The sequence below is a fragment of the Rhodonellum sp. genome, assembly GCF_030656585.1.
Lineage (GTDB): Bacteria > Bacteroidota > Bacteroidia > Cytophagales > Cyclobacteriaceae > Rhodonellum > Rhodonellum psychrophilum.
Window position 1 is genome coordinate 1 of sequence record NZ_JAUSPP010000058.1, and the last position, 57,671, is coordinate 57,671.

General features: G+C 44.8%; 50 protein-coding genes, 1 tRNA gene and 1 pseudogene (1 of these 52 running past the window's edge). 17 read left to right on the top strand and 35 right to left on the bottom strand.

From position 1 onward, the window contains the following. The 3 genes from Q7J63_RS13655 to Q7J63_RS13665 form a co-directional block, all read left to right on the top strand. A partial coding sequence (locus Q7J63_RS13655; protein ID WP_304886918.1) for a M20/M25/M40 family metallo-hydrolase occupies nucleotides 1-957 on the top strand: 957 nt, incomplete at its 5' end. 198 nt (nucleotides 958-1,155) lie between these two features. Further along, nucleotides 1,156-1,809, top strand: a complete 654-nt coding sequence (locus Q7J63_RS13660) for a Pr6Pr family membrane protein (protein ID WP_304886920.1) — start codon at nucleotides 1,156-1,158, stop codon at nucleotides 1,807-1,809. Nucleotides 1,810-2,100: 291 nt separating this feature from the next. Further along, nucleotides 2,101-3,984, top strand: coding sequence for an alpha-amylase family protein (locus tag Q7J63_RS13665; protein ID WP_304886922.1), 1,884 nt, complete (start codon nucleotides 2,101-2,103; stop codon nucleotides 3,982-3,984). Between the two features lie 202 nt (nucleotides 3,985-4,186). Here the strand turns inward: Q7J63_RS13665 and dnaN are convergent, their stop codons facing one another. The 6 genes from dnaN to Q7J63_RS13695 all read right to left on the bottom strand — a co-directional run bounded on the left by dnaN (nucleotide 4,187) and on the right by Q7J63_RS13695 (nucleotide 10,663). Further along, a complete protein-coding gene (gene dnaN, locus Q7J63_RS13670; RefSeq protein WP_019599343.1) occupies nucleotides 4,187-5,311 on the bottom strand; it encodes a DNA polymerase III subunit beta in 1,125 nt (374 codons plus the stop codon). 151 nt (nucleotides 5,312-5,462) lie between these two features. Further along, complete coding sequence (gldG, locus tag Q7J63_RS13675) at nucleotides 5,463-7,154, bottom strand: gliding motility-associated ABC transporter substrate-binding protein GldG (RefSeq protein ID WP_370691915.1); 1,692 nt, start codon at nucleotides 7,152-7,154, stop codon at nucleotides 5,463-5,465. Then, a complete protein-coding gene (gene gldF, locus Q7J63_RS13680; protein ID WP_019599345.1) occupies nucleotides 7,151-7,873 on the bottom strand; it encodes a gliding motility-associated ABC transporter permease subunit GldF in 723 nt (240 codons plus the stop codon). The genes gldG and gldF overlap by 4 nt, the downstream gene beginning before the upstream one ends. A 1-nt stretch (nucleotide 7,874) precedes the next feature. Further along, nucleotides 7,875-8,786 carry a gliding motility-associated ABC transporter ATP-binding subunit GldA gene (gene gldA / locus Q7J63_RS13685; RefSeq protein ID WP_304886928.1) on the bottom strand — a complete coding sequence of 304 codons (912 nt, stop codon included), beginning with the start codon at nucleotides 8,784-8,786 and terminating at the stop codon, nucleotides 7,875-7,877. Between the two features lie 125 nt (nucleotides 8,787-8,911). After that, complete coding sequence (locus tag Q7J63_RS13690) at nucleotides 8,912-9,742, bottom strand: purine-nucleoside phosphorylase (RefSeq protein ID WP_019599348.1); 831 nt, start codon at nucleotides 9,740-9,742, stop codon at nucleotides 8,912-8,914. An 84-nt stretch (nucleotides 9,743-9,826) separates the two neighbouring features. After that, the gene (locus Q7J63_RS13695; RefSeq protein ID WP_019599349.1) at nucleotides 9,827-10,663 is read right to left on the bottom strand and encodes a purine-nucleoside phosphorylase; all 837 of its coding nucleotides are present in this window, start codon (nucleotides 10,661-10,663) and stop codon (nucleotides 9,827-9,829) included. Between the two features lie 96 nt (nucleotides 10,664-10,759). Between Q7J63_RS13695 and Q7J63_RS13700 the strand changes: the two genes are divergently transcribed. Further along, the gene (locus tag Q7J63_RS13700; protein ID WP_026333795.1) at nucleotides 10,760-11,284 is read left to right on the top strand and encodes an NADPH-dependent FMN reductase; all 525 of its coding nucleotides are present in this window, start codon (nucleotides 10,760-10,762) and stop codon (nucleotides 11,282-11,284) included. Here the strand turns inward: Q7J63_RS13700 and ftsZ are convergent, their stop codons facing one another. The 13 genes from ftsZ to mraZ form a co-directional block, all read right to left on the bottom strand. After that, the gene (ftsZ, locus tag Q7J63_RS13705; protein ID WP_304886931.1) at nucleotides 11,285-12,943 is read right to left on the bottom strand and encodes a cell division protein FtsZ; all 1,659 of its coding nucleotides are present in this window, start codon (nucleotides 12,941-12,943) and stop codon (nucleotides 11,285-11,287) included. It abuts the gene before it with no gap. Between the two features lie 114 nt (nucleotides 12,944-13,057). Continuing rightward, complete coding sequence (gene ftsA, locus Q7J63_RS13710; protein WP_019599352.1) at nucleotides 13,058-14,377, bottom strand: cell division protein FtsA; 1,320 nt, start codon at nucleotides 14,375-14,377, stop codon at nucleotides 13,058-13,060. 11 nt (nucleotides 14,378-14,388) lie between these two features. Then, entirely contained in the window at nucleotides 14,389-15,144 is a 756-nt protein-coding gene (locus Q7J63_RS13715; RefSeq protein WP_304886933.1) for a cell division protein FtsQ/DivIB, read from the bottom strand. Further along, on the bottom strand, nucleotides 15,134-16,531 hold the full coding sequence (gene murC, locus Q7J63_RS13720; RefSeq protein ID WP_304886935.1) for a UDP-N-acetylmuramate--L-alanine ligase: 1,398 nt from the start codon (nucleotides 16,529-16,531) through the stop codon (nucleotides 15,134-15,136). Before murC ends, Q7J63_RS13715 begins: the two co-directional genes overlap by 11 nt. Next, nucleotides 16,528-17,637, bottom strand: a complete 1,110-nt coding sequence (gene murG / locus Q7J63_RS13725) for an undecaprenyldiphospho-muramoylpentapeptide beta-N-acetylglucosaminyltransferase (protein ID WP_304887009.1) — start codon at nucleotides 17,635-17,637, stop codon at nucleotides 16,528-16,530. Before murG ends, murC begins: the two co-directional genes overlap by 4 nt. Nucleotides 17,638-17,649: 12 nt before the next feature. Continuing rightward, nucleotides 17,650-18,819 carry an FtsW/RodA/SpoVE family cell cycle protein gene (locus tag Q7J63_RS13730; RefSeq protein ID WP_304886937.1) on the bottom strand — a complete coding sequence of 390 codons (1,170 nt, stop codon included), beginning with the start codon at nucleotides 18,817-18,819 and terminating at the stop codon, nucleotides 17,650-17,652. Next, nucleotides 18,816-20,171: a UDP-N-acetylmuramoyl-L-alanine--D-glutamate ligase gene (gene murD, locus Q7J63_RS13735; protein WP_304886939.1), complete on the bottom strand. Its 1,356-nt coding sequence runs from the start codon at nucleotides 20,169-20,171 to the stop codon at nucleotides 18,816-18,818. Before murD ends, Q7J63_RS13730 begins: the two co-directional genes overlap by 4 nt. Further along, a complete protein-coding gene (gene mraY / locus Q7J63_RS13740) occupies nucleotides 20,172-21,383 on the bottom strand; it encodes a phospho-N-acetylmuramoyl-pentapeptide-transferase (RefSeq protein ID WP_019599358.1) in 1,212 nt (403 codons plus the stop codon). A gap of 1 nt (nucleotide 21,384) precedes the next feature. Continuing rightward, nucleotides 21,385-22,848 (bottom strand): UDP-N-acetylmuramoyl-L-alanyl-D-glutamate--2,6-diaminopimelate ligase, encoded by a 1,464-nt coding sequence (locus tag Q7J63_RS13745; protein ID WP_304886941.1) that lies wholly within the window; start codon nucleotides 22,846-22,848, stop codon nucleotides 21,385-21,387. After that, entirely contained in the window at nucleotides 22,849-24,960 is a 2,112-nt protein-coding gene (locus tag Q7J63_RS13750) for a penicillin-binding protein (protein WP_304886943.1), read from the bottom strand. Beyond that, nucleotides 24,957-25,337: an FtsL-like putative cell division protein gene (locus Q7J63_RS13755; protein ID WP_019599361.1), complete on the bottom strand. Its 381-nt coding sequence runs from the start codon at nucleotides 25,335-25,337 to the stop codon at nucleotides 24,957-24,959. The genes Q7J63_RS13750 and Q7J63_RS13755 overlap by 4 nt, the downstream gene beginning before the upstream one ends. A 2-nt stretch (nucleotides 25,338-25,339) precedes the next feature. Further along, the gene (rsmH, locus tag Q7J63_RS13760) at nucleotides 25,340-26,245 is read right to left on the bottom strand and encodes a 16S rRNA (cytosine(1402)-N(4))-methyltransferase RsmH (RefSeq protein ID WP_019599362.1); all 906 of its coding nucleotides are present in this window, start codon (nucleotides 26,243-26,245) and stop codon (nucleotides 25,340-25,342) included. Between the two features lie 3 nt (nucleotides 26,246-26,248). Beyond that, nucleotides 26,249-26,689 (bottom strand): division/cell wall cluster transcriptional repressor MraZ, encoded by a 441-nt coding sequence (gene mraZ, locus Q7J63_RS13765; protein ID WP_019599363.1) that lies wholly within the window; start codon nucleotides 26,687-26,689, stop codon nucleotides 26,249-26,251. Nucleotides 26,690-27,239: 550 nt separating this feature from the next. Between mraZ and Q7J63_RS13770 the strand changes: the two genes are divergently transcribed. After that, the gene (locus Q7J63_RS13770) at nucleotides 27,240-28,469 is read left to right on the top strand and encodes a peroxiredoxin (protein ID WP_304886948.1); all 1,230 of its coding nucleotides are present in this window, start codon (nucleotides 27,240-27,242) and stop codon (nucleotides 28,467-28,469) included. A 15-nt stretch (nucleotides 28,470-28,484) separates the two neighbouring features. Here the strand turns inward: Q7J63_RS13770 and Q7J63_RS13775 are convergent, their stop codons facing one another. After that, nucleotides 28,485-29,459 carry a polyprenyl synthetase family protein gene (locus Q7J63_RS13775; RefSeq protein ID WP_019599365.1) on the bottom strand — a complete coding sequence of 325 codons (975 nt, stop codon included), beginning with the start codon at nucleotides 29,457-29,459 and terminating at the stop codon, nucleotides 28,485-28,487. Between the two features lie 161 nt (nucleotides 29,460-29,620). Between Q7J63_RS13775 and Q7J63_RS13780 the strand changes: the two genes are divergently transcribed. The 3 genes from Q7J63_RS13780 to Q7J63_RS13790 all read left to right on the top strand — a co-directional run bounded on the left by Q7J63_RS13780 (nucleotide 29,621) and on the right by Q7J63_RS13790 (nucleotide 32,914). Continuing rightward, nucleotides 29,621-30,103, top strand: coding sequence for a DUF4199 domain-containing protein (locus Q7J63_RS13780; protein ID WP_019599366.1), 483 nt, complete (start codon nucleotides 29,621-29,623; stop codon nucleotides 30,101-30,103). 77 nt (nucleotides 30,104-30,180) lie between these two features. Continuing rightward, nucleotides 30,181-31,878, top strand: coding sequence for a 1-acyl-sn-glycerol-3-phosphate acyltransferase (locus tag Q7J63_RS13785; RefSeq protein ID WP_304886952.1), 1,698 nt, complete (start codon nucleotides 30,181-30,183; stop codon nucleotides 31,876-31,878). Next, nucleotides 31,856-32,914 (top strand): NAD(P)H-dependent glycerol-3-phosphate dehydrogenase, encoded by a 1,059-nt coding sequence (locus Q7J63_RS13790; RefSeq protein WP_019599368.1) that lies wholly within the window; start codon nucleotides 31,856-31,858, stop codon nucleotides 32,912-32,914. The genes Q7J63_RS13785 and Q7J63_RS13790 overlap by 23 nt, the downstream gene beginning before the upstream one ends. Here Q7J63_RS13790 and Q7J63_RS13795 read toward each other — a convergent pair. After that, nucleotides 32,909-33,058 carry a hypothetical protein gene (locus tag Q7J63_RS13795; protein ID WP_154654343.1) on the bottom strand — a complete coding sequence of 50 codons (150 nt, stop codon included), beginning with the start codon at nucleotides 33,056-33,058 and terminating at the stop codon, nucleotides 32,909-32,911. The two genes, Q7J63_RS13790 and Q7J63_RS13795, sit on opposite strands and share 6 nt — an antisense overlap. Before the next feature lie 75 nt (nucleotides 33,059-33,133). On the opposite strand from Q7J63_RS13795, the gene Q7J63_RS13800 reads away from it, so the two are divergent. Both Q7J63_RS13800 and Q7J63_RS20890 read left to right on the top strand, forming a co-directional pair. Then, a complete protein-coding gene (locus Q7J63_RS13800; RefSeq protein WP_033405422.1) occupies nucleotides 33,134-34,411 on the top strand; it encodes an APC family permease in 1,278 nt (425 codons plus the stop codon). A 250-nt stretch (nucleotides 34,412-34,661) separates the two neighbouring features. Beyond that, nucleotides 34,662-36,812 (top strand): annotated as a pseudogene (locus Q7J63_RS20890) (PQQ-binding-like beta-propeller repeat protein). 135 nt (nucleotides 36,813-36,947) lie between these two features. On the opposite strand, the gene Q7J63_RS13815 reads toward Q7J63_RS20890, so the two are convergent. Genes Q7J63_RS13815 through Q7J63_RS13825 form a run of 3 tightly spaced genes read right to left on the bottom strand, consistent with a single transcriptional unit; the run spans nucleotide 36,948 to nucleotide 39,897 of the window. Continuing rightward, nucleotides 36,948-37,931: a YpdA family putative bacillithiol disulfide reductase gene (locus tag Q7J63_RS13815; protein WP_304886959.1), complete on the bottom strand. Its 984-nt coding sequence runs from the start codon at nucleotides 37,929-37,931 to the stop codon at nucleotides 36,948-36,950. Nucleotides 37,932-37,977: 46 nt separating this feature from the next. Further along, entirely contained in the window at nucleotides 37,978-38,742 is a 765-nt protein-coding gene (locus Q7J63_RS13820) for an NRDE family protein (RefSeq protein WP_304886961.1), read from the bottom strand. A 48-nt stretch (nucleotides 38,743-38,790) separates the two neighbouring features. After that, a complete protein-coding gene (locus Q7J63_RS13825) occupies nucleotides 38,791-39,897 on the bottom strand; it encodes an alkene reductase (protein ID WP_304886963.1) in 1,107 nt (368 codons plus the stop codon). Between the two features lie 215 nt (nucleotides 39,898-40,112). On the opposite strand from Q7J63_RS13825, the gene Q7J63_RS13830 reads away from it, so the two are divergent. Further along, complete coding sequence (locus tag Q7J63_RS13830; RefSeq protein ID WP_019599380.1) at nucleotides 40,113-40,484, top strand: BlaI/MecI/CopY family transcriptional regulator; 372 nt, start codon at nucleotides 40,113-40,115, stop codon at nucleotides 40,482-40,484. Between the two features lie 2 nt (nucleotides 40,485-40,486). Then, the gene (locus Q7J63_RS13835) at nucleotides 40,487-42,517 is read left to right on the top strand and encodes a M56 family metallopeptidase (RefSeq protein ID WP_304886965.1); all 2,031 of its coding nucleotides are present in this window, start codon (nucleotides 40,487-40,489) and stop codon (nucleotides 42,515-42,517) included. A gap of 332 nt (nucleotides 42,518-42,849) precedes the next feature. Here the strand turns inward: Q7J63_RS13835 and thrC are convergent, their stop codons facing one another. The 6 genes from thrC to Q7J63_RS13865 form a co-directional block, all read right to left on the bottom strand. Continuing rightward, a complete protein-coding gene (thrC, locus tag Q7J63_RS13840) occupies nucleotides 42,850-44,151 on the bottom strand; it encodes a threonine synthase (RefSeq protein WP_019599383.1) in 1,302 nt (433 codons plus the stop codon). A 103-nt stretch (nucleotides 44,152-44,254) separates the two neighbouring features. Beyond that, the gene (locus tag Q7J63_RS13845; RefSeq protein WP_304886967.1) at nucleotides 44,255-45,187 is read right to left on the bottom strand and encodes a homoserine kinase; all 933 of its coding nucleotides are present in this window, start codon (nucleotides 45,185-45,187) and stop codon (nucleotides 44,255-44,257) included. Next, a complete protein-coding gene (gene thrA, locus Q7J63_RS13850) occupies nucleotides 45,187-47,640 on the bottom strand; it encodes a bifunctional aspartate kinase/homoserine dehydrogenase I (RefSeq protein WP_304886969.1) in 2,454 nt (817 codons plus the stop codon). Before thrA ends, Q7J63_RS13845 begins: the two co-directional genes overlap by 1 nt. A 510-nt stretch (nucleotides 47,641-48,150) precedes the next feature. Then, nucleotides 48,151-48,609, bottom strand: a complete 459-nt coding sequence (locus tag Q7J63_RS13855) for a nuclear transport factor 2 family protein (RefSeq protein WP_304886971.1) — start codon at nucleotides 48,607-48,609, stop codon at nucleotides 48,151-48,153. Continuing rightward, nucleotides 48,606-49,292, bottom strand: coding sequence for a head GIN domain-containing protein (locus Q7J63_RS13860; protein WP_019599389.1), 687 nt, complete (start codon nucleotides 49,290-49,292; stop codon nucleotides 48,606-48,608). Before Q7J63_RS13860 ends, Q7J63_RS13855 begins: the two co-directional genes overlap by 4 nt. Nucleotides 49,293-49,307: 15 nt before the next feature. After that, nucleotides 49,308-49,985, bottom strand: coding sequence for an SDR family NAD(P)-dependent oxidoreductase (locus tag Q7J63_RS13865; protein ID WP_304886974.1), 678 nt, complete (start codon nucleotides 49,983-49,985; stop codon nucleotides 49,308-49,310). 302 nt (nucleotides 49,986-50,287) lie between these two features. On the opposite strand from Q7J63_RS13865, the gene Q7J63_RS13870 reads away from it, so the two are divergent. Both Q7J63_RS13870 and Q7J63_RS13875 read left to right on the top strand, forming a co-directional pair. Beyond that, nucleotides 50,288-50,614, top strand: a complete 327-nt coding sequence (locus Q7J63_RS13870) for an MGMT family protein (RefSeq protein ID WP_304886976.1) — start codon at nucleotides 50,288-50,290, stop codon at nucleotides 50,612-50,614. A 118-nt stretch (nucleotides 50,615-50,732) separates the two neighbouring features. After that, nucleotides 50,733-51,098: a helix-turn-helix domain-containing protein gene (locus tag Q7J63_RS13875; RefSeq protein ID WP_026333799.1), complete on the top strand. Its 366-nt coding sequence runs from the start codon at nucleotides 50,733-50,735 to the stop codon at nucleotides 51,096-51,098. Here Q7J63_RS13875 and Q7J63_RS13880 read toward each other — a convergent pair whose 3' ends face one another. Continuing rightward, a complete protein-coding gene (locus Q7J63_RS13880) occupies nucleotides 51,099-52,541 on the bottom strand; it encodes a sodium:solute symporter (protein ID WP_026333800.1) in 1,443 nt (480 codons plus the stop codon). It abuts the gene before it with no gap. A gap of 53 nt (nucleotides 52,542-52,594) precedes the next feature. Between Q7J63_RS13880 and Q7J63_RS13885 the strand changes: the two genes are divergently transcribed. From Q7J63_RS13885 to Q7J63_RS13895, 3 genes are all read left to right on the top strand, one after another. Continuing rightward, nucleotides 52,595-52,888 carry an ATP-dependent Clp protease adaptor ClpS gene (locus tag Q7J63_RS13885; RefSeq protein WP_019599394.1) on the top strand — a complete coding sequence of 98 codons (294 nt, stop codon included), beginning with the start codon at nucleotides 52,595-52,597 and terminating at the stop codon, nucleotides 52,886-52,888. Nucleotides 52,889-52,900: 12 nt separating this feature from the next. After that, nucleotides 52,901-53,521 carry a recombination mediator RecR gene (gene recR / locus Q7J63_RS13890; protein ID WP_304886979.1) on the top strand — a complete coding sequence of 207 codons (621 nt, stop codon included), beginning with the start codon at nucleotides 52,901-52,903 and terminating at the stop codon, nucleotides 53,519-53,521. A 49-nt stretch (nucleotides 53,522-53,570) separates the two neighbouring features. Then, nucleotides 53,571-53,644: transfer RNA gene (locus Q7J63_RS13895), tRNA-Ala, on the top strand. Between the two features lie 318 nt (nucleotides 53,645-53,962). Here the strand turns inward: Q7J63_RS13895 and Q7J63_RS13900 are convergent. The 4 genes from Q7J63_RS13900 to clpB form a co-directional block, all read right to left on the bottom strand. Beyond that, nucleotides 53,963-54,766, bottom strand: coding sequence for a hypothetical protein (locus tag Q7J63_RS13900; RefSeq protein WP_304886981.1), 804 nt, complete (start codon nucleotides 54,764-54,766; stop codon nucleotides 53,963-53,965). 27 nt (nucleotides 54,767-54,793) lie between these two features. Beyond that, nucleotides 54,794-55,069, bottom strand: coding sequence for a hypothetical protein (locus Q7J63_RS13905; protein WP_304886982.1), 276 nt, complete (start codon nucleotides 55,067-55,069; stop codon nucleotides 54,794-54,796). Nucleotides 55,070-55,109: 40 nt separating this feature from the next. Then, nucleotides 55,110-55,436, bottom strand: coding sequence for a hypothetical protein (locus Q7J63_RS13910; protein WP_019599399.1), 327 nt, complete (start codon nucleotides 55,434-55,436; stop codon nucleotides 55,110-55,112). 509 nt (nucleotides 55,437-55,945) lie between these two features. Next, on the bottom strand, nucleotides 55,946-57,671 hold the 3' portion of the coding sequence (gene clpB / locus Q7J63_RS13915; protein ID WP_304886984.1) for an ATP-dependent chaperone ClpB. The gene runs 887 nt beyond the window's last position; 1,726 of the gene's 2,613 nt are visible here — the last part of the coding sequence; its start codon lies beyond the right edge, outside the window; it ends in the stop codon at nucleotides 55,946-55,948.

Below are 57,671 nucleotides of genomic sequence, written 5' to 3' on the forward strand. Positions count from 1 at the left end.
ACTGTTTTTGAGAAAGACATGCCCTTCTATCCCTTCACCATGATCAACGATTCCACTGCCACCGGACAAGGGGTGAACGACATGAAAGGCGGAAATGTGATGATTTTTGCCACTCTGAAAGCATTGCATGAACTCGGTTTATTGGAAGACAGGACAGTCACGGTATATTTCACCGGGGATGAGGAAAATGCCGGAGACCCGAGTTGGGTCAGTCGACAGGATTTTGTCGAAAGGGCCAAAGCGTCAGACATCGCACTGGGCTACGAAACCGCTCAGGGATTCAGCATTGCCACTATTGCCAGAAGGGGGGCGAGTGGATGGACCTTGAAAACTACGGGCAACCAGGTCCATTCTGCAGGTGTTTTCCGAGAAACGGTGGGCTATGGCGCCATTTATGAGGCGGCAAGAATCCTGAACCAGTTTCGGGAAGAATTGGCTGGGGAACAATACCTGACCTTCAATCCCGGTCAAATCATCGGAGGCTCCGATATCCGATACGATGAAAATACAGGAACCGGGGAAGCCTTGGGAAAAACCAATATCGTGGCAAGGGAAGCCTTTGTAACCGGAGATTTGAGATTTCTTGGGGAAGAGCAAAAGGAAAACGCAAGGAAAAAAATGAGCACTATCGTCTCCCAAAACCTGAATGGAACCACTGCAGAAATCAAATTCGAAGATGGAATTCCTTCCATGCCGCCCACATCTGGTAACAGGGCTTTGGTGGATATCCTGAACAAGGTCAGTTTGGACATGGGTTATGGTGCGGTAAAAGCGGGAGATCCGGGCTCCAGAGGTGCTGGAGACATTTCTTACCTTGCCGAATTTGTGGATTGCATCGACGGCCTGGGAGCCTCCGGTACTGGTGCTCATTCCCCTGCGGAGACCATCAACATGAAGCAATATCCGGATTTGATCAAGCGAAGCACTTTGTTTGTGTACAGACTATTCCACCAATAAGAGAACCTGATATCCAGAATTGAGCAAAGGGCATGAAACCAAATGGATTCATGCCCTTTGTCTTTTTTAAAAATGAATTTTGGATAGGCCAATCACAAAAGATGTCAAAGGTCTGGGGATTTTCTTTATCGATTGGTAACTTTAAATCTCTTTGATTCTTTTAAGACAAATCTTTATGGTTTCCTGTTTGTCCCAATTATGAAAAAAACCCTCTCCTTGATTTTCGCCGGTATTGTTTGGTTTGCCGTGATCATGCAGTTTTACCTGATGATGGAAAACAGGATTGCTTCAGTTCCCGAAACCATTATCCGTTTTTTCAGCTTCTTCACCATCCTGACCAACACATTGGTGGCGATATATTTTACCCTCCAAGCATTGGGTTCCGGCAAAAAGATTTGGATCAACAAAACCGGAGACCTCACTGCCATCACCATCTATATCCTTGTAGTAGGCTTGGTCTATCAACTTATCTTAAGGCAGATTTGGGAACCTACAGGGATGCAGAAAATTGTAGATGAATTGCTTCATTCCATCAATCCTATTTTAGTGCTTGTGTATTGGGTGATGTATGAAAATAAAAAGTCACTTTCTTGGCCATTGACCCCAAAATGGTTGATCTACCCCTTGGTTTACCTTGTTTTCATCCTGATCCGTGGCGGTATTTCTGGATTTTACCCCTATCCATTTGTCAATGTAATGGAGTTGGGGCTTCAGCAAGTTTCCATAAATGCTTTTTTTCTGATGCTGTTGTTTTTAGGACTTTCTGCAGTTTTTGTGGCTTTGGGAAAAATAATCGGGAAAACCACCCCTCAAATAAAAAGCTGGGCAAAGGATAGGCAGAACCCTATTTAGAACTTAAACTTGGACTCCGATATCTGCCCATTGTTTATTCTTCAACCCGAAATATGCATTGGTTTTCCCAATGGAGTTGCAACTGTGAGAAAATCAGACTACTTGGAGAATAAGACCTCGTATCAATACGGTGAAGGTAAAAATAGCGAGCAGCGGATTGATTTTTAAGCAATTTCAGGCTGATGTAGAATTGGTAAGGAATCATGCAGGACCAATAAAAAGATCAACCCAACTGACCTTTTTATTGCTGTATATGTGCATTAAAGCATCCTTCCTTATATCTTTATCGCTATGATGAATACCATTGTCCATTCAGCGATCGTCTCTATTCTGTTTTTTGGAATGACCAGCTGCTCTTCAACCCCATCACCCTCAGTCGCCAACCCCAACATGTCCCAGCCACATAAAATCGTCGTTTACCAAGTTTTCACTCGCCTATTTGGCAACACCAACACAACCAATAAACCCTGGGGAACCCTTGCCGAAAACGGAGTGGGGAAATTTAACGACTTCAATGACCTTGCCCTTCAGGAAATCAAAGCCCTCGGGACCACCCATGTTTGGTACACAGGCGTGCCTCATCATGCACTGATCAATGACTACACCGCATTTGGCATCTCCAATGACGATCCGGATGTGGTCAAAGGAAGGGCAGGATCTCCCTATGCCGTCAAGGATTATTACAACGTAAATCCGGACTTGGCGGTAGATCCGGCCAGAAGACTGGAAGAATTTCAGGAGTTGATCGTACGAACGCACAATAATGGACTCAAACTCATCATAGACATTGTCCCGAACCATATTGCCCGGAAATATGAGGGGAAAAACAATCCCAAGGGAGTGACAGATTTCGGGGAAAAGGATGACACCTCCATCGAATACAAAAGGGACAATAATTTCTATTATATCCCAGGAGAACGTTTCAGTGTGCCCCTACCAGAGGGGACCTACAAACCCCTCGGTGGGGAATCCCACCCCCTTTCCGATGGAAAATTTGATGAGTTCCCAGCCAAATGGACTGGAAATGGCTCTCGTTTGGCCCAGCCTGACTTCAATGACTGGTATGAAACCGTCAAAGTGAATTATGGAATCAGGCCCGATGGCACCAAAGATTTTCCCGAGCTTCCGGATGGATTCGGGGAGAAGGATTTCAAGGCACATTTTGACTTTTGGAAAGACAAAGACGTGCCAGACTCTTGGAAAAAATTCAGGGATATCGCCCTTTACTGGATAAAAATGGATGTCGATGGTTTTCGCTACGACATGGCCGAAATGGTCCCGGTGGAATTTTGGAGCTACATGAATTCCGCCATCAAAATGGAAAACCCAGAAGCATTTCTCCTTGCCGAAGTCTATAACCCCGCCGCCTACAGGGATTACATCCATTTGGGGAAGATGGATTACCTCTATGATAAAGTCGAGCTCTATGACACCCTGAAAAGCGTCATGCAAGGCAAAGGCTCTACGGACAACATCATCGGTATCCAAAATGGACTTGCGGATATCGAACACCACATGCTGCACTTTTTGGAAAACCATGATGAGCAAAGGATCGCCAGCCCGGAATTTGCCGGAGAGGCAATGTTGGCCAAACCGGCGATGGTTCTGTCAGCCACGATCAGCAGTGCCCCAACCATGATATATTTTGGTCAGGAGGTGGGTGAGTCCGGCGCGGAGAATGCAGGATTCGGCTCCCCTTCGCGAACATCCATCTTCGATTATGTGGGTGTTCCCCATCATCAGCGCTGGATGAATGACGGGAAATTCGATGGGGGAAAATCTTCCGAAAGTGAAAAATCTCTTAGGGATTTCTATCAAAGGTTGCTCAATTTCACCATCTACAGCCCAGCTTTGGCAGGCGAGTACAGAGAAATCCATAGCCATAACAGACAGCATACCGAATGGTACAATGACCGCGTGTATGCATTCGTGCGTTGGAATGGGGATCAAAAACTGATCATCATCAGCAATTTCGACAGAAACGACAGCTTCGGCTTTGAGTTGGAGTTGCCTTCCGAAACAGTGGCCACCTGGGGTTTGAAAGACGGGGAATTGGAACTCACCGAAAAACTTTATGGCACCTCCAAGCCCATCCTTCGGATCCAAGATGGAAAAGCTAAAGTCAAAGTGGATTTAAAACCCTTGGAATCCTGGATTTTGGAGGTAAAACAATAAACATTTGTGAGCAAAGGTTGGGTTTTCCAGCGTTGGGTAAGGAAATGCAATAGCGTTGGGTTTTGGATTTTATCCAGTCGAAAAATTTTCCTCAAAACCTTTGACCTAAAGAAACTTCGAAATCTTTATCAAAACAACCATCAAAAAAGGCCTGAGAATCAAATTCTCAGGCCTTTTTTGATATATGGAAATTAAAATGATTTTACACGTAGTTGTTTAGCATTACCGGCATTACCAACATGAGGATATCCTCGTTGTCTGACTTGTCAGACGGCACGATCAATCCAGCCCTGTTTGGCGCGCTGAACTTCAAGGTGACTTCTTTTGAAGAAATATTGTTAAGCATTTCCACTAAGAATTTGGCGTTGAATCCGATTTCGATGTCGTCACCGTTGTGCTCACAAGACAACCTTTCGTTGGCTTCATTGGAGAAGTCAAGATCTTCGGCAGAAACCTGAAGTTCGCTTCCGGTCAATTTCAAACGCACCTGATGGGTGGTTTTGTTGGCATAGATCGCAATCCTTTTCAAAGAGCTCAAAAATTCGATCCTGTCGATGGTCATGTGGTTTGGATTGTCCACAGGGATAACATTTTCATAATCCGGGAAACGCTCATCGATCAACCTACAGATCATTTTGATGTTGTTAAAATTGAAGTAGGCGTTGGAATTGTTGAATTCCACGGTTACCGGTAGGTTTTCCGAAGGAAGCGTTGACTTCAAGAGGTTGAGTGCTTTTCTTGGAATGATGATGCTGGCGGCGTCAGGAGCGGCGATGTCCACTCTTCTGTACCTGATCAGCCTATGTCCATCCGTTGCCACAAAAGTAGCGTTGGTGGGACTCAAGTTGATATAAACACCTGTCATTGCAGGTCTCAATTCGTCGTTGCTGGTCGCAAAGATGGTATTGCTGATCGCGCTGGTCAAGACTTCTGTGGACATTTCCACGGTTGTCGCATTGGTAACGCTTGGTATTTTAGGGAAATCGGTCGCATTTTCACCGGCCAGTTTGTAGCGGCCGTTGTCAGAGCTGATTTCTATGCTGTAAGTATCAGGATCAATGCTGAAAGTAACCGGCTGTTCTGGCAGGTTTTTCAGGGTCTCCATCAAAATCTTGGCTGGAACGGCGATGTTTCCATCCTCTTTGGATTCCACATCGAGTTCGGTGATCATGGAAGTCTGTAAATCTGATGCGGTGATGGTCAATTTGCCATCCTTAATCTCAAAAAGAAAATTTTCCAAAATGGGAACTACAGGATTGGTTGTCACCACTCCGTTAATCGATGAAAGCTGCTTCAAAAGAGCAGAAGAGGAAACAATAAATTTCATATCAAAAGGGCTTATTTATTCAATTTTTTTATGGCAGGGTAAATTTATAAATAAAATAACAAAACCAGCATTGGCAACGAACATTCATCCGAAAAAAATGAGTTAATCTCCTAAAGAAGGTAATTACTTTCACCCTAGGACATTCAGGGAATTATTTTGACCTGGCGGAAAATCTTTTTTTCCTCAACAGGATCCAAATCATACCCAATACACCCAAAATCAATACCGGAAAAACTACATTGACCACCTGCCATTTTACTTTTTCCGCCTTCACCTTCGCCTTGTTCAATGGGCGAATCTGGAACTGCTTGGTCCTGGTGGCGATAATCCCCTCAGGTTCGATCAGGTATTTGACCATGTTTTGAAGCAACAACCTGTTTGCATAGGTCAAATTGGCGTAAGGATCTTCCCCCAGGGGTAATGGTTCCCCGTTTTGCATATTGAAAAGGCTCTTGAAAAGATTGCCGGTGCCTGCCACAACCACTCTCCCTTCATTCCCCGATGCTTGGAATTTGGAAGGATCGATGTTCTCTGGAAGAAACCTATTGTTGAAAAAGGAGGTGAAATTTCCCTCCAAAAGATACAGCAGTGGAAGGTTTTTCAATCCATATTGCGCCATGTCCGGCGCTTCTGACATGTCGCTGAATGCCACCCGAACCGGGGCCGACAATTTTCGGTTTAAATCCGACCCAAAAATCAAGGGTGTTTTCTTAACTCCGTCCGCTTTTACAGTATCCAAGGAACTCGCAAATCGGAACATCACCTGATCCAAACCCTTTGTAATCGGGTGGGGAGCCATTCTTCCTGCTGCCAGATAAAATGGCCAAGGCAAAGGAACAATCTGTGCCTGATCCCCGAAATCTCCAGCCATGACGGGATGGTATCCAAAATTCAGGTCCTGGATCAAATCTTTGTTGATCCGAATCCCATATTTGAAAAGCAATTGGTCCAGTCCTGTATCAAATGGGAAACCGATGGTCCCTTCTCCCCCAGCCTCATCCAAGTTCACGGCGACGGCATCCAATAAAAAAACCAGATTGCCCCCATTCATCAGGTACTGATCCAAAAGGTAAATTTCTTTTTCATTATAAGTATCCCTTGGACCCGCCACGATCAACACGGCAAAAGGATCCAGATCTTCTACCTTCTTGGCCTGTCCCATTGGGATTTTGTACACTTCATAGTCATCGACCAAGGCTTCCACAATCCCAAAACCATCTTCCTCTCCCAATTCCCCATGCCCCAAGATCATCCCAACGGAAAATTTTTGCTTGGTAATCAATTTACGGATTGCATTGATCAATTCGAATTCGAGGTTCTCAATGGATTGGTTTAAAATCTGGTCAGGAGACATCCCCTTCTCTCCCCTGAGCAACAAGGTCCCGGTTTCAAATTCCTCACTCCTGACCATTACACCAGGAAAAATCAACCTGCTTTTTTGTCCGCCGTCCTCTGTCACAAATAGATTGGTGGGATTGATGCCATATTCGGTCAGGCTCACCACATAATCCTCACGGATATCCTCCGGCAAACTTAGTGGATCTTCATAATAAAAAGAGATGTTCTCGCTGCTGTAGGCATTGAAAGTCCTGAGGGTTTCTTCGATGGAACGTTGCAACCTCCGCATTCCTCCCGGCAGTTTTCCGGTGAGTAGGATTTCCACTTCTAATGGTTCCTCCAAAGATTTAAGTACTTCTATGGTGGCCGGATGCAAGGAATAGCGCTTTTCTTCTGTCAGATCTATCCTGAAAGGGAAGAATCGGGAGATCAAAAACAAGAACAAGATTGCCCCTAAAATCAAGCCCGGCCCGAGAAACGTTCTTAGAACTGATTTTTTATTCATTTTCTTCTGATCCATAAACCTGTCAAGCCCAAACTGATGATGATGACCGAAAGAAAATAACTGACGTTTTGCGCATCAATCACGCCCCGACTCATGCTTTGGTAATGGAAACTCAAACTGATTTCCTCCAAAAACAAAGCCAAGGGACTCATCACCTGCAATTGCACCAAGGCAGTCCATCCAAAGTACATCAGAAAGATGATGAAAACCCCTAGGATGAATGCGACAATCTGGTGCGCCGTCAATGCACTGCACATCAAGCCAATGGACGCAAACACCGCTCCGATAAAAACCAACCCGATCCAAGACCCGAAAAAACCTGCATGGTCAATATTCCCCACTGGATCGCCCAATTGGACAACACTGAAATAATACACCAAGGTGGGCAGCAAGGCCACGATGATCAATGTCAAGGCGGCAAAATATTTGGCAAGAATGATTTGGGTACTTCCCAAGGGAGAGGTCAGCAAAATCTCCCAAGTTCCCGATCTTTTTTCCTCAGCAATCATCTTCATGGTAATGGCCGGGATCAAAAAAGTAAAAATATAGGGCGTATAAATGAATAGGGGTTCCAAATCGGAAAAACCATAATCCAGCACCGATGTGTCCGGAAAAACCCAAACCACCAAACCCAAAGAAACCAAAAACACACTCAGAATGAGGTATCCAGAAAGATTGTTGAAAAAGGCATTGACTTCCTTTAGGTATAAACTCAGCATCTTATTGTTTTTGGGTGATTTGGCGGAAGACAGTTTCCAAGTTCCTTTCCTGCTGGCGAATACTGATCAAGGTCAGGGATTTGTCCTGGACCATTTGAAGGATTGCCTTCCTCGCCATCACTGGGTCACTGGTTTTCAGCAAAACCGACCCTGGATTTCCTTCATGGTGGCGCGCATCCCCGATGCATTCAAACCAAGACAATTCCATGTTTTCTTCGGTTTCCAACATCAATATCGCTTTTCCCTGCTCTGCTTTTAAATTTTGGAGCAAATCAGAGGCAACGATTTTCCCCTGATTGATGATGACGACTTTTTCGCAAATGGCTTCCACCTCTTGCATGACATGCGTGCTAAGAATCAAGGTTTTGTTGGCACTGATGTTTTTGATGAGCTTTCGGATTTCCACGAGTTGATTGGGGTCGAGTCCTGTGGTCGGTTCATCCAGGATGATGACCTCAGGATCGTGGATCAATGCCTTGGCCAGCCCTACGCGCTGGCGGTATCCTTTGGAAAGTTGATGGATTTTCTTGTGCGCCTCCACTTCCAACCCACACAAAGGGATCAATTCCTCGATTCTATCCTTTGCTGCTTTTCCTTTCAAGCCATACAATCCCCCGATAAAAGTCAAAAACTCGCGAATATACATGTCCGGATAAAGGGGATTGTGCTCCGGAAGATAGCCTATCAATTTGCTTACCTCCTTTGGATTTTCCAATACCGACAATCCATTGACAAAAACATCGCCCTGATCCGGAAGAATAAAGCCTGTGGCAATTTTCATTGTGGTAGATTTCCCGGCACCGTTTGGTCCCAAGAAACCCAAAACCTGCCCTCTTTCCGCAGCAAAAGAGACCCCATCCAGAGCTTTTTGCTTGCCATACATCTTGGTCAGGTTCTTTACTTCTAGGGACATTTGGAAAAGGATTATTATTATTCAACGGCTAAGTTAAGGACTTGCAGTTGCCCTGCCAAAAAAAGTGGTCAAGTGACCACTTTTGCTCTGTGCAACCAGGGTTTTTTTGACATCTTCAATAGGGTTCAAGAAAATACGTTTTCGATGATTTTGGCGAGTTTTTCACCAGCCCTTTCGGCGACGGAAACGACAGCATCGTGTGAAAATTGACTGGAGATACTTGGCACACATTGGTTGGTGATCACTGAAATCGCCAAAACCTTGATGCCCATCTGATTGGCGACAATGATTTCCGGGACTGTACTCATCCCGATGGCATCCCCTCCCAGGACTTGGCAATACCGGATTTCTGCTTTTGTTTCCAGCTTGGGACCTTGTATCCCGACATAGACGCCCGTTTTGATGGGGATAGCCAAATGCTTGGCGGAAGCTTTTGCTTTTTGAATCAACCCATGATCCAAAGGTTCGCTCATATCGGGAAACCTAGGCCCAAATTCAGAGATGTTGGCGCCCCTCAAGGGATTGTCTGGAAACAAATCGATGAAATCCTCGATCAGCATCAAGTCCCCCGGTATAAATTCCGGGTTCAATCCACCCGCTGCATTGGAAATCACCAGCTGCTCCACTTCAAGGATTTTCATTACCCGAAGGGGAAAAACCGTTTCATGCAATCCATATCCTTCGTAATAATGAAACCTTCCACTCATTGCCCAGATCGCGGTGCCATTGAGCTTGCCAAAAATCAGTTCTCCAGAATGCCCCTCCACCGTAGAAAGAGGGAAATGGGGGATCGATGCATAGGGAATCTTGATGGGATTTTCCAAGTAATCGACAAAAGAGCCCAATCCTGATCCCAAAACAATCCCCAGCGATGCCTTTTCCTGGATTTGGCTTCGAATATAAAGCGCGGCTTCCTCTGCTTTTTCAAAAATAGAATCTGTTAGAAATTTTTGCATTGATTATTTGGGTTGTAGAATCTTTTGATTTTTGAAGTGTACAAAGTACCAAGTCTTTAGTATCGTTAAGTGGTTACACCTTAGTCATATTCTTCTGACCAATTCCTGGATAATGATACCCATTCCAGGTTCTGCCAGGGCGGCGGCGGCGAGTACTTCGGCGATGCTTATCTTTTTGACATTCCCTGGAGAACAAAGATCCGTGATCGCAGAAATGGCAAAAACTTTCATGTCCATGTGCCTGGCCACAATTACTTCCGGAATGGTGCTCATCCCAACGGCATCTGCTCCGATCGTTCTCAGGTATTTGTATTCCGCTCTGGTTTCCAGATTGGGACCCTGCAGGGCAGTATAAACACCTTGATGGACAGTCAACCCATTTTCTTTCGCAATTTGCATTGCCATATCAATAAAATCCAGCGCATAAGGTTCGCTCATGTCCGGAAACCTGACGCCAAATTCATCCAGGTTTTTGCCCCTGAGAGGGTTTTCGGGGAAGAGGTCAATATGATCGTTGATGACCATCAGCTCCCCAATTTTATGGTCTGGGTTCAATCCGCCGGCGGCATTGGAAACCATCAACTTGCTTACGCCCAGCAATTTCATGACCCTTATTGGAAAAGTGACTTCTTTCATGGAATACCCTTCATAGTAATGAAATCTTCCTTTCATGGCCACTACGTTTTTACCCCCAAGTTTCCCAAAAATCAGAGTCCCACTGTGGCTTTCTACTGTCGAAACTGGGAAGTGGGGAATGTCTTCGTAAGGGATTTCCTTTTCGATTTCAATGTTATTGATCAATTGGCCCAATCCTGTCCCCAGGATCACGCCGATTTCTACGGGATTTGGATTTAAATTATGGATATAAACAAAAGCAGCTTGGATCTGTTCGGTGTAAGAAATTGTAGAGTCTTGTTTCATGTATTGATATTTTGCCCTAAAGTAATTGATACTATTGAGAAACTAAAAGGCCATACGGATTGTATATTGTTCAAATTCAAAAAAAATTCCACCAACATGATTCAAATTATCGTCGGCACCAATAGAAAAAATTCAATATCCAGAAAGTTGGCGTCCATTTATCAGGAAATACTCAACGAAAGGGGCGCCGAATCCGAAATAATCGAACTGAAGGATCTTCCCCATGATTTTGTTTTTTCGGCCCTCTATGAGAACAACGGAAAAAACGATGCTTTCAATGCCCTGCACAGCCGAATGCTGGTCGGGAAAAAGTTTGTCTTTATCGTGCCCGAGTACAATGGCTCTTTTCCCGGGATCCTAAAATCCTTTATCGACGGGATGACCTATCCCAATTCTTTTCGGAACAAGAAATGTGCATTGGTGGGACTTTCCTCTGGAGTAGGCGGGGGTGGCATCGCATTGAGCCACCTTACCGACATCTTCCATTACCTGGGAATGCATGTACTCGCCTCCAAACCTAAACTGGCTAAGATTGAAGAGAATATGTCAGATAACCTGCTCACCAACAGATTGTACATGGAATTGCTTCGCTCCCAAGCTGAAATGTTGATTGATTTTTAATCAATCAACATTATCGTGCAAAAACCTATTGTTTTTCAAAAACTCATTTTCGTCTGTCAGGTTGAACCTCGAAATATTCCTCTCGGAGCTGTGTTGCACATCTGACAATTTCACTTGCTTGCGTACAAAGGCAGGCGTGTCCAATTTTTCCTTGAACTCTTCAGAATTCTGGTTGTTGGAACGCAATCCTTTCAGCTTCTCAAAACGCTCATGTGCCCTTTGGATGGCCTTTAGTTTGATCTGCTCGTAATAGTCATTTCCGTAAAGGTTTGCTGGGACAGGCTCTTCGATTGGCTTTGACGCTTTTACTGCCCCCTCTTTCTCTATCACTGCTTCTTCCTCATCGTAAAGGGGAAAAGACTTTTTTTCTTTTGGAATTTCGGCAGTAACAAATTCGAATTCTTCTTCTTCCTGATCCTGTATCTCAAATGCCTCCTCTTCCAATTGCACTTTAGGTGCAAACTCCTGCACTTTGACCGCTTCAACGACGGCTTTGGTTTCTACTGGAGCGGTCGAAATCGGTTTTTGAAAAGTAAAGGTGTAGGTCTGTCCAGTCTGGGCAGGAGCCTCATCTTTTACTTGAAAAGATTTTCCGGATTCCAAATCAATCACTTTGGATACGGTTTCTTCTTTCGCTTTCGCTTTCATTTTTTCCATTTCCAATGCACTTGGGGTCAAAGTGGTCAATTTGTCCATTTCGAAACCGGTAGCAATGACCGTCACACGGATGGCTTTGCCCAAGTCTGGATCGATACCTTGACCAAAGATCAATTCCGCATCGTCTCCTGCTCTTTCTTGAATGTATTCGGTGATTTCGCTCAATTCGTCCATAGACAATTCGTCATCCTCACCAGACATGATGGACAATAAGATTTTTTGCGCTCCCCTGATGTCCACATTGTTCAACAATGGAGAAGCAATTGCTTTCTCAGCAGATCTGATCGCTCTTCCTTCACCTTCCTCTGTGGCAGACCCCATTACTGCGGCACCTGCATTTTTCATGACTGTTTTCACATCTTCGAAATCCACGTTTACATCTTGGTGAACGGTGATGATCTCAGCGATGGATTTGGCAGCTGTAGAGAGGATATTGTCGGCCTTTGCAAAAGCAGATCGGATGGCCAGGTTTCCGTAAATCTCACGTAGCTTGTCATTGAGGATGACCAATACGGTATCACAACTCTCGCGAAGTGCTTCGATTCCCAATTGGGCAGCCATCATTTTTTTCTTGCCTTCAAAGACAAATGGAGCGGTAACAATCCCCACAGTCAGAATGTCAAGGTCTTTGGCAATCTTGGCAATCACAGGTGCTGCACCAGTACCTGTGCCACCGCCCATTCCTGCTGTGATGAATACCATCTTGGTATTGTCCGACAGTAATTCTCTGATTTCTTCCCTGCTTTCAATGGCGGCATTCCTTCCTTTTTCGGGATTTGCACCGGCACCAAGACCTTCGGTCAGGCTTTCACCCAACTGCAACCTCAAAGGAACAGGACTGCTTTGCAAAGCCTGGGCGTCGGTATTGACAACCACAAACTCCACATCCTTGATCCCTTGGCTAAACATATGGTTCACTGCATTGGAACCACCTCCTCCGACGCCAATCACCTTGATGATTGACTTGTGATTTTTTGGAAGATCAAATCTGTAATCTTTCATGTTATCTGACATTTTGAATTTATTATGTTTGGTGAACTTTTTTTTTCGTTTGTTAAGAAGATTTTAAAAGGGAAATGAAAAGCAATGCCTTTTATCTCCCCAGTATGATAAGCCCTAGTAATTGCTGTCGTCACCAATGTCATTGGTGATGAATTCCTGAAGTCTCTTTCTGATATTGCTGAAAATATCCTTGTTGACCAATTCGGATTTGGGCCCTTTGACCTGAATTTTATTTTCTGGTTTGAGCGCGTATCGCTGTCTATAGGTGTCTTCCCTGTCATCGAGGGCTTTGAAACCGGCCAAAACCAGCCCCACAGTCGTCGCATACATGGGACTTTTAACTTCTTCAATTTTACACTTGCCTAAGTGCTCATTTGGATAACCGATGCGGGTATCGAGTCCCGTCATGTATTCAAACAATTGGCTTACGCCTTGAAGCTGTGCTCCACCTCCTGTCAGGACGATCCCTCCGGCAAGTTTTTTATAATGGCCACTGGCCACCAATTCATTCTGTACGTATTCGATGATCTCTTCCATTCTTGCCTGAATGATTGCGGCAAGATTTCGGATGGATATTTCTTTTGGAGGACGGTTGCGCAATCCAGGAATGGAAACAATCTCGTTCGGATTTGCTTCCTCTGCGATGGCTTTCCCGAATTTTGTTTTGAGCAATTCCGCTTGGTTGTGCATCACCATGCAACCCTCTTTGATGTCCGTGGTGATGATATTGCCCCCAAGTGGGATCACCGCCGTGTGTCGGATGATATTGTCGTAGAAGATGGCGATGTCAGTTGTCCCTCCACCGATATCCACTAGGCATACACCTGCTTCCCTGTCCTGCTCGCTGAGCACGGAAAGTGAACTTGCCAAAGGCTCAAGAATAAGGTCTTTGGAAACCAAATTTGCTCTTTTGACACATCTGTTGATGTTGTTGATGGCCGTGGTCTGTGCAGTGATGATGTGGAAATCCGCTTCTAACCTTGAGCCGGACATTCCTACTGGATCTTTGATCCCTCCTTCATAATCCACGGTATAATCTTGTGGCATGACGTGGATAATGGTGTTTCCCGGAGGAACCACGATGTTTTCCATGTCATTGGCCAAGCGGCGCACATCCTCGATGGTGATCTCTTCCTGGTGCGGCTGGCGGATAATACTGCCGTGATGGACCGTGCTTTTTATATGTTGACCCGCTATTCCCACGATGACTTCCACGATATCCACTTCTGACATATCGGATGCATCTTGAACTGCTTTTTGGATAGAATTGACGGTCTTGTCAATATTGGTAACGATCCCACGGATCACACCATCAGAGACAGCTTTGCCCATTCCAAGCACTTCAAGTTTACCAAACTCATTTTTACGACCGATGATCGCACAGATTTTGGTAGTTCCAATGTCAAGTCCAACAATTATTTTGTCATTTTCCATAGTGTGGTGAATTACTCACAAATTATTTGGTCCTTATATTTTACATTCACCCTGCTGTAAGCGTTCCATCCTTTTGAAGGGATGATCTCATCATAAAACAGGCTGATCTTTTCAAATTTTTCTGCTATATCCTCTGCATCCCCAAATTCGATAACCTGGTTGCCGACTTGCTGATGCATCTTGATATCCCCCTTGTTGTCGATTTCCAAAGAAGTGATCTGGGCATTCCAGAATGGGTCCTGAAAGATGAATTCCACCAAGCCAAGTAAATCCTGGTAATCGATGGACAGATCATCTGCTTCCAACAGTTCTTCGGCGAAATCGCCTTCCAAAATCAAAACCCTCGTGGTATACTTGGGCGAAGTCGGCAAAATCTGCCCTTCCGTGGAAATGTACCCATCTGCAGCCATTGGCCTGACAATCCTTGCCATGGGCTGATGCTGTTGGATTTCCACCCAAATATTCCCTTTCATGTCCCCATAAACTTCTGCTTTCTTGACAAAAGGATGGGATTCAACTTTCAATTCGACCTGTTGAAAATCAATTTCCGACAGCGCCATTCCTGGACTTAGCATTTGAAATTCCGCTTTCAGGTTGTCAAGGATTTCCTTTTCATCCACGAAATAGACGTCCGCAATTCCTTTAACCTGGACCGACATCTCCGAAAATTTCCTTTCCGCACCCTTTTTTTCCACAAATCCGATGAAAACCAGCAGTACCAGTCCCAACAAGGAAAAACCCAATGTTTTGATCAGTTTAGTTTTCATGTCTTCTCATCAAATTTGTCATGGAAAAAACCAATCTGTCGATATCACCTGCACCCATGGTCACCAAGACCTCAGGTTGATTTTCCTTTAGGTAGTCCAAAAGGTTTTCCTTGCTCTGAATGGATTTCTTCGGAGAAGTAATTCCTTCCAAAAGCATGGCTGCATTCACCCCTTCAATGGGCAACTCTCTTGCAGGATAGATCTCCAACAATACGACCTCATCTGCCAATGAAAGGCATTCTGAAAAGCCGCTTGCAAAATCCCTCGTCCTGGTAAATAAATGGGGCTGAAATACAGCCGTCAATTTTTTTCCTGGAAACATGGCCCTGACAGAGCTTAAGAAGGCCCTGATTTCTTCGGGATGGTGGGCATAGTCATCGATATACACGCTATCCTCCTGCTGTACCCAAATCTCAAATCTTCTTTTCACTCCTCTATAGGTCAATAACCCATTTCGGATTTGCTCCTCCTCTATTCCATGGTCCAAAGCGATTGAAATAGCCGGCAAGGCATTTTCAACATTGTGGAATCCAGGCATGCTGAGCGTCAGTCCCAAGATGTTTTTCCTTTCGCTGATGTAGTCAAATTTGAAAGCGGCAGGAAGTGCTTGGATATTGGCAGCTTTTATTTCTCCGGAATCCAAACCATACTGTCTCACTTTCAGGCTGGCATTTTCGGGTTTTCTTAATTTTGCGAAAGCATGGGACTGGATGTATAAATTTCCGTCAGGAGAAATCAAATCAATAAATTGACTGAAGCCTTCCAACATCGCTGCTCCATCCCCATAAATATCCAAATGATCGGGATCGACACTTGTCACCACGGCCACATTGGGATGCAAATGGAGAAAGGAACGGTCAAATTCATCTGCTTCCACGACCACCGTTGCATTCCCCTCAGCCTCATCGTGCAGGATCAGGTTGCTGTTGTAGTTTTGGGTAAGTCCACCAAGGAAAGCGGCAATATTTACCCCCGAAGATTTCAGCAAATGCGCAACCATGGAAGAAGTCGTGGTCTTGCCGTGGGTTCCAGCCACTGCAATTGTAGGCAAGGAAGCCGTAATCATACCCAAAACAACCGCACGTTTTCTCATCTCAAAACCCTTTTCCATACAGAAATTGAGTTCTGCCGAATCCTTCGGCATGGCGGGAGTCCACACGATCAGTGTGTTTTTTTGGTCCTCTCTTACCTTCACGGGAATATTTTCAATCGCATCTACATAGTGGATTTCCATCCCTTCCTGCTCCAAGGCTTCGGTCAAAGCCGATGGTGTACGGTCGTAGCCGGACACCTTGATGCCAAGGTGATTGAACCAACGGGCCAAAGCACTCATGCCGATCCCGCCGATCCCTAGAAAATGGACACTATGGAGTTGTTTTAAATTCATGCAATAATCTCTTCTAAGGCCGACACGATTCTATTGGCCGCATCGGGCCTGGCTAATTTTTTTATGTTCTCCGACAAAAGATCCATTTTGGATTCATCTGCCATCAGTTGATCTACTTCTTTTTTCAATTGACCGACTGCATGGTTATCTTTCAATAATACCGCGGCAATTTCTTTCACATACGCCATAGCATTTTTCGTCTGATGATCCTCCGCCACGTTTGGAGACGGGATGAAAATCACCGGCTTTCCCACGATGCTGAGTTCTGATACGGACAAAGCGCCCGCCCTGGAAACCACCACATCGGCAGCGGCATACGCTAAATCCATCTCTCGGATAAATTCCATAAGACGCACATGCTTCAATCCTGAACCCGTCACTTTTTGGATCATCTCTTGGAAATAATATTTTCCACACTGCCAAAGCAGTTGGTATCCGCTTTCCTCAAAGCCGACCATATCTGCCAAAACAGCTTGGTTGATTGTCCTTGCACCAAGGCTTCCACCAAGTATCAACAAGACCTTTTTGTCCGGCTGCAAACCAAAATGAAACTTTGCCATTTCGCTTTTCCCCTTCAAATCAAGGATGTCTTTTCTTACCGGATTGCCGGTGACTTGAATCCGGTCTTTGGGAAAGAATTCCTCCATTCCTGGATAGGCGACACAGATTCTTCTTGCCCTTTTGGACAATAATTTGTTAGTCAGACCCGCGTAGGAATTTTGTTCCTGAATAAGGGTTGGAATCCCTTTGTTTTGGGCCACAAAAAGAAGGGGTCCGCTGGCATACCCACCGACACCGACCACTGCATTGGGTTTGAAATCCGCCAGGAGCTGTCTGGATTTCCGAAGGCTACTGGCCAGTTTGAATGGAAAGCTGACATTGGCCAAGGAAAGACTTCTTTGGAGCCCAGCCACTTTCAATCCCTCAATTTTATAGCCCGCTTCTGGTACTTTTTGCATTTCCATCTTTCCTTCGGCACCCACAAACAGTATTTCAGTGTCTGGATGTTTTTCCATCCAGGCATTGGCAATGGCAATCGCTGGATAAATATGTCCACCTGTGCCACCTCCGCTGATCATGATTCGATATGGTTTTGAAGTATTGATAGTCTTTTGTATTTAAGCGGTTTGAAATGTCTTTTTCGTTCTGTTAGTCGGGCTGGTCGTTTCAATGGCTTCGACATGGTCCCCGCGGCTTACACTAAGGATAATTCCCAGGGAAAATCCAGTGAAGACAAGAGAGGTCCCTCCCATGCTCAAAAGTGGCAGGGGCAACCCTGTAATCGGCCCGAGTCCCACAGCCACGGCCATATTGACCATCGCTTGGAGCACCAGCGCAAAACTCAGCCCCGCGGAGAGCAATCCTCCAAAGGGTTTGGTGGACAGAGCCACGATTCTCATTCCCCTGAACAATAAAGCCAGATAGAGGAACAGCACTGTTGCTCCTCCCACTAGCCCGTATTCTTCGATGATGATCGCATAGATAAAATCCGAATAGGGATGCGGAAGGGTATTCCTTTGTTCCGAATTTCCCGGACCTTTGCCCGTGATTCCACCTGTGGAAATCGCGATGTAGGACTGTTCGGCCTGGAAGGGGATTTCGTCTCCGGAGACAAAATTTTCAATCCTCGAAAAGAAAGTGCCTCCACGCTGTCCTGCCAAAACCGAGAAGGTAAGTGCCATACTCCCGACCAAGACCACCAAGAGGATGAAGCGCATGGGAACCCTGCCGATAAACATCAGGAGCAAGCAAGTCACCAACAGCAAGACGGCCGTGGACATATTGGCCAAACCGATCAATCCACAAACCACGCCAATTGCCAATATGATCGGGACGAAAGTCTTCTGGAAATCCCGGATGTTGTTTTGTTTTCTAGCCAACAAACTGGCCAAACTGGCGATCAAAGCAAGTTTAGCCAAATCTGAGGGTTGGAATGCCTTGTTGATCACCGGGATGGTCAACCATCTGTTGGCTTCGTTTAAAGTAGAGCCAAAGATGTAGGTCAGGAACAGGAGCGGGATGGATACCATCAACAGAAATCTCCCTATCAAACCAAAGGTTTTGTAAGGGATCTTATGGGCCACCCACATCACGAACAAACTCATCACCACCAACATGGAATGGTCAATGAGGTACTTCTCGGTATTTCCACCTTGATTTTTGTAGGCCAAAGAACCCGTGGCGGAGTACACCACCAAGATACTGATGATGGAAAGCACGATCACGATCCCCCAAATAATGGGGTCCCCTTTCAGGTTTTGATCTATCCAAAGTTTCAGTTTTATCATTTGGTCAATGATGTTTTTAAGGTTTTGACAGCGGAGATAAACTGCTCGCCCCTGTCTTCATAATTCTTGAACAGATCGAAACTTGCGCAAGCTGGTGAAAGCAAGACCACGTCTCCCGATTTACCCAGATCCAGGCTCCAAGCCACCGCTTCTGCAATACTTTCTGTTTCCTTTATGGTATTGATTTTTCCTGCAAAGGCAGTTTTAAGTTTTTCGTTTTCTTTACCCAAACAAATGAGCACTTTTACTTTTCCCCCCATTGCTGGGTCCAAAAGCGTATAATCATTACCTTTGTCCACGCCACCGGCGATCCATATCAAGGGTGATTCGAAGCTTTCCAGTGCATAGAACGTTGCATCGACATTGGTGCCTTTGCTGTCATTGATGAAGGTGACGCCATCGATCACATCCACCAACTCCATTCTATGAGGAGCATTTTTGAAATCCTTCAAGCCTTCCCTTACCACTTCCTCGCTCACACCAGCAGTCAGCGCTGCAGTGGTGGCACACATCACATTGAGCATGTTGTGTGCTCCTTTGAGGGCTACTTCCTCTTTGGGGATGACCATTGACTTCCCTTGAAGTTTCAAGCTGATCTTGGCTCCGTCGAAATAGCCTCCGAAGTCTGTTCCTTTTTCCAAAGACATTCCGTAGAATAAGGCCTTGGATTTGACGCTTTTCAATCCGGCTTGGATATTGGCATCATCGGAGAAATAAACAGCAACTTCCTGCGGTCCCATATTTTTGAAAACCGAAACCTTGGAAGCGATATAATTTTCCAGCTTATAGGCGTATCGATCCAAATGATCCGGTGTGATATTGGTCAGGATGGCAATGGAAGGTTTGAAATCCTTAAAGCCGTCCAACTGAAAACTACTGACTTCAATCACCCACCAATCCCGATCTCCCTCCACCAATTGAGCCGCCCAACTTTGACCGATGTTTCCAGCAAGTCCCACGTCCATTCCCGCCTTTTTCAACAAGTGATAGGTCAGGAGGGTCGTAGTGGTTTTTCCGTTCGTCCCGGTGATTGCGATCACCTTTCCCTTCGAAAACCTGAAGGCAAACTCCAGTTCATCGATGACTGGAATCCCTTTGGCTATTGCCTCTTGGACCAAAGGTGTTTTTTCCGGAATCCCTGGGCTTTTGATGATTTCATCTGCAGAAAGAATTCGACCGAAATCGTGCTGTCCTTCCTCAAATGGAATTTCTGCCGCATTCAGAATGTCTTTTCTCTCCACACTTATTGAACCCATATCAGATACCCATACCGCATAGCCTTCCCGCTTGGCCAGCAATGCTGCACCAACCCCACTTTCACCTGCTCCCAGTATGGCTATCGTTTTGTTCATTTATCTAAGCTTCAATGTTGCCAATGTGATGATGGCCAAGAGAATCCCCACGATCCAAAACCGTGTTGAAATCTTGGCTTCATGTATGTTTTTCTTTTGGTAATGATGGTGCAAGGGCGCCATCAACAAGAGTCTTTTGCCTTCGCCGTATTTTCTTTTGGTATATTTGAAATAACTGACCTGCGCTATCACGGAAAGGTTTTCGATCACAAAAACTCCGCAAAGGACAGGAATCAACAATTCTTTTCTCAAGATCAAGGAAGAGACCGCAATCACGCCACCGAGCATCAAACTCCCGGTATCTCCCATAAAAACCTGGGCTGGAAAGGCATTGTACCAGAGAAATCCCACACAGGCGCCCACAAATGCAGCACAGAAAATCACCATCTCACCCGAATTGGGAATAAAGAAGATGTTGAGATACTGGGAGAAAATGGCATTTCCACTGATGTAGGCAAATATGGCCAGCGTCAGTCCAATAATGGCGGAAGTGCCTGCTGCCAACCCGTCAATCCCGTCAGTGATATTGGCCCCATTGGAAACGGCCGTGATAATGAAAGTCACGAAGATGACATACAGGATGGGCGTTATACTCTCCCCAAGGAATCCAAACACCACCTCATAATTGAGCTCGTTGTCTTTTTGGAAGGGAATAGTGGTTTTGGCCACTTTGACATCCTTGAAGGAAGGTGTTTCCACAACTCCCTCTTCGATAGAAACAGGATTGGAAAATTCCCGAACCACTACGCCTTCATGAAAATAGAGCGTTGAGCCCACGACCACACCAATGGTAATTTGACCAACGATCTTAAATCTTCCGGCCAATCCTTCCTTGTTTTTCCTGAATATTTTGATGTAATCATCCAAGAAACCGATCGCTCCCAACCAAACAGTGGTGATCAACAGGAGGATGATATAGATGTTGAAAACATTGGCAAATAGCAGTGTTGGGATGATAATCCCAGCCATCAGCATCAAACCTCCCATGGTGGGGGTGCCTTTTTTCTCACTTTGTCCTGTCAATCCAAGGTCCCTGACAGTCTCTCCGATTTGCTTTTTTCGGATCCAGTTGATGATGCTTTTCCCAAATGTAATGGTAATGATCAAAGAGAAAAGCGCTGCCATACCTGCCCTGAAGGAGATATACCTGAAAACCCCGGCTCCCGGGATGTCCAACACTTTGTCTAAATAATCAAAAATCGGATATAACATGTTAGTCGTTCTTCAATAGATTGAGGATTTCCTTGATCACCTTGCGGTCATCGAAAGGATATTTCACACCTTTAATTTCTTGGTAAGTCTCATGGCCTTTGCCAGCAACCAGGATTATATCTCCTTTTTTTGCCATCATGACCGCGGATTTGATTGCTTCCCTTCGGTCAACATTCAGGGTTGTTTTTTTGACTCCCATTGGGCTGATTCCAGCTTCCATTTCCCTGAGAATCTCCGAGGGATCCTCATCACGGGGATTGTCGGAAGTCAAGATCACCTTATCGCTGAGCTGGGTTGCGATTTTGGCCATGATCGGTCTTTTGGATTTGTCACGGTTGCCTCCACATCCCACCACGGTGATGACTTGCTCAGCGCCAGTCCTCACCCCCTGAATGGTCTTGAGTACATTTTCCAATGCATCGGGGGTATGTGCATAATCCACGATGGCCGTGATGCCAAACAAGGTTGTCTGCTCGAATCTCCCTTGCGCACCTTTGATTTTGGAAAGCTGCATCAAGAGTTCATCCTCTTCCTCTCCCAAAAGGATCGCAGTAGCCAACACCCCTATTACATTGTAGGCATTGAATTCTCCGATCATCCGAAACCAGATTTGTTTGTTGTTGATATCCAGCTCCAAGCCTTCAAGTGTATTGGCAATGATTTTGGCCTTGAAGTCCGCAGGATATTTCAGTCCGAAGGTCTGATGCAATCCCTTGCAGTTTTGGAGCATGACAAAACCTCTTTTGTCATCAGCATTGATCAAGGCAAATGCATCCCTTGGCAATTCGTCAAAGAGCTTCTTTTTGGCTTTGATGTACGCATCAAAATCGCCATGATAATCCAGATGGTCATGGCTGATATTGGTGAAAACGGCTCCGGCGAGATGTAGTCCCGACATCCGTTCCTGCACGATCGCGTGGGAGCTTGCTTCCATAAAACAATGGGTGCAACCTGCATCCACCATTTTGCGAAGCAATGCCTGTATGGTTACTGAATCAGGAGTCGTATGGGTGGTAGGGATAATATCCTCGTTGATTTTGTTCTCCACAGTGGACAACAAACCGACGATATAGCCCATTTCCATAAACAACTGATGGAGAAGCGTGACGGTGGTGGTTTTCCCGTTGGTTCCTGTCACCGCCACTAGCTTCAGCCTTTCAGATGGATTTTCGAAATAATTTGCCGCCATGATGCCCATGGCTTTGGCTGCATTCACCACCTGTACATAGGTGACGTTTTCTCTTTTTTTCTCAGGCAATTGTTCACAGACAATCACTGAAGCACCTAGATCCAAAGCCCCTTCAATGAAGGCATGGCCATCGACCTGTGTACCAGAAATGGCCACAAAGACACATCCCTGACTGACCTTGCGGCTGTCAAAAACAATCTCACTTACTTCCACTTCCATATTTCCTATGGTAGCCGTAAGGGAGGCTTTGTACAGTATGTCTTTTAAAACCTTCATTTATGATAAAATTAAACGGATGACACTATTTTGCTCTATTGCCGATCCTGGATTCATGGATTGTCCCTTTACCCTGCCCTTGCCCTGATACACCACTCTCAAACCCTTGTTTTCAAGGACATAAAGAGCGTCTCTTAGGGACATGCCATTGACATCGGGGACCATAGGGGAATCCACTCTATTGGTTTTCCATTCGATGGATTTATTGTTCACGGCAGATTTGACCCAGCTTTCACCTTCCTCACCTTTGTAATGATTGGAAATCCCAAGTTGATTGCAGATCAGTTGCAACTCGTCCACTTTTCCCGCTTGGATGTAGGGCAGTCCGGTATTCGCTTGCGCCAGCTGGTTTTTTGGTGAAATGCGGGTATTCAAGCCCAAATCCTGCGCATAAATCCTGTCGGCAATTTCCTTGAAAACAGGTGCAGAAACATCCCCGCCGTAGACATTGAATCCCTTGGGACTGTCGATCACCACAATGGCACTGTATTTTGGATTGTCTGCCGGAAAGTAACCTGCAAAAGAGGTGTAATACCGTTGAACATATCTTCCATTCACTAATTTTTGGGCGGTGCCCGTTTTGCCTGCAATTTTATAATTGTCATTCAATACATTTTTGGCCGTCCCGTGGGTGACCACACCTTCCAAAAGGCTTTGAAGTTGTTGGATGGTCTTTTCCGAGGCAATGCTTTTTCTGACGATTTCAGTCTGGAACTTTTTTGTGATTTGGTTTCCCTTCGCCACTGCTTTTACGATCATTGGCTTGACCATCACACCGTCATTCGCAACTGCATTGTAGAGCATCAGCGTCTGAAGCGGAGTCATTTTCACCTCGTATCCTATAGACATCCAAGGAAGGGTAGTGCCATACCAGTATTTTCCACCTGGTTTTTTGAAATAGGGTGTTCCCTCACCGATCAGCTGAAAATCGATTGGTTTGTTCAAACCAGCTTTTTCCACGTAGGAGAGGAATTTTGAAGGTTGGTGTCCAAAATGTTGATCGACCAATCTGGAGATGCCCACGTTGGAGGATTTCTCAAAAACCTCCCTTACAGTGATCTTACCAAAGCCACCGTTTTTGGCATCGTTCATATTCCGATCATAAAAACGGTAGGTACCGTTTCCTGTATCGATAGAGTCTTTCAATCCGACTTTTCCTTCTTCCAAAAGCGCCAACATGGAGAGTAATTTGAAGGTGGAGCCAGGCTCGGTAAGGCCTTGCTCTCCCACTGCGTAGTTGTAGGATTCATTGTATCCATTGCCGCTTTTGCTTCTTTCCAAGTTGATGATCCCCTTGATGTGGCCTGTGGCGACTTCCATGACGACAACGCAGCCGAACTCCGCGTCTTTGTTCACCAATTGACGAAGAAGTGCCGTTTCTGCCACATCTTGAATATTTACATCCAAGGTGGTTTGGATATCCAAGCCATCGTCAGGTTTGATGTCTGTGGCATCAAAGACGGGCTTCCATGTTCCCCCTGCAATTCTTTGGAACAAGGCATTGCCATTTCTCCCTTCCAGGTATTCATTGAAGCTGTATTCTATGCCGACGCCCAATTTGTCCTCGTTCAAAAACCCAACAGTCCTGCCAGCAAGATTATTGAAGGGACGGTATCTCTTTTCCACTTTTTCAAAAATGACGCCTCCGGACGCTCTTCCTTTTCTGAAAATGGGCCATTTGGCCATTTTCTGCATGTCTTGATATCCGATTTGTTTCCGGTTCAAGATCACATAGCGCTTGCCATTTACCCTTGCGTCTTTGATGATCCTTTTGTAGGAAGCCGCAGATTTGTCTTTGTAATAACCTGACAATAAATAGGAAAGCGAATCAATTCCAGCCCTGAAAGCTTCTTCTTTGACGATAAGAGGATCAAGAACCACTCGGTAAAAAGGCAAACTCGTGGCCAATAGACTGCCATCGGCTGCATAGACATTGCCACGGGTGGCGCTTACCTGTCTGAACTGAAAATTCTGGTTTTCGGACTTGGCGGCCCATTTCTCACCCTCCACAAACTGCAAATGGGTGATCCTGTAAAAGATCAACCCAGCAAATATAGCCACCAAAATGAAGGCTATCCTTACTCTAAGCACTATGGAACGTTTGATATTCACTTCTTGACGACTATTTTTAAAGGTGGTTCTTCCAATTCAAACAAGCCCAAAGGCCCAATTCTTTTTGCTACTTCAGATTGCTTGCTTCTCAACATGTACTCTGCCTCCAAAGTGGTGACATCTGCCCTGAGATCTTCCACTTCCTGCTGTGTCCTTTCAATGCTCCTGATCAAGTTATCTGCCCGGTGATTGCTCCAGATATAGATCAGGGCAAGTAGGGCAACATAGAGAAAGGGAGGAACAAACTTTACAGGAATACCTTCTCCCAAAATCCCCGTGACATTCAGTTTTTCCTCAATCAGTGTAAAGATATTTTTACCTCTTCCTTTCGGAGAAGCTCCTTTCGTGATCTTCTTCTTGAAAGTGTTCTGAGTCATCCTTAAAGTTTTTTGGCAATTCTCAATTTTGCACTTCTGGCTCTGCTGTTCTTTTCCAGCTCTGCGGCATCAGCCACAACTGCCTTTCTGGTAACCGGCTCCAAGGGTCTGATCAGGTTTCCGTAGAAATCCTTTTCTACATCTCCGCTGAATTTGCCTTTGGCCATGAAATTCTTGACCAATCGGTCTTCGAGAGAGTGGTAACTCATGATCACCAATCTTCCTCCCGGCTTCAAGACATCCAATGTCTGCAACAACATCTCCTCCAAAGCACCCATTTCGTCGTTCACTTCAATCCTCAAGGCTTGGAAAACCTGTGCAAAATATTTGAACTCTTTCCTTCTTGGTGCATGCTTCATGAGCAGCTCCTTGAACCCTTCGATGTTGCTGAAAGGAACGGCTGCCCTTTGTGCAACCACCGCTTTGGCCAGGGTTTTTGCATTTTTGATCTCCCCATAAATCCCAAAAACCTTGTGCAATTGAGTTTCCTCGTAGGTGTTCAGGATATCTTTGGCAGTCAAGGTCATGCCGGTACTCATGCGCATGTCCAGTTCTCCCTCGAATCGGGTGGAAAAACCCCTGCCCGGCTCGTCAATCTGATGGGAAGAAATTCCCAAATCGACCAAGATGCCGTCTACTTGTTTGACTTTATAAAGCCTGAGGTATCTTTTCAGATCCCTGAAGTTGGCCTGAACAAAGGTGAATTTGTCACTTTCGGGGATATTGGCTGCGGCATCCGCGTCCTGGTCAAAACCATAAAGATGGCCTTTATCCAATTTCTTGAGGATTTCCCGGGAATGCCCTCCACCTCCAAAAGTAAGGTCGAGATAGATCCCGTTTGGGTCTATAGCCAAACCTTCAATGCAAGGCTGAAGCATTACAGGGATATGGTATTCTTTGGCTGTCATGACTTAGGAAAGATATTTTTCCATCAACCTAGACAGGTCAGATGGATCATTGATTACATATTTGAGGTATTTTTCGGGATTCCAGATTTCCACATAGCTTCCCATTCCCACTACGACCGCATCTTTTTCGATGTCGGCATAGAGCATAAAGGTCTTTGGAATCAAAAGTCTTCCCGCACCATCCAGCTCCACGTCATTGTTTCCTCTGAAAAAATTACGCTTTACCAAACGCTGCTCCTCATTTTGAGAATTGAGGGCATTGACTTGGTTGTATAGTTTCTTGAACTCAATCATGGTGTACAACTCAAGGCAACCATCGTTGCCCAATCTGAGCATCAGCTCGTTGCCATTGGATTCTGGAATTGCCGCCTTGATCTTGGCGGGCAATGTCAGACGTCCCTTGGCGTCAAGCTTGCAATCAAATTGATTGTTAAACATTCCCATGGTTAGTATTTCAGTTTACCTTAAAAACAAAAGTAACAAAAGCTTTGACACAATCCACCACTTCCTCCCACTTTTCACCACTTTTTATTAAAAGTATCTAAAAGTTCCAACTATCGCAATTTTTTTGGGAAAAAATCGGACTTATTTTCCTTGAGGCTCAGTGGCTTGCAGCGAATCCCAATAGTCCTAAAAAAGCCAAAAACACTCGAATTTGACCAGATTTAAGGTAAAAATGGTTTTTCAAAAAACAGACCGCAAACCTCTGGTAGAGAAACAGAAAAGTGGGGGAAAATCCCAAAAAGACGAAACCAAAACCCCTATCCAGCTAGCTTTATCCAAAAATCTTGCTGAAAAAGCCCAAATCGTCCTTTAGAATCCCCGTTCAAAAAGACAAAAGCATCTGGATATTCCCCAGATTGTAAAACCATCCTTCCCAGGGATTCGAGCGGATTTTAACAAACCGGAAAATAATAAAACTAACCCTATATATTTTATAGGGTAAAACGAAATTAAATATTAATTTTGCGGTTCAACGGTCTTCACACCTCAAATGAAAAAAATCAACCTCCTCTGTTTAGTTTTGTTCATCCTATTGGGATCTTGCCGACAGGAGACAAAAAAGCAAATTGTCCTAGATGGAAATTGGCTTGCCGTGCTGGACATCTCTCCGGACATCATTCCTTTTCGATTGACCTTTTCCCAGAGCAAAGGCAAGTTGATTGCCCAGGTGCACAATGCTGAGGAAACGCTTGTCTATGACGAAGTGGTCATAAGGGAGGACTCATTGTTCATCACCATGAGTATTTTTGATTCGGAAATCAAAGCCAAAATCATCGATCCTCAAAACATCGAAGGGATTTATGTCAGGAATTACGCGGCCAACTATGTCATTCCATTTAACGCTTCCAAAACCACCAAGAGTAGATTTGAGGTCAAGGAAAAACCAAAAACTGATTTTTCGGGCAGATGGAAAACAGTTTTCCAGGATGAAAAAGGAGAAACCTATGAAGCCGTCGGGATATTTTCCCAAAAAGGAGATCAGCTTACGGGGACATTTCTGACAAGCCTTGGGGATTATCGTTTTCTGGAAGGAAATGTAAGTGGAAGCACCTTTTCCCTTAGCGCATTTGACGGCAGCCATGCCTTCCTATTCAAAGGCGAAGTGCAGGAAGACGGATCCATTCTTGGGAAATTCAGAAGTGGGCCTCGCTATGCCGAAACATTTATTGCTGTCCGGGATGATGCATTTGAGTTGCCCGATGCCTATGGCCTGACCTCCCTCAAAGAAGGAATTGAAAAACTCACTTTTTCATTTCCTGACCTGAATGGTCAACCGGTCTCTTTGGATAATGAAAAATTTCGCGGCAAAGTGGTCTTGGTGCAATTGTTTGGTACCTGGTGCCCCAATTGCATGGATGAAACCAAATTTTTGGCCCCATGGTATGAAAAAAACAAGGCCCGAGGGATTGAGATCGTCGCTTTGGCTTTTGAAAGCAAGCCTGATTTTGACTATGCCTCGGCTCGGGTCAAAAAATCCAAAGAAAAACTGAATGCCAATTATACCTTCTTGATCGCGGGAGAAAGCAACAAGGACAAGGCAGGTGAAGCTTTGCCCATGCTCAATGCCATCGTGGCCTTCCCGACACTCCTCTATATCGACAAAAAAGGCAAAATCCGAAAAATCCACACGGGTTTCAATGGCCCGGCAACTGGAGGTCTATTTGACAGATGGGTGGAAGAGCATGAAGCTTTGGTAAGGGAAATGTTGGAAGAGTCCTGATCGGGCAACCTGGTTCTACTTCTTCCTTTCGATGGTATACCTGACAAGTCCTTCCAATGAAGCCTTGTAATCAGAATCGGGGAAGTCAACCAGCAGGGCAAGCGCCTCCTCAAAATATTGGGTCATCACGGTGTTTGCATATTCCAATCCGCCGGAAGCTTTGACAAACTTGATCACTTCGTTTACTGCTTTTTTGTCCTCGTTCCGGTTTCGGATCAGGTAGATGATGTGTCTTTTATCCAGCCAAGAAGCATTGTTCAAGGCGTAAATGAGGGGCAAGGTCATTTTCTTTTCCTTGATGTCGATGCCCAAAGGTTTGCCGATTTCATCCTCTCCATAATCAAAAAGGTCATCTTTGATCTGAAAAGCCATGCCGACTTTCTCCCCGAAAACCTTCATTTTTTCGATCACTTCCAAGCTCGCACCGGAAGTGGTGGCCCCCACAGCACAACAAGATGCAATCAAACTGGCGGTTTTTTGGCGGATGATGGTGTAATAGACATCTTCGGTGATGTCGAGTTTTCGGGCTTTGGCGATTTGAAGCAATTCCCCCTCGGACATTTCCCGCACGGCATGGGAAACAATCTTCAGCAAGTCAAAATCACCATTGTCCACACTCAACAAAAGTCCCCTGGACAACAAATAATCTCCTACCAAAACAGCGATTTTGTTTTTCCAAAGAGCATTGATGGAAAAAAATCCACGACGATAATTCGCATCATCCACGACATCATCATGCACCAGCGTAGCCGTGTGCAACAATTCGATCAATGCCGCTCCCCGATAGGTAGCATCTGTCACACCACCACACATGCCAGAGGTGAGGAAGACAAACATTGGACGCATTTGTTTTCCTTTCCGCTTGACGATGTAATTGGTGATATGGTCAAGAAGAGTGACTTTACTTTTCATAAAGTCTCTAAATTTCTTCTCGAATTCGACCATTTCGGTCGCGATGGGAGCTTGTATCTGTTTAAGGTCAGGCTTCATAAGCACTTTGGTGCTGCAATAATACGACGGATTCATGCTTGGAAAAAACCAAAATTAAAATATTCTCTAATGGAACATGGAAGAGCGCAAGTTGTTTGTCGCTATTTCCGGTATCAAATTCTAATTACTTGTGCTAATTTGCCATTCTAAACCCAAACGCAATGAAGAACCTAAAAACCGAAATCAAATGGGCCGTTATTTTTACCTTGATGACACTCTGTTGGATGGTGGTGGAAAAACTATCCGGATTGCATTCCACCCATATCGACAAGCACATGGTGTATACGAACTTCTATGCCATCCCCTCGATCCTGGTCTATGTCTTTGCTTTGATGGACAAGAAAAAAAATCAATTGAATGGGAAAATGAACTATGCTCAAGGCTTTGTCAGCGGTATCTGGATCACTTTATTTGTCACGATATTGGCTCCGCTTAACCAATATATGATATCGACTTTCATCACTCCGGAATTCTTTCCCAATGCGATCGACTATGCGGTGGAATCTGGAAGAATGGATCGGGAAGCAGCAGAGTCCTATTTTTCCATGAAAAATTATTTGCTTCAAAGCCTTATCGGAACTCCACTTATGGGCTTTTTGACGAGTGCAGTGGTTGCCTTTTTCACCAAGAGCAAGGAGGGATAAACCTTCATCCGAAAACCCTTCCTGCTTGGCACATTTAAATTTTGTTATCTTTGACCTTTCATTAAACTGGCTTTTCCTTGACTGACGACTACATCAAACATAAATATGCCCCGATCCTTCCCAGCAAGGATGAATGGCCTGTGGTCAAGTTGAGCAAGGGGAGAAAAGAATTCATCAAAAAAGTGGCCAATGCCAGCAAAGACCGGGTTATCGAGCAAACCGGGGGCAATATGGACATCCTGAAGGAAGAACTGGAAACGACCTTGTACAGGGAAAAACTTCGGATAAAGCAAAATCCATGGGCAGTGGATCCAGACGATGAATTTGAATTTTGGAACAAAGTAAAGTCAGTCTTGGTGCAACTCAGTGCCGAGAGCAGCATCCCCAATGCCCAGAAGAAAAAGAAATATATAGAGATCCTGGACGACATTACGATGCGCTATGCAGAGGAAATCGCCAGCAACTTCCAGCATACACACTATAAACTTACCAGAAGTGTGGTCACTTTTGGTTTTGCCAGGCTGCTGAATGCCGCGAGGGTAAAGGGAATCAAATCCATTTTCAGCAACCAATTCAGTCTTCAGGACAAAATCCAGATCATCGGCGAAACCGACCAGCTCCGGAATCTTGCCTCCAAGGGAACCATCGTCATGGTCCCCACCCATTTTTCCAACTTGGACAGCATCCTGATCGGCTGGATCATTTCCGTGTTGGGGCTACCACCCTTTATTTATGGGGCAGGGTTAAACCTTTTTAACATCCAGATATTCGCCTACTTCATGAATTCATTGGGCGCTTATAAAGTGGACAGAAGGAAGAAAAATCTGATTTATCTCGAAACCTTAAAAAACTATTCTTCTGAATCCATTCAATTCGGTGTCCACAGTTTGTTTTTCCCGGGAGGAACAAGATCCCGAAGTGGCAAGATCGAGTCAAAACTAAAACTGGGCCTGTTAAGTACAGCGGTGGAAGCCCAGCGCGCCAATTACCAAAAAGGTCAGCAGGGCAGCGGTGGAAAAATATTCATTGTGCCGGTGACGATCAATTATCACTTTGTGCTGGAAGCTCCCAGCCTGATCAAGGAGCACCTGAGCCTGACGGGTCAAGAGCGCTATTACCAAGAGTCGGATGAATTTTCCACCTCTTACAAAATCTCTAAATTTCTCGTGAAATTCTTCACCAAAGGGTCTGATATTTCGGTATCGATAGGAAAAGCGATGGACGTACTGGGAAATTATGTGGACACGGAAGGGAGAAGCCTCGACAAGAATGGCCGAATCATCGAAACCCGAGATTATTTCATTTCTAATGGTATTGTCAGCGAGGATACCCAAAGAGAAGAAGAGTACACCAACCAGCTGGGTCGGAGGATTGTTGAGGAATTTCACATCATCAACAGGGTATTCAGCTCACATTTGGTGGCTTTTACAGCATTCCAGATCATCAAAAAGCAAAACAGAAAACTGGACCTTTTCAATTTACTCCGGCTTCCAGAGGAGGATATTGCAATTCCCTACGAATTCTTCAAGGAGGAGTGCCAAAGGGTATTGAATAGAATCATGGAAATTCGGCAGGATGGAAAAGTACATGTCGCCCCACATCTGAAACGGGACATTGACTCCATCATTGAGCACGGCTTGAGCAATGTGGGCATGTACCATGCCAAACGCCCTCTCGTAAAGTCGAAAGAAGGCAATATTGAAACCCAGGACTTGAACCTCCTTTATTTTTACCACAACAGATTAGACGGATATGGACTCGAAAAGCTTTTCTAAGAAAAAATCTGTTGGCGTGGTGGGCATGGGAAGTTTTGGAACTGTTATCGCCAATATGCTTGCCGAAAAGAGCAATGTCATCGTTTATGCGAGAAGACCTGAATTGGTGCAAGAAATCAACACCCAACATGCTGCTGATGGCAATCCTGTAAATCCAACCATTGAGGCTACTGTGAACCCTGAATACCTTTGCGAATCCTGCGATGTATTGTTTTTTATGGTTCCTTCTGCAGGTTTTCAGGAAGTCGTGAAAGCATTTTCCCCGTTTTTACACCCTTATCACATTGTCATCCATGGGACCAAAGGGCTTTGCTTGAATCTTCCCAAAGGCAAAACTTTGGCTGACATGAAGAAAATTACCCGGGAAAACATATTGACCATGAGTGAGGTGATCCTGAAAGAAACCGTGGTGGTACGCGTGGGTTGTCTCGCGGGACCAAACCTCGCCAAGGAACTTTCCAAAGGCCAGCCAGCGGCAACGGTAGTCGCCAGCAGATTCAATGAGGTGATCCTGGAAGGACAGCGGTTGCTTCGATCGGATAAATTTCAAGTCTATGGAAATTCTGACATCATCGGAGTGGAGTTGAGCGGGGTTTTGAAGAATATCATTGCCATCGCAGCAGGCGCCCTTGCGGGGATGGGACTCGGGGAAAATGCAAGAGGCCTCTTGATATCGAGAGGCATGGTCGAATTGATTTACCTTGGAAATGCGCTTGGCGGAAGTCTTAAATCGTTTATCGGACTGGCCGGTATCGGTGACTTGGTGGCGACCTGTAGCTCCACATTGTCCAGAAATTATACTGTCGGGTTTAGATTGGCACAAGGGGAAACTCTGGACCAAATCATCAACAGCATGGAGGAAGTTGCTGAAGGAATCAACACCGTAAAACTGATCAAGACCTTTGTAGAAGGCACTGGCATGCGCGCACCCATCACGGAGAACTTGTACAAAGTACTCTTCGAAGATTTGAAGATTGAAGAAGCTTTGCAGTATCTGATGAAATATCCATTCAGCGTGGATGTGGATTTCTTATAAGAAAGCATCTTTTTGTGCCTGCGGCAAAGTGTAGAGTGTCACAATTCCGATTTTTTTTTTGAAACATCCTTTGTCTACCGGGATTTCAAAACTGGAAGGAATCGATTCTACCCAGCCCTTCAACCTTTCAAATAATTCAGCCATTTTTTGAGCGGTTTTCACTTCGGTTTACATATCTTGATTTCGAATTCAATTTCACCCACCACCAAAAATCCTTTTATGCTCAAGCGCGGTATCCAAAAATGGGACCTGGTTTTTTTAATCATCAACAGTGTCATCGGGGCAGGGATATTTGCGCTTCCTGCCAAAGTATTTGCGCTATCGGGTGTCTATTCCCTCCTGGCTTTCGGGGTTTGCGCTTTGGTGATGATGGTTTTGATCCTCGTATTCGCGGAAGTCAGCTCCAGATTTGACCAAACGGGAGGGCCGTATTTGTATGTGCACACCGCTTTTGGGCCATTGCCCGCATTTGTCATTGGCTGGCTGCTGATGCTCACCAGACTTTTTAGCTATGCGACCCTGATAAATTTGATGCTGATTTATCTCTCCTTTTTTTCGGAGGTATTTGCCATTCCATCCGTCAGAATCGGGATGATCGTCTTCATTACCGCTTGCATCACGGGTATCAATTTGATAGGGGTAAAAAACACCGCAAAAGTCAGCAATACGTTGACAGTGGCAAAATTGGTGCCTTTGGCCGTTTTTATCATCGTTGGTTTCTTTTTCGTGGATTTTGAGTTGCTCAAGTTTCGGTCCGCACCGAGTCTGCCAGATTTCTCCAGTGCCGCACTTCTGCTGATTTTCGCTTTTGGAGGGTTTGAAGCAGGATTGGTCAACAGCGGGGAAATCGAAAACCCAAGAAAAAACCTTCCCTTTGCCCTGATGATAGCGGCGGCTGTCATTACAGGGTTTTACATCTTGATCCAAGTAGTCTCCATCGGTACATTGCCGGAATTGGCGGCCTCTGACAAGCCCTTGGCCGATGCTGCGACTGGTTTTATGGGCTGGTACGGCGGGATGTTTATCACGATTGGGGCAGTGATTTCCATTCTGGGCACTTTGAATGTCCAAATCCTGAGTGGCTCGAGATTGCCCTATGCCCTAAGCCTGGAAAACCAATTCCCAAAATTCCTTTCCAAAGTACATCCCAAATTTGCAACGCCTTGGGTTTCTATTCTCTTCTTTTCCAGCCTGGTCGCTTTTGTGGCTATCGTTTGGGGATTTATGGGATCCCTGGCGGTCTCTGTTATTTCAAGATTGCTGCTGTATGCGATGGTCTGTGCGGCCTTAATCAAGTTGCGAAAAACCCAACCGGGAGATCATTATTTCAAAGTACCCTTCGGGAAATCATTGGCAGTATTGGGGATCTTGGCCACCATCTGGCTACTTTCCGGGACGCAATACGAAGAAATCAAAGACACCCTGCTTTGGGTTGGATTGGGATTGGGAATTTATGGGATTCACCATTTCACCAAAAGAAAGAAACAAAACAATTGAGGATCAGGCTTGCTACCTGAAATGAGGAGATTACCGGTATTCATGGGGGAGAGGACTATGAAACACATTAAGTTATCCAAAAAGGAATGAAGATCAAATCACAATTTGCCCATTCTAAAAGAGATCCCAAATGAAATTTCTCCAAAAAAACCTGGTTTTATCTCCGCTGAAATTCAGGAAGGTTTTGAGGAATAAACCGTAAATTATCCTGCTTATTCCCAAGCCTTTGGGACAAACTGTCTGACTGAAAATGCCAATAAACCCCACGCAACCTATGCTCCTTCGAAACCTTATTCTTGCCTTGATTGGCTTGTTTTTTCACTCCTGCACCCCTTCCGAATCACTTCAAACCCTGGATTATTCAGGTTGGGCCACTTTCGGAGGCACCAAAGATGCCGCACGCTATTCCTCCCTCGATCAGATCAACAAGGAAAATGTCAAGGACCTCCAGGTGGCTTGGACTTTCAATACCGGAGATGCAACCGAGCGTTCGCAGATCCAATGCCAGCCGATCGTGGTGGACGGTGTTCTGTTTGCCACAAGTCCCCAAGTCAATGTTTTTGCTTTGGATGCAACCACAGGAAAATTGAGATGGAGATTCAATCCTTTTCATTTGCTCGGCGGGCAGAATTCATGGGCGGGGACCAACCGGGGGGTCACCTATTGGGAAGAGGGCGAGGACAAAAGGATTTTGTTTACGGCGGGAAATTGGCTGATGGCATTGGACGCGAAAGATGGCAGACCGATTGAATCCTTTGGTGAGGGGGGGAAAGTCGATCTTCAAATGGACCTGGACACGGATTTGGAGGAATTCCTCATTGTGTCAAACACCCCAGGAATCATTTACAAGGATAAATTGATCATCGGAATGAGGCTGTCCGAAGGATTGGATGCCGCCCCGGGACATGTCCGCGCATACGATGTGAAAACCGGAAAAAGAGAATGAATATTCCACACGATTCCACATCCCGGAGAATTTGGAAATGACACTTGGGATGAAGCACACCGGGATAAAATAGGCGGCGCCAACAATTGGGCGGGAATGAGCCTTGACGAGGAAAAAGGGATCGTATATGTCCCAACAGGTTCTGCCACCTATGATTTTTGGGGTGGATACCGACATGGCGAAAATTTATTTGCCAATTCCTTGATCGCCTTGAATGCCGAAACAGGCGAAAGAATCTGGCATTTTCAGGCAGTCCACCATGACATGTGGGACAGAGACTTTCCGGCAAACCCCAACTTGATCCGCATCAAAAAAGATGGGAAATGGATAGATGCAGTCGCCCAAACCTCCAAGCAGGGCTATGTGTTTGTCTTCGACCGGACGACCGGAGAGCCTGTTTGGCCAATAGAGGAAAGAGCCGTTCCGCAATCTACGCTTCCGGGTGAAGCGAGTTGGCCAACACAGCCGCATCCAACGCTGCCGGAGCCCTTCATGCGAATGACGTTTTCAGACAAAGAAATCCTGAAACTTAGTCCAGAATGGGAAAAGGACATTCGGGGGAAACTGGAAAACGTAGAATCCGGAAACATGTGGCTCCCTCCCAGCCAAGAACATGGTATCGTCCTTTTTCCAGGAATGGATGGTGGAGCGGAATGGGGAGGAGCCTCCTTTGACCCCACCTCTCAAACCCTTTATGTCAATGCCAATGAAATCCCGTGGATCGTCAGAATGACTGCCAATCCGGAGTTTGAAAATATAGGGCAGCGCAGTTATGTAAACTATTGTGGAAACTGCCACGGCATTGACCGCAAAGGAAACCCTCCTGCTTTCCCTTCGCTTATGGGACTGAAAAACAAATATGATGCTGCCAGTTTGGATATGCTGATCAAAAATGGAAAGGGCGCAATGCCCGCTTTCTCCCACATCAAGGAGGAGGAGAGAAAGATCATGGTGGATTTTTTGTTGGGAAAAGCATTGGATCCTTCCGCAGAAAAAAAGGAACTCGAGGGAGGAAAGGAAAGATTGTTTCCACAATTCAACCTGCAGGGATATTCTAGATTGTTGACCGAAGACGGTTTTCCTGGAATTCAACCCCCATGGGGAACCCTGACCGCCATGAACATGAATACCGGAAAGATCAAGTGGCAAGTTCCCTTGGGGGAATATCCTGAGCTCACCGCTAAGGGAATCCCGATCACAGGAACAGAAAATTACGGTGGTCCAGCAGTGACCGCTGGCGGGTTGGTATTCATCGCTGCCACCAAGGACGAGAAAATCAGGGCATTTGACAAAGATACTGGAGATTTACTCTGGGAAGCACCATTGCCTGCGGCCGGCCATGCCACGCCTGCGGTCTATGAAAAAGACGGCAAGCAGTATCTGGTAATTGCCTGCGGTGGCGGAAAAGGCACCAAATCCGGAGATGCTTATGTGGCTTTTGCTTTGCCTGATTAATTTTGAATCGGATTAAGGAAGGTGTGAAAATTGGATTCCTCTCAACTCAAAAAAAGGAAATCGAATCAGAAGTTAAATTACCGATTCGATTTCCTCCTTAACTATCGGGGAATGCTCTATTTTACCGAAATAAGATCAATTGGATCCATTTGGTTTGTTCTTGATATGCTGGATAATGTGTTCGGCATGGACCACTGAGTTTTCGATGAAAAACTCACGGGTATTCAATCCTCCACACACCACCCCCGCGAGATACACACCCGGTACGTTGGATTCCTGGTTGGTTTGGTCATAGCAAGGTTGCCGTTTTTCATCAAGGCTGAGGGTTACCCCCAATTGATTCAACAAAGCAAAATTGGGCCGGTACCCTGTCATCGCCAGCACGAAGTCATTTTCCAGGGTAATTTCGCCTTCCGGAGTTTCCAAGACCACTTCATTTTCACGGATCTCTTTCACCAGGGAATTGGTGAATGCCTTGATGGAACCCTCTTTGATTCGGTTGTCAATGTCTGGTTTCACCCAATATTTGACATTGGACTCGATCCCTTCCCCTTTGATCACCATGGTGACTTCAGCCCCTTTTCTCCAGGTTTCCAGCGCCACGTCAACCGCAGAATTCGCCGCCCCGACGACCAAAATCTTCTGTCCTATAAAGGGCCAGGGTTCTTTGTAATAATGGGTGACTTTTGGCAGATCCTCTCCCGGAACCTTCATCAGGTTGGGCAGGTCATAAAAGCCTGTTGCAATGATGATATTTTTGGCTTGGTAAGATGCCTTTGATGTTTTCACAGAAAAAATCCCTTCGTTGTTTTGAAGTTCTTTTACCTCTTCGTACAAATTCACCTTCAGCTTCCATTTTTTGGTCACCCTTCGATAATATTCGAGCGCCTCTGGACGGGTGGGTTTGTGGCTGATGGACATAAAAGGCACATCTCCCATTTCCAGTTTTTCCGAGGTGGAAAAAAAAGTCATGTTGACTGGATAATTGAAAAGTGAATTGGTCAATACGCCTTTTTCCAAAATGACATATTCCAAGCCTGCTTTTTCGCATTCAATCCCACAAGCGAGGCCAATCGGCCCTCCCCCAATAATCAGTACTTCCACCTTCTTCATTTCCATTTTATTTCCATTCAATTAACGGCTTGTCTTTTTTGTTCGTTCCCTTTTAGGATTGTATCCTAAAAATCACCTTACTGTCAGCAAACCTTTTTTCCACCTGGTGAAAGGTCCTTTCCATCATTTCCACTTCTCCGGTATGTTTCCATAAGATCACTGTGGAATTGATCGTCCCATAATAATCCCCGACATTGATAAACTGGGCGGACAATTGCTTTTCTTCCCTGACCGAAAGCCCTGTGTCGGGCAATAAATGATCGGGTTCCATTTGTCTGGAATGCAGGGTAGGAATTAGATTTTCGAGATCCAGTTCTTGGGCTTCTATTTTTTCAAGCAAGCCTGATTTTGCTATTTTCACTTTTTCCCAAGGGGTATTCAAAAATGCGTTGCTGAGGCCATGGAGTCCCGGCTCAACTTCCTGAATGCCATCTGCATAATTGGAGAGGTAATATAATTTTTCGTGATTCCCAATGACAAGGTTGAAGCCTTCGTATTCATCCTTTTCCTTTTGGATCATTGTCAAATATTCCTTGGGATCCAGAGTTCCCTCCAGAAAATCCTTGACAAGGTTGCCTCTCGTTGTGGGATCTTTTCTGGGGTTTTTCAAATCCCGGAAATTGGTCAGTGTGGCAAATCGACCATTGGGATGGATACCCATCCAAGTTCCCCCTGCCCGAAGATCCTTTCCTGCATAAAACCCAGAATCCCACAGCTGGAGTGGAGCCGAGGGCCTTTCAAAAAATTCATCTCTGTTGGCCACCAAGACCATTTTATACTCCGGATGATTGTTCCAATTAAACGCTATCAAACACATGGTGCCAAAGTAAAAAAAAAGACCGAATGAATTCGGTCTTTTTTGGGATTAAACAGCTTTTTCTTTTTTCATTGAAGGGTAATCGGTGTACCCTTTTTCACCTGGGACATAAAATGTATCCTGATCCCATTCGGCAAGTTCCGCATTATTGGCAAAACGCTCAACCAAATCCGGATTAGAAATGTAAGGTTTCCCATAGGCAACGGCATCTGCCAATCCTTCCAAGACCACTTCATTGCCTGACTTCTGATCAAAAGCAGAATTGATGATGATGGTGCCCTTGTACATCGGCCTGTATCTCTGGGCAATGTTGGGTTCCGCGAAAGCGAGTTCAGACACATCTGTGAATGGCTCCGACAAGTGCAGGTAGGACAAATTATAATTGTTCAGTTTCTCGATGATGTAATCAAAAGTCGGGATGGATTCCTCGTCCATCGTCATTCCGAAAACACCATGTAGGGATGGATTCAAACGAAGTCCTATTCTGTTTTCAGGCATTACTTCTTTGATCGCATCGATGATGTCAAAAAGGATTCTGGCCCTGTTTTCAATGCTTCCGCCATATTCGTCAATTCTTACATTGGACGTTCTGCTGAAAAACTGGTGCAACAAATAGCCATTGGAGGAATGGATCTCCACGCCGTCAAATCCAGCTTCCCAAGCATTCTTGGCCGCATTCTTGAAATCCAAAATGGTCTGATGGATTTCCTCCATGGACATTTCCTTTGGCGTTTCGGTGTCTTTAAATCCTTTTGGAGTATACGCTTTTGCCTGTGGGTTGATCGCTGAAGGTGCATGGGGAAGGTCTCCGTTGTGGAAATCAGAGTGGGAAATCCTTCCCACGTGCCACAATTGGATAAAAATCTTTCCTCCTTCATCATGAACTGCCTTGGTGACTTTTTTCCAGCCTTCCACCTGAGCTACAGAATAGATCCCTGGCGTGTTGATATACCCAACCGCTTTTTTGGAAACCTGGGAGCCTTCACTGATGATCAAGCCCGCAGATGCTCTTTGGGTATAATATTTAACATGGATTTCGGTGGGAACATTTTCAGGATTGTCTGCCCTGCTTCTGGTCATTGGCGCCATGACCACTCTGTTTTTCAAGGTGAGATCACCCAATTGTATTTGTTCTAAAAGCGGTTGCTTATACATATCTTTTTTTCTTCGATTAAATTCAATGTCTATACAACTAATCCGGAGCCAAGATCGTTCGCTCCCCTTTCAATTATTTTCTTAAAAACCTCAAGGCAGGGAATTAAATGAGAGTTTTAATAAAAAAATGCTTGGGTACGAAAAAAATCGTAGCCAAAATTTGCTTTACGATGATCTTCGTATAACTTTGTACGAAGATCATCGTATCAATTCCTATGCAACCGAAACCCACTGAATCCGAACTGGAAATATTGTCCCTTCTCTGGCAGCTAAAAAAAGCCACCGTGAGGGAAATCCACGAAAAACTTGCCGAGACCAAGGATACCGGCTACACGACCACGCTCAAGATCATGCAGATCATGAATGCCAAAGGACTTGTCAAAAGAGACGAACAGAATCGAACACATGTCTATTCGCCTTCCATAGACAAAAAAGACACGCAAAAAAGTTTGCTGACGAATTTTGTGGCCACGGCATTTGGTGGCTCTTCCAAGAACCTGGTCATGCAGGCACTCGGACAGGGCAATCCCTCCAAAGAGGAACTTATCGAAATTCGCGCGTTTTTGGACCAACTTGAAAATGAATGATCATGGAAGGATTCAACACTTGGATTCCCGAAACGTACCAAATTGCACTCGGATGGATGATCCTCCATGCCCTTTGGCAAATCGCAGGCATTGGTTTGTTACTTTGGCTCAGTCAGCGGCTCTTCCAACACAAATCCGCAGCATTTAAATACAGACTCAGCATCTCCTCGCTTTTGCTGATTGCGATGGCAAGCATCCTTACTTTCTCCTATTATTCCGGAAGAGAGGCGGATACAACACCTTCAAATGAAAGGATGATCACCCAATATCCCGACGATTCGATAAGCCTGTTATCGCAAGCCCAGGTGGAAGGGTTGGTTTTGGAAGGCGATCCCATGGACTTCACTGTTCTGATTCAAAAATTGGAGAAAGGATTGCCGACGCTGGTGAATATTTGGATGATTGGCGCATTGCTGTTTATGGTTCGATTGGGTGGCAGTTTGGCAGATATCCGAAATCTCCGAAACAAAACCCACCAAAGCCCTGATCCAAAGTGGGTTTCCTTTCTCGAAAATCAGAAGAGAAAGCTGAATTTAAAAACACCGATCGCCCTTTTCCAAAGCTTTCATGTGGATGTCCCCATGGCCTACGGGATATTTAAACCTGTCATCCTGATTCCGGCAAGCCTGGTTTTTCAGTTGAGCCCTTTACAATTGGAAGCCATCCTCACACATGAATTGGCGCATATCAAACGCCATGACTACTTGATCAACCTATTTCAATCCATGCTGGAAGTCATCTTCTTTTTCCATCCCGTATTCTGGTGGATCAATAAAATCGCAAGGGAACAAAGGGAAAATGCCTGCGATGATTTGGCTATCCAATTGGATATCAAACCAAAAGACCTCGCTTATGGCCTGGCGAATGTCCTGAACCATGCACAAACCAAAGCACCGGAAATCGCCATGGCAGCCGCCAGACACAACAACCCAACGCTTGACCGTATCAAAAGAATCATGGGTATAAAAACATCTCCTTCTCAACCTACCACTTCAATCAGCATCACGATGATCATGACCTTAATACTCAGCGCCACCTTACTGGTGGGCGCCAGCGAAGAAAGTGCAAAAACATCCCTTGAGGATCTGATTGCCACAGAATTGAAGACAAGCACCATTGAAAAAGAATGGACAAATTTATTTTCCTATGCTCAGTCCATGAGGAATGACACCCTTCCCCACTCCATAAAAGACAGCATTCCCAATAAAAAATGGGAGGAAATGACAGAAAAAGAGCAGGAAAAAATGATAAAAGAGTTGGCTCAATTGGAATCCCTAAACCATCTGAATTTCAATTTCAAGGACTTGGAACCCGCGTTCCACAACCTAAATGAATTGCTGATGAATTTTAAGGGCTCAAATTTCATCTTTGGGGATTCATTGAACTTGCCACCGATGGTCTTCCAGGAGATTCCGACACCCAATTTCAATTTTGAAAATCTGCCGAAATTTGATTTTGACAACCAACAGTTCAAAATGCTCCTGCCGGACAGCTCTTTTTTCAGTGCAATCCCTGCTTTTAAGTTCAATAAGGGGGATTCTACGTGGAATTCCTTCGCTGTCGACGGATTGGCCTTTCAAATGGACACTTCAAAAAAATCAAAAGAAGAACGGGATCAAATGATAAGGGAATTGAAGGAAAAACTTGCGGCACAAGGTGAGCAAAGAAAGGAAGCCCTCCAAAAAATGCAAAAGGAAAGGGAGACAATGCTCCAAGGTTTGGCCCAAAAACGTGAGGAATTCCAATCCCAAATACAACCCCAAATCAGGGAATATCAAGCCAAAATCCAAGAATGGCAAAAAGAGAATGAACCCATGCTGCAAGAATACCAGGCGAAAATGAAAGCTTGGCAAGAGGAAAACAAACCCAGAATGGAGGAGTTCCAAAAACAAATGGAGGCTTGGCAAAAAGAAAACCAAGTTCACATGAAAGCCTTCGAAAAAAAGATGGAAGAATGGCAAAAGAACCATCAGAAAGAATTGATGGAACTCCAGGAAAAAATCGAGAAAAGTGTAAAAAAAGGTTCGGATTAAGACCTTCGGAAAGCATGAAAAAAGCGCCCAATGGATAATCGTCCATTGGGCGCTTTATTTTGATTCAACCCGATTTATGCATTGCGAACTCAATTCAATATTACAATTGACTGACAATCAATTGGGTATTTATTGCTTTTAACTTCACCCTATTGGTACCGGGATTTATGCTCCCAATATTCTGATTTTCTTTCAGTTTCAATCCCATTTGGAAACCTATTGCATATTACGGGTTCAACTCACTTGCCTCGAATTAGCTGCTTAACATTACTTTTCCGCTGTCTTAGAATTCGGATTCAATAGGAAAAGGTCCGTCGAAAGGCAAAGCGGTCTTAATTCGATGCCAACAAATAGGCTTTGAAATCTCCGAAATCATTTGCGAGAGACTCCACCTTTTTGGTGCCATGAAGAAATTTCTCCAATCGCTCCGGTAATTCCAGCTTGATTCCCAAGGTTTCCTCCACTACCTCCTTGAATTTGCCGGGATGTGCGGTTTCCAGGAAAATTCCAACATATTCGGGATTTTGCTTTCTGAAATTCCGCAGCCCCAAATAACCTACCGCACCATGTGGATCCAAAATATATCCTGTGCTGTTCATTATTGCCCGCATCGCTTTTTGTGTATCCAGATCGTCAAAATAAAAGCCCCTCACTTTTTCCCGCAACATGCCCTCATCATTGTCATAAAGCGCCAAAAGCCTGCTGAAATTGCTGGGATTGCCAACATCCATGCTGTTGCTGATGGTCGGAACTGACTTTTTGGAGGAAAACGAATTTCCGTGGAGGAAGTCCGGGACGATTTTGTTGACATTGGTGGACGCGATAAATACATCAATGGGTAAGCCCATCTTTTGGGCGAGGATTCCAGCACCAAGATTTCCAAAATTCCCACTGGGAACAGAAATGGCAACCTTTTTATTTTTCTCGGGAAACCTCGAGATCGCATAAAAATAATAGAGGCACTGGGGAATCCAACGGGCAATATTGATGGAGTTGGCAGAAGTCAAAAGCATTTTTTGGTTCAATTCCTCATCCAAGAAAGCATCTTTCACCAATTGCTGGCAATCGTCAAAAACGCCTTCCACTTCCAATGCGGTGATGTTTTCGCCCAAAGTGGTAAATTGTTTTTCCTGAAGCTCGCTCACTTTCCCTTTTGGATAAAGGATCACAACCTCTACACCCGGCACCTTGTAAAAACCATTGGCAACGGCACTTCCCGTATCCCCGGAAGTAGCCACCAATACCCGGATTTTCCTCTCCTCACCGACCATCAACATCGACATGAGTTTGGAACAAAACCTTGCGCCAAAATCCTTAAAGGCAAGCGTCGGTCCATGAAACAATTCCAGACTGTAGATCCCCTCTTCCACCTTGACCAAAGGAGCATCGAAAGCAAGCGTGTGCTCTACCAAAGCTTTGATTTGGGAAGGATCGAGATCCTCTCCAAAGAGTGCACTTATGATTTCCTCCCCCATTTCCTGGAAGGACATTTCAGCAAACCGATCGAAGAAGGATTGGGGCATCACTGGAATCATTCCGGGCATATAAAGCCCCTGGTCAGGTGCCAAACCCTGGATGACGGCTTCCTTGAGACTGACGATGTGCTTCGGATTATTGGTACTGTAGAAATTCATAGGAATCGATTTTCTTGATGCTTTTTAATTGATGACTGGAACAATGCCAATGTTAAATTTGGCAAATCACATAGAGAGAAAAGGGGCTGAAATAGTCAGATTATCATTCTACCACATAAGCGCCCTTATCATTGACTTCTGAAATGTAAACATCTACACCAAGCCCTATCTTTTCAAAAACTTGCTTGCTGATCTGTCCCACTTTCTGGGCGATCTCTTTTCCTGGCGATAAGATAAATACCGTTGGCCCCGAACCGGAAATTCCAGAACCAAGTGCCCCTGCAGCCTTTATCGCCTCCCGCAATTCATAAAATCCCGGTATCAAAAGTGCCCTTGAGGGCTCTGCAATCACATCTTTGAGCGAACGGCTGATCAATGCCAGGTCTCCCTGAAACAAACCTGCAATCAATCCCGCGATGTTTCCGGATTGGATGGTCGCGTCTTTTAAGGAAATTTGCTTCCGCAGTACACTTCTTGAATCTGCCGTGTTCAATTCTAAATGTGGGTGGAGCAAAGTGCAAAAAAGCCCTTTGGGAACGGGTAATTTCACCACATCCAAAGGCGTATAATCTCGAATCAGGACAAAACCACCCAATAAGGATGGGGCGACATTGTCTGCATGCGCAGCTCCACAGGCGATTCTTTCGGCCTCAATGGCAAAAGGAATCAAATCCTGTTTTTCAAATGGATAGCCAAGAAGGGCATTCGCGGCCACCAATGCCGCAGCGGCACTCGCTGCACTGGAACCCATACCCGAGCCCAAAGGAAGTCCTTTGTACAGGGATATTTCCATTCCCTTGTCAAAGAAGAGCTTGTCCAACATTGCCTGAATGGCCACGGAGCAAGTGTTTTTTTCCACCTCGTAAGGCAACCTTCCCCCGTCCCCCTCGATTCTGACCATTTTTAGTCCTGGCGTATCCGTCAGGGAAACTGTCACCTTGTCACCAAGTTCATCGATGGCAAAGCCCAGAATATCAAATCCGCAAGAAACATTGGCTACGGTGGCCGGTGCGAAGGCAGTTACTGATTTTACCATTATCTTGAATAATTTCCCAAACGGATCACATCTGCAAAAACTCCAGCAGCAGTGACATCTGCCCCTGCACCTGGTCCCCTAATGATCATAGGGAAATCGAAATAGCGCTCTGTGGTGAACAGGATCATGTTGTCACTGCCCTTCAGATTGTAAAATGGATGGCTGTTGTCAAATGAACCCAGGCCAACTTTAGCCTTCCCATTTTCAAGAATGGCCATGAATCTTAATTTTTCGCCTTTGGAATTGGCCTCCTGAAGTAAGTTGGCAAATTCACCGTCATGTGCCTGGAGTTTTTCGAAAAACTCTTCAACCGATCCGGCTTTTTCACAATCTGAGGGAACCATACTTTGTATGGTAATGTCCTCAAAATGAATATCCTGTTCGGCTTCTCTTCCAAGGATCAGTATTTTCCTTGCCACATCCATTCCACTCAAATCATCCCTTGGATCAGGTTCGGTATAGCCTTTTTCTTTGGCGACTTTCACCACATCACTGAAAGGCAATCCTTTTTCGAGTTCGCTGAATATATAATTCATGGAGCCACTCAGGACTGCTTCAATCCTGACGACCTTATCTCCACTGAGCATCAAATCCTGAAGGGTGTTGATCACCGGAAGCCCTGCAGCCACATTGGTTTCATAGAGGAATTTCACGCCTCTTTTTCCTGCCAATTTCTTCAGCGCTCTATACCTTTCCAATGAACCGGAATTGGCTTTTTTATTTGGGGTGACTATTGGAACTTTGGCCTCCAATACCCGCTCGTAAATATCCGCAACCTCTTGGCTTGCCGTACAATCCACGAAAACGGAATTGGAGAAGTTCATATCATCCATGATCTGGGTGAATTTCTCCAAATCCATCGCTTGGTCATTTCCATTTTCACCTGGCATTGGACAGTTTTTCAAATCAAAACCATCTTCGCTGAAGGACATAAACCGTGAATTGGCCAAACCATGAATGTGAATATCCAGTAAGTTTTCACGCTGTAATTTTTCGCGCTGATTGGCAATCATTTTGATCAATGCTTTTCCTATCAGGCCCACACCGACCAAAAATACGTGCAAGACTTTGTTGTCTGAAAGAAAAAATGCCTCATGCAGCGCATTCAGGGCTTTTTGCAGATCCACTCGGGAAACAACCGCAGAGATGTTCAATTCAGAACTGCCTTGGGCGATGGCATACACGTTGACGTTGTTTTGCCCCAATGCCTGAAACATCCTTCCACTGGCACCCGGATTGTGCTTCATGTTTTCACCGACAGCAGCCACAATGGCCATGTCTGGGACAACCAAAACAGGGTCCATCTCCCCATTTCTGATTTCTGTCAAAAACTCTTTCTCGATCACTTCTTTGGCGATTGCCACGTCCGCACTTTGGATCGCTATACAGATACTGTGCTCAGAGGAGGCCTGACTGATCAAGATCACATTGACACCTGCATCTGCCAGTGCGCCAAATACCCGATGGCTGACGCCTACAACTTCGATCAATCCCCCGCCAACAATGTTGAGTAGGGAGACATCGGAAAGCGAAGAAATCCCCTTGATGATTTTGCCGTTTGGCGCATCACCATTGATGAGTGTTCCTGGATTTTCAGGTTCAAAAGTATTTTTAATGTAAATGGGAATGTCTTTTTTCATTGCCGGCTGCATGGTGGCAGGGAAAATCACCTTGGCACCGAAATGGGACAATTCCATCGCTTCATTGTAGCTCAATTGAGGAATGGTAAATGCGGTATAGACCAACCTCGGGTCTGAAGTCAGAACTCCCGAAACATCCGTCCAAATCTCCAGACAATCTGCATCCAAGGCGGAGGCAAAGATTGCGGCAGTATAATCCGAGCCGCTTCTTCCAAGTGTAGTGGTTTCCCCCTTTGCCGTGCTGGCGATAAAACCGGTGATCACCTTCAAACCGGGATGGGTATGGAAATAATCTAGAATGAGGTCATTTGTGGCCGAAAAATCAACTTTGGCATTGCCGAATCGGGCACTGGTTCGGATCACCTCCCTTGCATCGAGGTAAGTGGCAGGGAGGCCTTCAACCTTCAATGCCTCGGCAAGGATAAAAGCTGAAAGCCGCTCCCCAAAACTCCCCACATAATCGAGGGTTCTGGGCGAACATTCCTTGATCAAGAATATGCCGTGAAAAAGATCTTCAAGTTCATTGAACCGCACCTTCACATAGGTGAGCACCGAGGATTGAAGTTGGATCGGGATCAATTCCCTGACCATATCCAAATGCCTTTCTTCAAGGGTTTTTAGATCTTTTAGATAAGATTTATCCCCCTCATTGGCAAGGCGTGCACTTTTCAACAACACTTCGGTCACTCCCCCAAAAGCGGAGAAAACCAATGCAATCTCCCCTTCTTGTTGCCGACTTTTTATGATCTGAAATACTCTTTTGATGTTTTCACGGTTGGCTACTGACGATCCTCCGAATTTTAAAATTTTCATAAAACAGTTGCTGGTTTTAAGGTTTGTATAATGATATGGCTAAAGTCCTATAAGGACCACAAAGGTACGGGCTATATGTGAATGTTTTACGGGAATTACCCCGTAATGGTGATGCCGGTAAAAAAAGGCTGGGTGCACATGCAAAAAACACAGCTTATTTCAGGAATGGATCCTGAAACGGTTGAAAAAGAAGATTCTAGGGCTGTGTAAAACATGATTGTTCTTTTGATGGGACAATCTTACTGACAATTTTCCGAAAACCAAAAAAGTATTTACTGTTTTTTCAATGTAAACAGTTATTTGTTAGCATAAAACCAATCAATCTCCTCATTTCTTAACTTAAAATTAACACCAATTGCCAAATATTCTTTTCTCAAAAAAGCGAAAAGTAACTACTAAAAGGATTTGGGCCTAGGGTCAGAAAACATAAAACCCTGAACTAAAAAGTTCAGGGTTTTATGTTTTTCTTTACTGAAGACAAGCATATGCTGGATTTCTGCGATCGGATAATCAATCGCATCCCTCTTTCCTCCTCGTGTCGATGATATAGGCAATCTTCCATCCCGACTCGGTTTTCACCAATTGGAAGGAATTGACTCCACAGTGGCTGAAATTGTCATTCACATAAAATTCATATGGTGTCCAAGCAGCAGCCATTTGTCCATCCACCTTGATCTGATAATCCAAGATCCGCTCATCCAAGATGGTTTCTGCAGGTGTCGTGGCAATCCTGTTGATGAAATCCTGCACGGAATTGGACCCGATTTGGGCACCTTGATCACCTGAAATGACCGTGGACATGATTGCTTTTTCATGAAACAAGGATCCCAAGACCTCTGGATTTTTCGTTTTCATCGCATCAAAAAGTGAAACGATCACTTCCTTCACCGCTTTTTCATCCCCTTGGGCAAGCAATTGGGTTTGAGAAAACGCAAGGAATAGAAAAGCTAAGCCCAATAACCTTCTCATTTCTTTTCTATTTTGCCACCTGTCCCGGTTTTCACCTCCACAATGGTTGGCGAACCCTTATACGTCACCTTGGCGCCTGTTGCAGCGCTTCCTCTCAGAGATTCTGCAACCTGAAATTCTGATTTGGCGGCCGTATTTGCCAAAACTTCTGCATGTTTGACAGCGAGTTTATTCCCATCGACTTCTGCGCTGGTATAGATTTTCAGATCAAGATCGTTGGCCGTACCCGTCACAAAAATTTTTGCGCTTGTGGACGCATCGATGGTCAAGCCAACCGATTTTACCTTTGTTTCGATATATGCGCTGGTCGTGGCAAACAAATATACCTGATCCGTTTCGAGGACATCTTTCACGATGACTTTGGCACTGGTAGAAGCCTGAACCTCTTCAATATCAATATAAGTAATGGTCACTTTTACAGAGTTGGATTTGAAATTCCCCCGCCCGAGTTTGACCTCCAGGGTATTGTCAGAAACATTTGTTTCCACCTTGTCCAGTTCAATACCTGAGGCGATGATTTGAATTTCATTTTTATCGCCTCGCACCAGCTCTGCCTCAATGGAATTGGACACTTTAATGCTGTTGAAATCTCTCAGGCTTCTGGTTTCCCTTTGCGTTTGGGCCTGTACCAAGAAGGTAATCAGGAAAAGACCTACAAAACCAAATAAGCTTTTTGTTTTCATTTCTTTTGGATTTAGTTAAACTCCGCCATACAATTTAAATGTCATGTTTCTCAAATCTGGATTGTTGACAGCGTAGTGCATTGCTTCCGCAATTTCAGCTGGGTTGACCCAAAGTGAGAAATCAGCATCTGGCATTCCCTCCCTATTTTGGGGAGTATCGATGATGCTAGGGACGAATACGTGGGACCTGATTTTGGTGTCCACTGCTTCTTCAGTTACATAATCTGCCAGGCTAGACACCATCATCTTACTCAAAGCATATGCCACAGCGTTTTTCCCATCGGAAGATTGAAGCGCCGGACGGGCTCCCATAAAGAGAATGTGTCCAAAATTGGCCTTTTTCATCACTGGGAGAAAGTTTTTGACCATGTTGAAAGCACTGAAAAAATTTAATTTAATCATTTTGTCAAAGTCAGCCACTTTGGTTTTTTCGATGCTTCCTGACTGAAATCCCCCTACCAACAATACCATGGCATCGACTTCGCCGTATTGCATGTGGTAGTCTTTTGCAAAATCCGCTACTGATTTTTCATCTGTGGCATCGACTTCATACACGTCATCCGCTTCTTCTACCTCATCACCTGAGCCTGGCAAAATGGTGGCAATCACGCGGTAACCTTCTCGTTTGAATTTTTCGACTACGGAGGCGCCCAAATTACCGGCTGCGCCCGTTACTATTATATTTCTATCCATATAAGGTTATGTTTATTCAAAATTTTCTCTAAAATTAGGGTTAAATTTCGCGAAAAGCTTATGAATTCAAAAAAATCAACTAACCATTTTAGGATAAACCCAGAATAGTCAGGGGCTTTTTTTACTGGTTTTTGAACCAGGCTTTATGAAATTGACTGCTGTACAATTACCTTTCGTTTCAAAATTCCCTTCATAAAATCCTTACAAAAAGCAGGCCTATAAATCCTTTTCTATTTGACAAACCCATTCGTTGTTGCTCCTAAGGTCCGGGTGGTAATTTGAATGCTTCAACAATTCCATACATGAAAGAAAATTATTTTGATTTGGTGTTTCAAGTGGTCAGGTTGATACCCGAAGGAAAGGTGACCACCTACGGAGCGATCGCCAACTGTCTTGGAATTAAAAGTGGGGCAAGAATGGTCGGCTATGCCATGAATGCTTCCCATACCTTGGAAAATATCCCCGCACATCGGGTAGTGAACAGAAATGGGCTGCTGACGGGAAAACATCATTTTGAGCATCCCGATAAAATGAAAGAACTTCTGGAAAAAGAAGGGATTGTGGTTATTGAAGACCAAATTGTGGATTTCGCCACTCATTTTTGGGATCCAGGCACCATGCAGATATGATTTATTTTTCGCCTAAATCACTCATTTTTTGCTAAATAAAATTTTTTTTATACAAAATTTACTGATTTTTCACAAATGCGTATGCTTTTTGCAAAGTCTATTCAAAATCAGAAAGATTATGGAAACAGCATTAAAAAGTAATATCGCAGAAAATCTAAGGAAGCACCGAGTATTGAAGGGGTATACTCAGGAATACATCGCCGAGTACTTGGGAAAAAGAGATTACACCGCTTATTCTAGATATGAGCAAGGTAGATCAAACCTCAAAATGGAAGATGCCATAAAATTGGCCAGCCTCTATGAAGTGGATGTGCAGGAATTGATTTCGGTGTCTCCATCAATTTCCTACTCCTCCGAAATCCAGAAAAAATCCAGTGGATTGGTTTCCATTTTGGTGGATCTTGATGGCAGCAGCAGCACCTTGGAAAATAACATCTCTAGGCTGAAGAAAATAAATGACCTTATCTCCAAGCAAGAGATTTGATCAACGTTTTCGGATCATAAATAATCCAATAAACATGAACAGCCCATTCAGGATCAGCATTTCGAATCCGAATTTATAGCCCCAGAGCCAGCTTTCGGAATTTTGACCAATAATGAATGAGAGAAGTGGTGCTCCCACAGCCAAATAAGGGACCAGCTTGTCTTTGACATTCCACTTGGTAAAAAGTCCGAAAGCATAAAGTCCCAGAAGGGGTCCATAAGTATATCCGGCGATGATGAAGACGGCATTGATGACACTTTGGTCATTGATCCATCTGAATCCCAGGATTACCAAAAACATGATGAAGGTAAAGGCAATGTGGACCTTTTTCCGCAGTGGCACCTGTTTTTCCAAGGGGTATTTTTTCTCGATTTCCAAAAAATCATAACAAAACGAAGTGGTGAGTGCAGTAAGCGTAGAATCCGCACTGGAATAAGCCGCTGCCGTAATTCCCAGGATAAATACGATGCCGACAAATGCGGAAAAGTGCTGCGTGGCCAACAATGGGTAAAGATCATCTGTCCGCAAGGGCATCGCGATTCCCTTGGTCTCCGCATACATATAGAGCAAAAGACCGAGGCAAAGAAAAAGCAGGTTGACAAAAACCAAAATGATGGTGAACCAAAACATGTTCTTTTGGGCATCACCGATATTGCGACAAGTGAGGTTCTTTTGCATCATGTCCTGGTCGAGTCCAGTCATCACGATGGTGATAAAAGCTCCTGAAGCAAACTGCTTGAAGAAGTTGGTGCCTGACTGCCAGTCCCAATTGAATATTTCAGATCGCGGATCAGCAGCTGCCGCGGAGATGAAATTCCCGATCGAGGTGATTCCCAGATCCGTTGCAATGAGGTAAATACTCACCACGACAGCCAAAAGCATGAAAAATGTCTGCAAAGTGTCGGTCCATACCACGGTTTTGATTCCACCACGGTGTGTATAAAGCCAGATCAGCGAAACCGTAATCAGAACAGAGACCCAAAATGGAATTCCCCAGCGGTCAAAAAGTACCAATTGGAGGACCCCCGCAACCAAAAACACACGGATAGAAGATCCGAGGGTCCTCGAAAGGATAAAGAAAAAAGCGCCGGTTTTATAGGACCAAAACCCAAACCTATCTTCAAGATAAGCATAAATGGAAACCAGATTCAATCTGTAGTACAAGGGGAGCAGTACTTTGGCGATGACCAGATATCCAACGGTATAACCCAATACGACTTGGAAATAATAAAAATTGGTGTTGCCGACTTCACCCGGAACCGAGATAAAAGTCACTCCCGAAAGTGAGGCGCCAATCATGCCAAAAGCGACCAAAAACCAAGGAGACTGCCTGTCTCCGGTAAAAAACGTGTCTTTTGAAATGTTCCTGGAGGTAAACCAGGAAATTAAAAACAAGAGGGCAAAATATGATGTTATAACTAGAAGAACTAAATTTGAGTCCATAAACGTTTTAGGAATGAATCTCTAAAATTGTTCATAATTATTAAATTTGCAAAATGAGCTACCACACACAAACCTATCCGTACCAAAAAGAAGTCGAAGTATTGTTGGAGGAGTTGATCGATACAGAAGAAAGTGATCTGGTTGTCTTCAACGATGACGTGAATACTTTCGAGCATGTGACCAAAATCCTCATAAAGGTATGCAAACACACTTCGGAACAAGCCGAGCAATGTACCTTGGTGATCCATTACAAGGGGAAATGTGCCGTCAAAAAAGGCACTGCGCTTGAACTGAAACCGATGTGCGAAGCCATTCAAGACGCTGGCATACAAGCCGCAATCCTTTAATACTTACACGCCTTGAACTTCCCTTCCAAATTGATTGAGAATGCGGTCAATGAGATCAGCCGCCTGCCGGGTATCGGAAAAAAAACCGCGCTCAGGCTAGCCCTACATTTACTCAAGCAAAGAGAAACCGTTTCGGAGACTTTGGCCCATTCAATCTTGACCCTGAGAAAAGAAGTGAAATATTGTAAGGTTTGCCACAATATCTCCGACTCGGAGATTTGTAGCATCTGCACAGGTATGAAAAGGGACAGAAGCCTGATCTGCGTCGTGGAAGACATTCCCGATGTCCTGGCCATCGAAAACACTTCTCAATACAACGGCCTTTACCATGTGTTGGGTGGCGTGATTTCACCCATTCAGGGAATTGGCCCGGACGAATTGAAAATCGAATCTCTCATCAGCAGAATCATTGCCTCGCCCAGTGATGAAAAAGTAGAAGAAGTCATCTTGGCACTTTCCACCACCATGGAAGGAGATACCACTTCTTTTTACATCACCAGAAAACTTAAGACCATGGGCATCAAGGTCAGCACCATCGCAAGGGGAATCCCTGTGGGTGGAGAACTCGAGTATACCGACGAGGTCACCTTGGGAAGAAGTATCCTCACGCGCATCAATTATTCAGCAGATTAGTTTTTTTCTTTGCGTTTTAAAAATCCCTTTCTATATTTGCACTCCGATTGGGGGATTAGCTCAGTTGGCTAGAGCGCTACACTGGCAGTGTAGAGGTCAACGGTTCGAATCCGTTATTCTCCACAATCACAAAACCTGACTTCTTTCAAAAGGAGTTAGGTTTTTTTTATTTTGCTTGCCGTGCATATCCACCCCTTTTTTTCGGCTCGGCTATTCCCGATAGAGGGGTAGTATCCCACTTCCCTTTCTATCTCCTTAAATTACCAATTCGGTCTTCTCTAATTCAATCGACATGGCCTGTATCTTCACAGACCATTCACCAACACGGGCAATCCCATCAACCCTGCACCCCCTTGAAGGAAAGAAAAAAGTCTCGGGGCATTTAGAGATGGTTTTGAATTCGAACTCAATTTCTTCCCCGAAGGCATTACTTTAGCCAAATCAATTCAAAAACCTTTCCCAATACGCTGCATTGCATCCCCTATCGTTTATTTTTGAGTGTTTCAAATAAGCTTCTTTAAACACCTCACCATATTCTTTGTGCACGGCTAAAGGGTACAATTCAAAAATTGGATATTTTTCCATGAAACCCGCCATTGCCTCTTCAAATCCATCATATTCATCCAAATAATCCACCCCCGGAATTTTATCGCATGCAAATTCTGGTGCAAACTCGAAAAGCGCCGATTCATCGGTCAAAAAGAAAAACCGCTCTTTTCCGTTGTTTTTTACCCTATAAAATTTGACCGAACCGCCTTCCCCTCCCACTTCGCAGATAACCTCTAGGGTCTGGCTCAGGGCATAAGAATCCAGGATTTCTGTTAATATCTCCAGATTGTCTTCCCTCAGCTTATAGGAGGGATAGTAGCCTTTGTCTTGCGCGGCTATTTCGGTTCTTGCCCATGCTTCATTGGCATCCACGGTCAACTGGATGACCTCCGTTTTGATTCCAATGAATTTTGCCTCTTTGATCAAGGACATAAAATCATCGTCAAAATTGGTTCCTAAACAATATTCCACAACAAGCACCTTGTGGTCCATCAAAGCGCCCATCCCGGACCCCGAGGCTTTGTTGTAAACATCGATAATCCTGTCATCCTCTAAAGCCCCGAAATCACCGAAAAGCTTAAGCGATATTTTGGCCAAATCAAAAACATAATAAGTTTTCTTGTCCTGATAATTTTTTGCGATAAAAGTACTTTTCCCTGTTCCGGGTGCGCCGGTTACAAATATGATTTTGTCCATAAAATTTTTGTTTTGGTTTTAGAAAAATTAATTCTTGAGGTTATTCGTATTCACCAGGCTGTCGTGGCAGGCCTTGGTTTGATGCAGCAGCCCGATGATCCGCTGGACATTTGCATCGCTGATCTTCTCAAAATCAGAAAGCTTGAAATTCATGTCGTCCCCAACGTCAAACAATTCATCCGCATCGGACATTTCGCCCGACATCGCCAGATTGACCAGCTGGTCAAACAATTTGTCATGAAAGTCCGCCAATTTCCGGCAACTCCTGATCAAGGCTTTTCTGTATATTTTGGGATTTTCCATGGGTTTGGCTTTTGATTTTATAATGGGGAAAAAGATGATGTCATTTCAACTGTTCGCTGTGATCCTTCATCAGCCCCCAAATCTCATGGTAGGCAGAAAGTTTATCCCTTTGTTCCGGGAGCGAAGCGATTTCGTTTTTAAAATTGGGGTAATCGATGTCCTTGATCATCTTGACCAGTACATCTGCCATTTCCTGTTTTTTGACCAAAACCCTATACCGGTAGTCTGCCGATGGGATTTCCAAAATCCTCTTGTCATCAAAAAGGAGCTGCAAGTCTTTTTTCAACCTTGCCCTTACCAAAAATGTATCCGTCTGATCCCAATGCTGAACAATGGAAATAAACCCAAAAGTTGATGCTATCCACATAATGTTACCCTTTAAAAGTGAGCGATTTAACAATAACTAAATTTACCAAAACGGTTTGACATCAAAAAACTATTGACACAAATTGTCTTTGTTTAATTTTATTTGAAATCAGCGGAGTTCAAAAATGGGAGAAATTCCGAAAGCAGGTGAACCAAGTGAAAAGCGAAATATGCATTTGAAACTCTAATAGGATTGAAGCTGCAAGAAAATCAGGCTTTTGAGAGATTAAGAATAATACCTAAATGGTGAAGTCAAAAATAAAATACAAATTACTGATTATTAAGTAACTATACCCTGAAATTGAATTGACAATGCATAACCCGATTTAAACATTGGAAATCCCTCAGCAACCGAATCCAGAAATCCGCCAATTTGGTATCAAATATTCTCCTGAGGCCTCAAATGCTATCCCAACCTTCAAAAAACTGAATAGGGCTAAAAAAAACCTACCGGATTCAGAAATCCGGTAGGTTTGACATTGAAGGAAAATAGGATTTCACTGAAGTGATCTATACTTCTACATCCTCCACATTTTTGAAATAAACCTGCTTGTCCGCGTCCAAATCCACCAAGACGGCAGCATCATTTTTTATATAACCGGATAGGATCTGCTTGGAAAGTTCATTCAAAACCAAACGCTGCATGGTTCTTTTCAAAGGCCTTGCGCCAAACTGGGGATCAAAACCAACTTCCCCAAGATAATCCAAAACCTCCTGGGTTGCATCGATCTCGATATTGGCCTCCTCCAATCGCTTTTGGATTTCCCTCCACTGGATATCCACAATCTTGCGGAGAATCTGCCTGTTGAGCGGCTCAAACATGATGGTCTCATCAATCCTGTTCAGGAATTCGGGCCTTACGGTCTTTTTCAGAAGGTCATACACCTCTTCCTTGGTTTTTTCCAAAATCTCGGCTTTGTTCCATTCCTCCATCTCGGCAAATCGCTCCTGGATCAGATGCGAACCAATATTGGTCGTCAGGATGATGATGGTATTTTTGAAATTGGCAATCCTACCTTTGTTGTCGGTCAATCGACCATCGTCCAGTACCTGCAAGAGAATATTGAACACGTCGGGATGAGCCTTTTCGATCTCATCCAAGAGGACCACAGAATAAGGTTTCCTTCTGACCGCTTCGGTCAACTGTCCACCTTCCTCATACCCCACATATCCCGGAGGTGCTCCTACGAGCCTGCTTACGGAATGGCGCTCTTGATACTCGGACATGTCTATCCTGACCATGGCATTGTCATCGTTGAAGAGATATTGCGCCAGAGCTTTTGCCAATTCGGTTTTGCCGACACCTGTGGTTCCCATGAAAATAAAGGATCCAATTGGCCGCTTTGGATCTTGCAATCCGGCACGACTTCTCCTCACTGCATCCGCGATGGCGCCAATTGCCTCCCTTTGTCCCGCAACCCTCTTGCCGAGTTCATCTTCCAGGTGGAGTAATTTTTCTTTTTCACTTTGGACCATCTTGACTACCGGAATTCCCGTCCATCTCGAAACCACCCCGGCGATGTCCTCCACATCCACCTCCTCTTTAAGAAGCGGTGAACCCTCTTGCATTTCCGACAATTGCTTTTTGAAGGATTCCAGCCTTTGCTCGGCTTCCACGATCTTGCCGTATCGGATTTCGGCTACTTTTCCAAAATCCCCGCTCCGCTCCGCCTGCTCTGCTTCTATTTTTAATTTATCTATATTTTCTTTTTCGGTCCTGATCCCGGTGATCACCGCTTTCTCACTTTCCCATTTCGCCTTTATATTTTGACGCTTTTCGGAAAGTTCCGCGATTTCCTTGCTCAGCACGGTTTCCTTGTCCTTGTTGTTTTCCCGCCTGATGGCCTCACGCTCTATTTCCAACTGCATCACCTTTCTGTTCATTTCATCCAATTCCTGCGGCAGGGAATCGATCTCCATTCTGAGTTTTGCAGCAGCCTCATCCATTAGGTCGATGGCCTTGTCAGGAAGGAAACGATCGGTGATGTATCTCTGAGAGAGTTCAACGGCTGCAATGACCGCATCATCCTTGATCCTCACGCCATGGTGCAGCTCATATTTGTCCTTGATCCCCCTTAGGATGGAAATGGCGTCAGCTACATCGGGCTCATCCACGATCACCGCCTGGAATCTCCGTTCCAAGGCCTTGTCTTTTTCGATATACTTTTGGTATTCCTTGAGCGTAGTGGCACCAATTGCGTGCAGCTCTCCTCGAGCCAAGGCAGGCTTGAGTAAA

Bases quoted from the DNA above. Each gene is read 5' to 3' on its own strand.
- Q7J63_RS13695 (WP_019599349.1), bottom strand. From the start codon at position 10,663: ATGAAACAAGACTCTACAATTTCTTACACCGAACAGATCCAAGCTGCT.
- Q7J63_RS13845 (WP_304886967.1), bottom strand. From the start codon at position 45,187: ATGGTAAAATCAGTAACTGCCTTCGCACCGGCCACCGTAGCCAATGTT.
- Q7J63_RS13690 (WP_019599348.1), bottom strand. From the start codon at position 9,742: ATGCAAAAATTTCTAACAGATTCTATTTTTGAAAAAGCAGAGGAAGCC.
- Q7J63_RS13835 (WP_304886965.1), top strand. From the start codon at position 40,487: ATGGAAGGATTCAACACTTGGATTCCCGAAACGTACCAAATTGCACTC.
- Q7J63_RS13815 (WP_304886959.1), bottom strand. From the start codon at position 37,931: ATGGAAATGAAGAAGGTGGAAGTACTGATTATTGGGGGAGGGCCGATT.
- Q7J63_RS13795 (WP_154654343.1), bottom strand. From the start codon at position 33,058: ATGGCTGAATTATTTGAAAGGTTGAAGGGCTGGGTAGAATCGATTCCT.
- Q7J63_RS13825 (WP_304886963.1), bottom strand. From the start codon at position 39,897: ATGTATAAGCAACCGCTTTTAGAACAAATACAATTGGGTGATCTCACC.
- murC (WP_304886935.1), bottom strand. From the start codon at position 16,531: ATGAATTTAAAACAACTCCATAGTGTCCATTTTCTAGGGATCGGCGGG.
- Q7J63_RS13790 (WP_019599368.1), top strand. From the start codon at position 31,856: ATGGACTCGAAAAGCTTTTCTAAGAAAAAATCTGTTGGCGTGGTGGGC.
- thrA (WP_304886969.1), bottom strand. From the start codon at position 47,640: ATGAAAATTTTAAAATTCGGAGGATCGTCAGTAGCCAACCGTGAAAAC.
- murD (WP_304886939.1), bottom strand. From the start codon at position 20,171: ATGAACAAAACGATAGCCATACTGGGAGCAGGTGAAAGTGGGGTTGGT.
- Q7J63_RS13745 (WP_304886941.1), bottom strand. From the start codon at position 22,848: ATGAAGGTTTTAAAAGACATACTGTACAAAGCCTCCCTTACGGCTACC.
- Q7J63_RS13700 (WP_026333795.1), top strand. From the start codon at position 10,760: ATGATTCAAATTATCGTCGGCACCAATAGAAAAAATTCAATATCCAGA.
- Q7J63_RS13780 (WP_019599366.1), top strand. From the start codon at position 29,621: ATGAAGAACCTAAAAACCGAAATCAAATGGGCCGTTATTTTTACCTTG.
- Q7J63_RS13880 (WP_026333800.1), bottom strand. From the start codon at position 52,541: ATGGACTCAAATTTAGTTCTTCTAGTTATAACATCATATTTTGCCCTC.
- Q7J63_RS13865 (WP_304886974.1), bottom strand. From the start codon at position 49,985: ATGGATAGAAATATAATAGTAACGGGCGCAGCCGGTAATTTGGGCGCC.
- thrC (WP_019599383.1), bottom strand. From the start codon at position 44,151: ATGAATTTCTACAGTACCAATAATCCGAAGCACATCGTCAGTCTCAAG.
- Q7J63_RS13770 (WP_304886948.1), top strand. From the start codon at position 27,240: ATGAAAAAAATCAACCTCCTCTGTTTAGTTTTGTTCATCCTATTGGGA.
- dnaN (WP_019599343.1), bottom strand. From the start codon at position 5,311: ATGAAATTTATTGTTTCCTCTTCTGCTCTTTTGAAGCAGCTTTCATCG.
- Q7J63_RS13875 (WP_026333799.1), top strand. From the start codon at position 50,733: ATGGAAACAGCATTAAAAAGTAATATCGCAGAAAATCTAAGGAAGCAC.
- Q7J63_RS13755 (WP_019599361.1), bottom strand. From the start codon at position 25,337: ATGACTCAGAACACTTTCAAGAAGAAGATCACGAAAGGAGCTTCTCCG.
- Q7J63_RS13715 (WP_304886933.1), bottom strand. From the start codon at position 15,144: ATGAAAACTAAACTGATCAAAACATTGGGTTTTTCCTTGTTGGGACTG.
- Q7J63_RS13860 (WP_019599389.1), bottom strand. From the start codon at position 49,292: ATGAAAACAAAAAGCTTATTTGGTTTTGTAGGTCTTTTCCTGATTACC.
- ftsA (WP_019599352.1), bottom strand. From the start codon at position 14,377: ATGGAAAATGACAAAATAATTGTTGGACTTGACATTGGAACTACCAAA.
- Q7J63_RS13900 (WP_304886981.1), bottom strand. From the start codon at position 54,766: ATGGACAAAATCATATTTGTAACCGGCGCACCCGGAACAGGGAAAAGT.
- mraY (WP_019599358.1), bottom strand. From the start codon at position 21,383: ATGTTATATCCGATTTTTGATTATTTAGACAAAGTGTTGGACATCCCG.
- gldA (WP_304886928.1), bottom strand. From the start codon at position 8,786: ATGTCCCTAGAAGTAAAGAACCTGACCAAGATGTATGGCAAGCAAAAA.
- Q7J63_RS13910 (WP_019599399.1), bottom strand. From the start codon at position 55,436: ATGTGGATAGCATCAACTTTTGGGTTTATTTCCATTGTTCAGCATTGG.
- Q7J63_RS13730 (WP_304886937.1), bottom strand. From the start codon at position 18,819: ATGATAAAACTGAAACTTTGGATAGATCAAAACCTGAAAGGGGACCCC.
- Q7J63_RS13830 (WP_019599380.1), top strand. From the start codon at position 40,113: ATGCAACCGAAACCCACTGAATCCGAACTGGAAATATTGTCCCTTCTC.
- Q7J63_RS13660 (WP_304886920.1), top strand. From the start codon at position 1,156: ATGAAAAAAACCCTCTCCTTGATTTTCGCCGGTATTGTTTGGTTTGCC.
- Q7J63_RS13905 (WP_304886982.1), bottom strand. From the start codon at position 55,069: ATGGAAAATCCCAAAATATACAGAAAAGCCTTGATCAGGAGTTGCCGG.
- Q7J63_RS13820 (WP_304886961.1), bottom strand. From the start codon at position 38,742: ATGTGTTTGATAGCGTTTAATTGGAACAATCATCCGGAGTATAAAATG.
- Q7J63_RS13800 (WP_033405422.1), top strand. From the start codon at position 33,134: ATGCTCAAGCGCGGTATCCAAAAATGGGACCTGGTTTTTTTAATCATC.
- ftsZ (WP_304886931.1), bottom strand. From the start codon at position 12,943: ATGAAAGATTACAGATTTGATCTTCCAAAAAATCACAAGTCAATCATC.
- rsmH (WP_019599362.1), bottom strand. From the start codon at position 26,245: ATGACAGCCAAAGAATACCATATCCCTGTAATGCTTCAGCCTTGCATT.
- gldF (WP_019599345.1), bottom strand. From the start codon at position 7,873: ATGCTGAGTTTATACCTAAAGGAAGTCAATGCCTTTTTCAACAATCTT.
- Q7J63_RS13855 (WP_304886971.1), bottom strand. From the start codon at position 48,609: ATGAGAAGGTTATTGGGCTTAGCTTTTCTATTCCTTGCGTTTTCTCAA.
- Q7J63_RS13870 (WP_304886976.1), top strand. From the start codon at position 50,288: ATGAAAGAAAATTATTTTGATTTGGTGTTTCAAGTGGTCAGGTTGATA.
- mraZ (WP_019599363.1), bottom strand. From the start codon at position 26,689: ATGGGAATGTTTAACAATCAATTTGATTGCAAGCTTGACGCCAAGGGA.
- Q7J63_RS13665 (WP_304886922.1), top strand. From the start codon at position 2,101: ATGATGAATACCATTGTCCATTCAGCGATCGTCTCTATTCTGTTTTTT.
- gldG (WP_370691915.1), bottom strand. From the start codon at position 7,154: ATGAATAAAAAATCAGTTCTAAGAACGTTTCTCGGGCCGGGCTTGATT.
- Q7J63_RS13775 (WP_019599365.1), bottom strand. From the start codon at position 29,459: ATGAAGCCTGACCTTAAACAGATACAAGCTCCCATCGCGACCGAAATG.
- Q7J63_RS13885 (WP_019599394.1), top strand. From the start codon at position 52,595: ATGAGCTACCACACACAAACCTATCCGTACCAAAAAGAAGTCGAAGTA.